This window comes from Occultella gossypii (assembly GCF_019947135.1).
Classification (GTDB): Bacteria; Actinomycetota; Actinomycetes; order Actinomycetales; family Beutenbergiaceae; genus Occultella; species Occultella gossypii.
The window spans coordinates 113,604-169,962 of record NZ_JAGSHT010000012.1; the positions used below are offsets into that span (position 1 = coordinate 113,604).

The window sequence follows — 56,359 nt, forward strand, 5'->3', positions numbered from 1 at the left end:
GCTCGGCGAGCTGCCGGAGATCGGCGCGTTCCACCCGACCGACGTCGAGATCCTCGCCGCCCGCGAAGCGTGGGCTGCGGAGACCAGCCCGGTGGTCCCACTGGCGAAGAAGGGCACCTCCCCGCGGACCTGGATGCATGGCAGCCGGGCACCCCTCGGCCTCACGGTCGCCGAGCGCGAGGCGGCGATCGAGGCGTTGCCGTACCACGCGAGCGAGCGGTTCACGCAGGTGCGCCAGGCGGGCAGCTTCGACCTGGACTACCTGTTCGTCCGCCGACCCTCCTACTACCTGACCGCAGCGCTCGGGCACCGGGACGGACGCGGCGGCCCGTACCGCCGGCTCCGGATGGGCCCTGGGCTGCTCTGGCACCCGACCATGGGCACGCTGGCGCTGGTCCTGAACAACTACACCGACGACAGCTGGGGCCACTTCCCCGATGCGTCGGAGATCGCCGTCGTGGAGGTGGACCCGACCTACTTCAGTGCTCCCGGGCGCGGCGGCACGGAACTTTCGGCGGCCGAGGTGAACGCGGTGGCAGGCGACTTCAGTGTGGCCTACCTCGATGCCGCGATCGGCACCGACACCGACATGAGCTTCCACGACCATGCGTTCACACAGCGGATCCGCACGCCCGAGCCCGGTCGGGCGCTGGTGCCGCTGCTCGTACAGCCGGCGGACGTGCTGACCTTCTCGGACGGCACGCTCGCCCGGTCGGGTGACGCCGTGGACCTGGCCGGTGTCACCGGCCTGACCCTTGCTCGCAACGGCGCCACCTTCGAGATCGCCTTCGACGGCGCGCGGGACGTGACGCTCGCCGCGACGGACCGGGCCGCGTTGGGCGGGACGCGGCGCCAGCACCTGCTCTGGATTCCCCACGACGGCGCGCTGGACGTCACCTACACGTTCGCGACCCCCGCGGAGGTCGCCACCCAGCCGCCGGCCGCCACCGCAGTGCTGTCCACCGACAGCGGGCACAGCGGCGTCACGGACGGTACCTTCGCGGTCACGCTGAACCTGTGGTGGGGCGTCAACGCGACCGTGTTCCGCCTGTACGAGAACGGCAACCTCGTCGCGACCCGCTCGCTGCAGCCGGCCTCTCCGGGCGCCCAGACGGTCCGGGTACCCCTGACTGGCCGGGTGGACGGCGACTACGTGTACACCGGCACGCTGAGCAACGCGGCCGGCAGCGTCCCGACCGGCTCGGCCACCGTCCGGGTCCGCGACGCGAAGCCGGCCGTCCCGGTGCTGTCCCACGACAACCACGTCGCCGAGCCGGACTACACGGTGAGCGCCAACCTGTGGTGGGGCACGAACGCGACCGAGTACCGGCTCTACGAGGACGGGGCACTCATCGACACCCAGGAGCTGCTCGCTGCCACGCCGGCCGCACAGCAGGCGTCGACGACGGTCCTGGACCGGCCCGCGGGTGAGTACCGCTACCACGCGGAGTTCTCGAACGCGGCCGGTACGTCCACCTCGGAGCCGATCGTGGTCCGGGTCGGCTGACGCCGATGCCGGTCCCGCCCCGGCGTGGGCTGGACCGGCGCTGGCCGCCGCGTCCGTCAGGTGCCGCGGAGCACGATCAGTGGCGTGACGTAGTGCTCCCGGACCGTGCCGCCGAGGTCCCGGACTGCGTCACCGGCAGCGGCGACCTCGGCCTCGTTCCAGTCGCTGAACGTCGCGAACAGCGCACGCACCTGAGCCTCGTCGAGGTCCAGGCTCCAGCGGGTCACGTCGATCTCCTCGACCGCGAACAGGCCACCAGCGGTCAGTGCCTGGGCGAGCTCCGCCGTCCCACCACGACGACGTACATCGACCACGGGCGCACGACGCCCCACGATCTCACCGACGCGCTCCCGGAACGGCGTGAGCGACGCCGTCGGGTCCCCGAACTCAGTGCGCCAGACGAGGAACCGGCCGTCTGCGGCCAGGGCCTCGCGCACGCGCGGCAGCACCACATCGAGATCCATCCAGTGGATCGACGTGGCAGCCACTGCGATGTCGTAGCCGGACGGGGACAGTTCGACGTCCTCGGTGCGTGCGACCCGAAGGTCGACGGCGGGGAACCGCTCGGCCAGGCGTCGCGCCAACCGTCTGCCCGGCTCGACCGCGGTCACACTCAGTCCGGCTGTCAGGAGCGGCCCGGTCGCCTGGCCGGTGCCGGCGCCGAGGTCGAGGGCACGCAGTCCGGGGCGCAGCACGCCGAGGGCACGCAGCCGCGCCCAGAGCGCGTCCGGGTACGGGGGGCGGCCCGCCTCGTAGCCGGACGGGTCGGCATCGAAGTGACCGGGGTCGGGCACCCGCGGGCCGGGACGACCCGGGCCGGGTACCTCGGTCCGGACCGGCGCCGGTCGGTCGGGTGCTGTGTCATCAGGTGCTGCGGGGTCAGGCACGCAGTCAGCCTAGGGCTCACCCGAGGACGAACGGGAGCCGGGCAGCCAACGGGCCGAGCCGTGCGCGCTCGGTCTCCGTCGCCGTCCGCCGTCCGGTCCCGACAAGCAGGGCATCGGCATCGGAGAACGAGGCCGGGAACGACGCCCCGGCGATCTCCTGCAGCAGCGCGCGGGAGCGGGCGAGCCCGGCGACGGGCGGCGCCGCACGCCCGGGCAGGTGCGCGATCAGGTCGAGATGGTGCAACGTCCACTCGATGACGTAGGCGTCCAGGTAGTCGCGGACGGTGAGCACCTCGTCGCGGGTGCCGACCCGCAGGTCCGGGTCGGCGAGTACGGCCGCACGTCCCGCGGCCGAACCGACGTCGTCCAGATGGAACTTCAGCAGCCACGGCTCGCCGTACGCGGCGGCGAGCCGCACGGTCAGGGCATCGAGCGGGTCGTCACCGGTCGGCGGCGTCGCGGACACGTCCCAGTAGGTCACCGCGTCACGGGTCGGCTCCACGTCCGCGGGCGTGGCCAGCGTGATCAGCACGTCCTGGGCGTCGATGATCAGGTGGCACACCAGGTCCCGCACGAGCCAGCCGGCACAGCCGGACGGCTGCGCCAGGTCCTCGTCGGCGAGCTCGGCCACCGCAGCGAGCAGCGCCGCCCACGACCGTGAGAAGTGGTCCACGGCGGCACGGTAGCACCGGCGCTCGACCCGGCCCGGGGCCGCGATCTGCGTCAACGTGCCGAACTGTCCCTCGGCAGTCGCCGTCTCATGTGCCCCCCTCGGCCGCGATCGCGGCCGCCTCCGCGTGGGCCGCGCCCGGGTCCAGGTACTCGCCGCCGCGGACCTCGGGCACCGGGACCGCGGCGGACTCGGCCCACAGCCGGTAGGCAAGGGGTCGCGCGTTCGGGAGGTTGAGCGCCGCGAGCTCGTCGCCATCGAGCCGGTCCAGGACACCGCAGACCGCCCGCAGGGAGTTGCCGTGGGCGACCAGCAGCACCCGGCGACCGGCGGCGACATGCGCGCCGAGCACGCCGCAGACCCAGGGCCGAACCCGCGCCACGACGTCCGCGAGGGACTCGGTGGCCGTCAGCGCCTCCGGCGGGAGGGTGTCGAACGGGGGCAGGGCGCGCCAGAGCGTGAGGACCTCCGGCGCGAGTGGGGGCGGCCGGCCCTCGAGGGAGCGCCGCCAGTACAGGAAGCGGTCACGGCCGAACTGCTCGGCGATCTCGGTCTTCAGGTACCCGGACAGGGCGCCGTAGTTGCGCTCGTTGAGCCGCCAGTCACGTTCCACGGGGACGGGTTCCGGCCAAGCCGTGCGCATCAGCTCAGCGGTGCGCCAGCCGCGCACGAGCTCGGAGGTGCAGATCACGTCCGGCACCCAGCCCGCACCGGCCAGGCGCTGACCGGCGAGCACGCACTCGGCCTCCCCGGCCGGGGTGAGGCCGACGTCGATCACGCCGGTGAACAGGTGCCGGGCGTTCGCGACGGACTCGCCGTGGCGCACGAGTACCACGTTCGCCGTCGAGAAGGTGCCCCGCTCGGCCTCGGCCGGCGTCGTCCGCCCGTGCTGATCGGGCCGGTCACCGGGGTACAGGACGTGGCTCATCCCGCCCCAGCCTAGGATCTGCGGACCGGTCCGGTTGGACCCGTTCGACGCCAAACGTGACATTCTGCCAGAAGAGAGGATGCTTGAGGGATGGCCACCCCCCGATCCCTCGCGTCCAGCCCGTTCAACAACCTCCGCCTACCGCCCCCGCCGCCGGTGTTGTTCGAGGTGGGACAGCGGGTCACCCATGACCGCCACGGGCTCGGCCGAGTGGTTGGCGTGGAGGGTGAGATAGCCACCCTGGTGGACTTCGGGGACCGCGTGGTCCGGGTGGCCGTGGGTTCGGGCCGGCTGCACGCCCTCTGAGCCGCTCCGCGGTAGCCACTCGGCCGCTGGGCCGGGGGCCCGATCAGTGTCGCGACGGATCCGGTGGCCCGTCGTGTTCCATTCGTCGGACCACCCGCAGCGGCAGCCGCGCGGAACCGCGCAGCCTGCGGCCCAGTTCCAAGGTGTGCGCCCCCGCCCGGGTGAGTGAGGGTTCGTACCCCTCCGGCAAGCGCCACCCCCGGGCGCGGGCGACCAGGCAGACGGTTGCGCCTACGACCAGTCCCACCAGTGACCCGAGGGTGGGCAGGTCGAGGACACCGAAGGCGATGACGACACCGCTGGCCAGGATCGCGCAGCTCGCGTAGAGGGTGTTGCCACCGAGGATCGAGGGCACCTTGTTCAGAATCACGTCCCGGACCGCGCCGCCGCCGACGGCGGTCAGGGTCCCGAGGAACAGTGCCGGCAGCCAGCCCAGCCCCGCCGCGAGCGCTTTCTGGGTGCCGACCACCGCCCAGCAGCCGAGGGCCAGGGCGTCGATGACCGGCCAGGTCCGGTCCCACCAGCGGCCCTCGATGCGCACCAGGTAGATGACCGCCGCCGCGATCAGCGCGGTGAGCAGGTACGCGCCGTCGGTCAGGGCGGCCACCGGGCCCTGGCCGAGGAGCGCATCCCGGATCATGCCGCCGCCCATCCCGGAAAGGATGGCCAGCGTGACGAACCCGAAGGCGTCCAGGCGGTGGGTGCGGGCGAGCGCACCACCGAGCACTGCCATGCCCGCCACCCCGGTCAGGTCGATGACCCGCAAGATCGACGTGACGGTGGCCTCGTCGAGTTCCACGAGGTCAGTCTGTCCGCCCGGCGGCGATCACGCAGCGTGCCCTGGCGCCGTCACCACTCCCGGTGGTCGGGGATCAGCGTGCCCGGGTTCAGGTTGCGCCCCGGGTCCGCCGCGCGCAGCAGGCCCACCATCAGGTCAGTCCCCGCCTCGGAGATGTCCTGTTCCAGCCACGGTGCGTGGTCCGTTCCCACACCGTGGTGGTGTGAAAGGGTGCCGCCCGCGTCGATGAACGACTGCTGGATCACGGTCTTCACCGCGTCGTACTGGCCGAGGAAGTCATCGTCGGCGTTCGGCGGGAACGCGAACGTGAAGTACAGGCAGGCACCCGAGTGATAGGAGTGCGACAGGTGGCACATGATGAACCCCGGTACGCCCAGCTCGGCGAACTTCGCCCGCGCCGCCCGCACCGTGGTCGTGTAGACCTGACCCAGCTTCGACCACGGCGCCGCGGTCTCGGAGACATCACCGATCGCCCCGCGGTCGAGGAGGAAGTCGCGGATGTAGGGGGTGTCGAACTTCTTCTGGTCGTACAGCGACCCTGGGCCGCGGCCGAGTCGGATGCCGCCGTGCTTGCCGATGATCTTGCCGACGACGGACTTCTCGGCGCGGATCTTCGCGGTGCCGCCCTCATAGCCGATGTAGGACAGACAGACCTTCTCGAGGTCCCAGCCGCGCCGGCGCAGTACCTCGAAGAGGCCCTCGCCGACCTTGCCGGAGATGCCCTTCGAGGCCTTGCGGGTCGCTAGCGAGAACGTGGTCTCGTTGGCGTCGGAGACCCTGGTGATCGTGGGTGCGGCATCGGAGGTGGAGATCTCTGCCATGGCCGCGAGCCCGGCCGCCCAGTTCGGGAACAGATAGGCGATGACGTCGCGGTTCTCGGGGACCCGGTGCACATTCACCCAGGCCTCGGTGACGACTCCGAGGCGCCCCTCACTGCCGATGATCATCTCGCGCACGCTCGGCCCGGTGGAGGTCGACGGCAGCGGCCGCAGCTCCACGACCTTGCCCGGCAGCACGACCCGCATGCCACGGGTGATGTCCGCGATGTCGCCGTACTTGTCCGACTGCATCCCCGAGGAGCGGGTCGCGATCCAGCCGCCGAGCGTGGAGTGCTTGAACGAGTCGGGCTGGTGGCCCATCGTCCACCCACGCGTGGTGAGCTGTTCCTCGATGTCCGGCCCGAGGCCGCCGGCCTGGATCCGGGCGAGGCCGGAGCTCTCGTCGATCTCGAGCACCCGGTTCATCCGGCCCAGGTCGAGCGAGATGACCGTGCGCTCCTCGTGCGGCTGCGGGGTCAGGCTGCCCGAGATGTTCGAGCCCCCTCCGAACGGGATGAGGACGGCGTCCGCGGCCACTACTGCGTCGACGACGGCGCGCACCTCGTCCTCGTTCGCCGGGTATACCACCGCGTCCGGAACCCGGGGCAGGTCCCCGGCCCGTACGCGGACCAGGTCCCGCATGCCCTTGCCGTAGGTGTGTACGACGCGCAGCATGTCGTCGGTACTGACCTGGTGGTCGCCGACGGCGGCCCGCAGCTGGGCGCCGAGGTCGTCGCCCAGGCGGCTGGCCGGCACATCGATCTCGTCGAATGTCGGCGGTTCGCCGCCGGGTTGGGTCAGGTCGATTCCAACCTTGTCCAGGACGAAGCCCGCGAACGCCGGCTTGTCCTCGTGGTGGAAGGCGATGCCCTCCACGCCCCAACCCCACCATTTCTGGTGTTCGACGTCGGTCATGAAACATCCTCCTGTGCCTGGCCGAGGTCGGTCTCCGGCCGGTTGGTGGCTCGGTCGTCATCGGTGACGAGGACGTACGAGGTCTGCATGGTGTGCATGGCGCGCACCCGCGCCGTCAGGCGCGCGTTCAGGTCCGGCAGGCTCTCGCCCGCGCGCGCTCGGACCGGCTTGCCGACGATCACCTTCACGGGCATCCGGCCGGGCTTGGGCCACGCGGCGCCCACCGGCATCGCGTCATACGCGCCGACCAGGGCCACTGGGATCAGCGGCACCCGAAGGGACCGGGCGAGCGCAGCGGCGCCGGGCTTGAACGCGGCCATCTCGCCGGTCCGCGACCGGGTGCCCTCCGGGAAGATCATCAGCGGCACGCCCTGGCGCAGCAGGGAAACGGACATCCCGGCGCCCTTGCCGCGGTTGCTGCCCCGCTCGACCGGGTAGGAGTTGAAGAAGAAGGAGGTCAGCGTGCTGCGCCACTTCTGCTTGTAGAAGTAGTCCGCAGCGGTCGCCGTGGCGAGGTTCTTCGTGACCCGGTACGGCAGCGCGGTGATGCACAGCGGCGCGTCCAGGTGGCTGGAGTGGTTGGCGACCAGGATGAACGGTCCGTCGATGCCGGCGAGGTGCCGCTCCCCCTCGACGGTCACCCTGGTGTTCGCGAAGATCACGGGCCGCAGGATCAGCCGCTGCGCGACGTAGCGCAGCCAGCGGTGCCACGCGCGGTGATACCGGGCGGTCCTACGCTGTGCGCTCATCTGCGTCCCTTCTTGATCAGGGCGGTGGCCCTGTTCACCAACGGCCGCGGTGCGTGCCGGGCTCCCCAGGCGAGGGCCTTGAACCGCCGCGACGGCACCGACCTGGTCCGGCCCCGGTCCACATCGGCGAGGCAGTCGGACACCAGTCGATCCGCATCAAGCCACAGTACCGAGGGGATCGAGTTCGTGCGGATCGCGGCGCGCTCGTGGAACTCGGTGCGCACCCATCCGGGCAGCAGCGTCATCACCCGGACACCGGTGCCGGAGAGCTCGATGCCGAGGCCCTCGGAGTAGGCGTTGACCCAGGCCTTGATGGCTGAGTAGGAACCCATCGGGATCAGGCCGGCAACCGAGGCCACGTTGATGATGAGGCCGCTGCCACGCTCGGACATGGCCCGTCCCGCGGCCCCGCCGAGGACGAGCACCCCGCTGACCATCAGGTCGATCGCCTGCAGGTGCGGGCTGGGGTCCTCGCTGATCAGCGGCGTGTGCACGCCGTGCCCGGCGTTGTTGACCAGCACGGTCACCGGGCTCTCCGGACGGGTCAGCCGCGCCACGGCCACTGCGACGCCGTCAGGCTGGGCGAGGTCCGCCGTCAGGGTCTCGACCGCGATCCCGAACTCGTGCTGCAGGTCGGCCGCGGTGGACTCGAGCCGCGCCGCGTCACGAGCGACGAGGACCAGGTCCAATCCCCTGCCCGCGAGACCGCGGGCGAACGCGAGGCCGATACCGGACGTGCCGCCGGTGACCATGGCGATCCCGGTCAGCGGCGACTGCTCGGCGGCCGCGGACGTCACCGACGACCCGATCCGTTGAGGCTGCGCAGGACCGGGGAGAACCGCCCCTCGGCGGTGGTGGTCCAGCTGTGCACCGGCCAGCGCTTCTCCTTCGCGTACCGGTACAGCGAGGAGTCCGGGTTGACGACGTTCGGGTGCCCGACCACCTCGAGCCAGGGCCGGTCCGAGTAGGTGTCGCCGTAGGCGTAGGAGCCGGCGAGGTCGACGCCGGAGTCCCGGGCGTACCGGGTCAGCCACGTGGCGCGGGCCTCGTCCACGAGCGGGGACGCGGCAAGATGGCCGGTCCAGCGTCCGTCGGCGTCCTTCTCCATCCGACCGGCCACGATCACGTCGAACATGTCCGCGAGCGGTTCCACGAAGACGTCGATCTGCCCGGTCACCAGGACGGTGCGGTGGCCGGCGGCGCGGTGCTCGGCGATCCGTTCGGTGGCCTCGGCGAGGACCCGGGCGCGCAGCGACGGGGTCACCTTGCGCGCGATGACATCCCGGAGCGCGGCCTCGTTGACCCCCTCGTACCGGCGCATGAAGCTGCGGATGAAGTCGCCGCGGTCGCGCCACTCCGCCTGCAGGTAGGTGCCGGAGTTGGCCACCATGCCGCCGAGCTCACGCAACGCCTGGCCCGACCCCTTGGCGGCGAGCTCGACCCACACGTAGTGCTCGATCAGGCTGGCCGCGGCGACCGTGCCGTGCAGGTCGAACACCGCGAGCACGTCGGTGCGCTGCGGCAGGGCGCGCTTGGTCGAGGTCCCGGAGGCGCCGCGCCGGCCGCGCGCCCGCATCAGGCCGGGGACCTTGGGGACGTGCACCTCCATCATGTAGTAGTCCCAGTCGATCGCGGTGATGTCGAAGCCATGGGAGGCCGAGCGCTCAGCCGGCAGGGACTCGTGCAGGGCCCGGGTGTTCGCGTCGTCGAAGACGACCTCGGTCTGCGTGTACGGCTTGTACAGGTCCGTGAACTTGCGGAGCGTGCCCAGGTCCCGCTTCGCCTTGAAGACGGCGGAGATCCAGCCGCGGGTGCGGTCGTTCGCGGGCAGCCGGCCGACGGCGCGGTCGGCCAGGTCGACGGCGAGTTCGCGGCGGCGCAGGCTGCGCTCGACGGCGGGCCCGTTCGGGAACGTCCAGTTCGGCACCTGCACGGTGCTGCCCTCGTCGTCCAGCAGCGGGTGCGCGCTGAAGTACTCGCGGATCATCGCGACCATCTTTCCGAACCGCAGCGGGTTACGGATGCCGGAGGCCACCTGGTAGTACCGCGGCTCACCCACGGGCGTCGGCGCAGCCGCCGCGGCCAGGATGGCGTTCACGACGTGGTCGACCGGGATGACGTCCAGGATCGCGTCCGCGAGCGCGGGGAACTCGGGCAGCATGCCGCGCCCGTACGCCGCGATCAGTGGGTCGGCCACCTTGAAGCCGTCGATCCAGCCCGGGTAGGGGTGACTGAGCGAGCTCTCGATGATCGTAGGCCGCACTACCGACAGTCGGTGCTCGCGACCCCACAGTTCCTCCGCGACGCGTTCCCCGAGCGCCTTGGTGAACGTGTACACGTCGGGCCAGCCGAGGGACTGGGCGCGGGTACGCCCGGCGTCCTGCAGCCGTTCGGTCACCCAGGCGGTACGCGCCTCCTCGGCGGCCTGGGACACGGCCTGGGCGCCGGCACGGCGGTGCACGGACCGGGCCTTCTCGAGCAGCTTGCCGAGCACCTCCGGGCGGCGGGAGGCCGCCTCGGCCTCGGCCCGTGCGGCCAGCGCGCGGGTCATCTCCTCCGCGCGGTCGACGGCGTGGTCAAGGGACTGCTCCTCGGCGACGCCCTTGCGCAGTCCGGCGACGTAGCAGGTGGAGACGTGCACCACGTGCGGGTCCGAGCCGGATTCCAGCAGCGCGGTGTAGAGCGAGACCGGGCCGCCCACGTTGTCGCGGAAGGCGTCGTCGATCGGCATGTCGAAGGAGACGCTCGATGCGGAGTGGATGACGACGTCGATGTCGTCCGACAGCGGCGGCACGTCTCCGAGGTCACCGGCCAGGACGGTGACGCGGCCCGCGGCGGCGGCCACGCCGTCGTCCCCGACCCGCTCGCGCCACGCGGAGAACACGGGCTTCTTCAGCAGCTTGTCCACCCGCATCTGCGCGGTCAGCGCACCGCGAGGCCGGACCAGCAGGCTGATCCGGGTGGTGGGGTAGGTCGAGAGCAGCTTCTCCAGGACGGCCTGGCCAACGAAGCCGGTGGCGCCCGTGATGAGGACGTGGGCGTTGTTCAAAGGGTCGGACACCCCGGATACTGTACGCGGGGTCGTCACTGCCGTGCTCCCCGGGACGCGAAGCGTCCGAGGGCCCGCCGGATCGGGTGCGTGTCAGCCATCCCGGGTAGGGCGGCGACCTGGGCGTCGGCAGCATCGATGTCCGCGCGGACGGACGGATCCGCAAAGAGGTAGCGCAGCACCGGCTGGACGTAACCGGGGGCGCCGTAGCGTGATCCGGGCCAGCGCCAGGACCGCACCGCGTGCTGCCCGAGGCGGCGCGCGCCCGAGGACGCCGCGAGCCGGTCCGCCGCCTCGTCGGTGTAGAACTCGACGTGCCGGTCCTTGATCTTCACGATCGGGTCGATCAGGCTCGCCAGGCGGGGCTCCAGCTGTCCGATGCGGGCGTAGCTGGCACGGGCCACGAGGCTGTCCAGGAGGCCGACTGCCATGTGTCCGGCGACGATGTCGCTGCCGAGCAGGTTCGTCCTGATGGCGTCCACGGTGGGGATGATCCGGTCGTCCCAGCCGCGGCGGATGCGCCCGAGCTTCGTGCTGTGCGCGACCTCGGTGTGGTTGTTGGCCTCGAGCACCGCCTCAAGGGCGTCGGCGATCCAGTACTCCTCGTAGGCCCAGGTGGTCAGGAACGCCGTGACCCGGGACTCGGCGTGCGTGGGCGTGACCAGCAGGTCCCGCATCAGCCGCAGGGTGCCGCGTTCGACCTGCTGCAGATGCCGCAGGGTGAGCAGGGTGTTCGTGGGCAGGCCCTGCATGGCACCCAGGTCGAAGTCCCCCCGGCGCAGCGACCGCGGGTCGCGCGTGTAGGCGCGCACGTCGAAGCCGTCCGAGTCGGACATGAACGGCAGTTGCGCACCGTCGTCGGTCGCGCCCAGCGTCTCGGGGGCCTCGGATCGGGTCCGGTTGTCCGGACCTGCCTGGCGGCCCGGGCCGCCGGTCCTGCGAGTCCCGCCGCTCACGCCGCGACGCCGCGCGCGTCGAGGGCGTCCGCGAAGATGGTCAGGCCCTCCATGCCGGGCAGTCGGCCGATGTGGCGGTCGATCGCGTTGATCTCCTTGCGACCCTCCGTACCGCCGAACAGGTGACCCATCACGTGGGTCACCTCGTCGTCGGTCATGATTCCCGAGCCCACCGGCGCCCACGCGTTCTTGAGCGCGAACCGGGCCAGTTTCTGCGCCTTGGGGTTGCCGGCGAGCCGGGCCTTCGCCTGGGTGGCGTAGAAGGCGACATGCCGGGACTCCTGGGCGGCGATCCGCCGGAGCAGTTCGGCCAGGGACGGGTGCCCCTCGAGCACACCGAGACGCTTGTAGGCAGCTGCGGCGGACCACTCGTTGGCGGCGCCCCAGAGCATGTGCACGGCCACGAAGTCCTTGCCGACGATGTTGCTGAGCAGGGACTGCTTCACCGGAGCGAGCCGGTCCCGCCAGCCCAGCTTCTTGCGGCGGTCCTTGAGCTGGTCGTAGTTGACCGTCACGCCGTGCAGCGAGAGCACGTGGGCGAGCGCCTCCCCGTGCCAGAACTCCTCACGGTTCCACATCGTCATGAAGGCGTTCACCTCGCCCTCCCCGTGGGAGCGGGTGACCAACATGTCCCGCAGGTAGCACACCGTGTGGTATTCGACGTCGCACATGTACCGCAGCGTCCGCAGGGTCTCCGGCGGCAGCGGGTTCTCGCGGAAGTTGTCGAGGTCGAGGTCCTCCCAGTTGACCCGTACCGAGTCCTGGGTGAACCGTTCGATATCGAATGCCATGAGGTGTGCCCTTCACTCCCGGTGCTGCGCTGACGGCCAGGCGCCGTCGGCCCGGGGCGGGTGAACGCTACACACCGTGTAGCGCCTAACGGTCCGAGCCTAAGGCCTTTCCCGGAGTTCGTGCCACATCAGCGTTCGGATGGGTCGCGGTCCGCCTGCAGTGCGATCCGCAGGGTGGACACGACCGAGCCGGCCCAGCCCGGTGGAAATGTTCCCGAGTGGGCGAACCGGGCCGCCACGGCGCCGAGAAGCAGGTCGACGGCGACCTCGATGTCAGCGTCGGGTCGCACCTGCCCGGTCGCGACGCCGTCGCGCAGACGCTCGACCGCGAGCGCGATCCGTGGCCGCAGCAGCTTGTCCCGGATGAGTTCCACCTGGTTCGGGTCCCCGCTCTGCACCAGGCCGAGGAACACCCCGGACCCCGGGCCGCCCTCCAGGGTGGCGATCAGGGACTCCACGGCGGCGCGCATGTCCCGCCAGACGTCATCGCCGGGTTCGAGGACCCGGCTCGCCATGTGGTCGCCGAGCGCCGCGGCGAGGACCGCGTCCCGGTCCTTGTGACGCCGGTAGATCGTGGTCCGGGCGACACCGGACTCGGCGGCGACCGCCTCGACCGTCACGGCCAGCGGGCCATGGGTGCGGAGCAGGTTCATCGCCGCCGCGTAGATGCGGCGGTCGACATCCTCGCGGCGCGACATCCGCGCTCAGGCGTCGAGGTCGCGGGAGAGCAGTTCGGCCAGTTCGTCGAGGACCCGCTCGGCCCGCACGCCCTCGGCGTGCAGGGTGACGGTGTCCCCGTACTTCGCGCCGATCGTCATCACTCCGAGGATGCTCGCCGCGTCCTGGGGCACCGATCCGTTCTTGGAGATCCGCACCTGGATGCCGGAGTCCTCGGCGGCACGGGTGAAGATCGCCGCTGGGCGGGCGTGCAACCCCACGGGCGAGCCAATGGTCGCCGTGCGCTCAGCCATCGTTGGATCCTTCGTGGTGGTCGGTCTTCAAGTCCCCAATCTACCCGTTCACGCGGGTCCATTCGAGCAGCGTCGGGGCGGCCCAGGAGTTCACGATCCGGTCCGGCGTGAGGCCGGCGGCAGCGGCGCGGGCGCATCCGTGATCGAGCAGGTCGAGCTGGCCGGGGGCGTGCGCGTCGGAGTCGATCGCGAACACGCAGTCCATCTCGACGGCGAGGCGGAGCAACCGGGTGGGTGGGTCACGTCGCTCGGGGCGTGAGTTGATCTCCACGGCGACGCCGAACCGGCGGCACGCCTCGAAGACGATCTCCGCATCGAACTCGGACTCCGGACGGGTGCCGCGCCCACCCATGACCCGGCGGCCGGTGCAGTGTCCGAGCACGTCCACACGCGGGTTCGCGATCGCCGTGACCATCCGCAACGTCATCTGCTCGGCCGGCATCCGCAGGGCCGAGTGCACGCTCGCGACGACGATGTCGACCTCGTCGAGGAGGTCCTCTTCGCCGTCGAGCGTGCCGTTCTCGAGGATGTCCACCTCCACGCCGGTGAGGATCCGGAACGGCGCGAGCTCGGCGTTCAGCGCAGCGACCTGCGCGATCTGGGCGCGCAGCCGTTCCGGGGACAGCCCGCGCGCCACGGTCAGGCGGGGCGAGTGGTCGGTCAGCGCGAGGTATTCATGCCCGAGGTCGATCGCGGTCGCGGCCATCTCGTCGACCGGGCTGCCTCCGTCGGAGGCGTCCGAGTGCGTATGCAGGTCGCCGCGCAGCCAGCCGCGCACCTCGGCGGCGCCCTCGACCAGCGGGCCGGCGGCGGACTCCAGGTCCGCCAGGTAGTCCGGCACCTCACCGCGCGCGACCGCCATGGCCACGCCCGCGGTGCGCGGTCCGACGTCGGGAAGTTCCGTGAGGGTGCCGGCGGCGAGCCGCGACGCGAGCTCGTCCGGCCCGAGCCCACGCAGCCGGCGCGCGGCCCGGCGGAACGCCTGGATCCGGTGGGTGTCCGCGAGGTCGCGCTCAAGCAGGAACGCCACCCGCTCCAGCGCGTCGATCGGATCCACGCCTCGACGCTACCCGTCGGCGGCGATGGCGTCGACGAACCAGCCGGTGATGGTGCTCGGGTGCGTGATCGCGGTGCCGACGCAGACGGCGAACGCCCCGGCCCGGCGCGCCTGCGCGGCCGCGGCGGGGGTGTGGATGCGGCCCTCGGCGATGACGGGCGCCGCGCACGCGGCGGCGATCAGGGCGATCAGGTCGAGATCCGGGCCGTCCGTCCTCGGACGTTCGTCGGTGTACCCGGCCAGGGTGGTCCCGAGCAGGTCCGCCCCCGCCTCCTGCGCGGCCACGGCATCCTCGAGGGAGCCGCAGTCCGCCATGACGAGAACGTCGCGGGTGGCCCGGAGTCCGGCGATGGTCTGCGCGAGCGTGAGCCCGTCCGGTCGCGGGCGACGGGTGCCATCCACCGCGACGATCTGCGCACCGGCGTCCGCCACGGCCCGCGCGTGCTCGAGGGTCGGGGTGATGAACACGCCGTCCGCCCCGTCCTTCCACAGCCCGACCACCGGAACGTCGACGGCGTCGACGGTCGCGCGGATGTCCGCGAGTCCCTGGACCCGAACCGCGGCCGCACCACCGATCACGGCGGCCCGGGCGACCCTGGACATGACCTCCGGGTCCCGCATCGGCTCCCCGGGGTAGGCCTGGCAGGACACGATGAGGGTGCCGCGCAGGGACTCGAGCAGGCCACCGCTGTTCATGCCGTCTCCGCTCGCGACGCGGCCGCGGACCCGGGAGAGCCGGCCAGGTTGGCCCAGGGCCTGCCCAGGCGCAGCCACCGGGCCGCCCCGGCGATCGCCGCACCGGGACCGAGGCGGGCCGGCCGCAGTTCGATGCCGGCGAGCGGCGGGATGAGTTCGCCGCGAAGCGCCTCCTCCAAGGGCCGCCACCAGAGGTCGCCGGCCCCGGCAGCGCCCCCGCCGACGACCACGACGTCCGGGTCGAGCATCGTCACGATCCCGGCGATGCCCCGACCGAGCGCGCGGCCGGTGTCCGTCAGAGCCTGCACGGCCGGCTCCTCGCCGGCGGCGGCGCGGCGGGCGACATCGCGGGTGTCCGTGCTGGCGGGGTCGCCACCGAGGGCGAGGTACCGGCGGTGGATCGCCGGCCCGGCGGCGATCGCCTCCAGGTGGCCGTCGCGCCCGCAGGTGCAGGTGAGCCCGACGGCGTCCGGCGACGGCAGGTGTCCGAGCTCGCCGGCGCTGTGGTGGGCCCCGCGCCACGGCCGGCCACCGGCGACCAGTCCGGCGCCGATCCCGGTGCCGGCGGCCACCATGAGGACAACCTCATACCCGGCGCCGGCGCCGATCCAGGCCTCCCCGACGGCATGGGCGTCCACGTCGTTGAGCACCCCGACGGCCGCGCCCGGGGCGAGCACGTCGGCGAGCCGGTCCAGCAGCCCACCGGCGACGTCCGTGCCGGCCCAGGCGGTGATCGCGTCGGTCGCGGAGATGATCCTGCCGGACTGCGCCTCGACCACCCCGGCACTCGCGACGCCGAGACCGACCGGTGCTCCGCCGTCGCCGGTCACGGTGCCTTGGTCGGCGGCGACCTGCCGGACCACGCCGGCCACGGCGTCGAGCACCGCGTCCGGTCCTGCCTTCGCGGGCGTGGCAACCTCGCGCAGCCCGCGCAGGTTGCCGTCGGCGTCCACGAGTGCGGCGGCCGTCTTGGTGCCGCCGAGGTCGACGCCGATGACGGTGTTCATCTGGTCTGCTCCGTTCAGGGTCGGAAGATCCGGCCCAATTCCACCACGGCCGGACGTGTCGCCAGGCACGCCCGCCACCTCCACTAGATTTGGCCCATGCCCGAGACCACGCGCACCCCGGCCCTGGAAGTCCTGCCCTGGAACAGGTTCGGCGAGGCGGCCCGTGAACTGGCCCGCGAGGTGGTCGCGAGCGGCTGGATGCCCGACCTGGTGATCGCGGTGGCCCGCGGCGGACTGGTACCCGCGGGCGCGATCGCTTACGCGCTCGGGGTGAAGGCGATGGGCACGATGAACGTCGAGTTCTATACGGACGTTGCCGAGACGCTGCCCGAGCCCGTGGTGCTGCCGCCACTGCTCGACACCACCGTGCTGGCCGACGCCAAGGTCCTCGTGGTCGACGATGTCGCGGACTCCGGGCACACGCTGCGGGTGGTCATGGGCCTGCTGCAGCGCGGCCTGCCGATCGACCTCGACGGCGATGGCCGGATCGAGGCCGGCGAGCACCTGCCGGTGGAGGCCCGCAGCGCCGTGCTCTACACCAAGCCGCGGTCCGTGATCGAGCCGGACTACACATGGCGGCGGACCGACCGGTGGATCTCGTTCCCGTGGTCCGCCCAGCCGCCGGTCACGGGTCCGGGCGACGCCCCCGGCGAGAACGGCTGAGCCCCGCCGATGCCGGACATGCCCTCGGCGGAGGTGGAGATCACCACCGACCTCGCCCACCGGCTCCTCACCGACCAGTTCCCCGAGCTCGCGACGGCGTTCCTGCACACGGTTGCGAACGGCTGGGACAACGTCATGATCCGCGCGGGCGAGCACTTCGTGCTGCGCCTGCCCCGGCGTGCGGCCGCCGTGGACCTGGTGCGGCACGAGCAGCTGAGCCTGCCGGCGATCCGCCGGCTCGTCCGGGTACCCGTTCCGAACCCGCGTCTGGCCGGCGAACCGACCGACTACTACCCCTGGCCCTGGTCCGTGCTGCGCTGGCTGCCTGGGCACCCGGCCACCGGCCAGGCGGTCGCGGCCCGCTGGTTCTGGGCCGCCGGCCTCGCCGACTTCCTCGCGGACCTGCACGTACCCGCACCCGACTGGGCGCCGCCCAATCCCGTGCGGGGCGTGCCGCTGGCGGCCAGGGACGCCGTCGTCACCCGACGGCTCGCGTCCGGTCACATACCGCGCAGCGACGAACTCCTCGCGCTGTGGCGCGCGCTGCTGGCGGCGCCCGTCCACACGGGGCCACCGGTGTGGCTGCACGGTGACCTGCATCCGCTGAACCTGCTCGTGGAGCGCGGCAGGCTGAGCGCCGTCGTCGACTTCGGCGACGTCACCTCCGGTGACCCGGCCACGGATCTGGCGACGGCGTGGCTCACCTTCGACGCCGCCGGCCGGGCCGACTTCGTGGTGCGGTACTCGCTGCGCACCGGCGTCGGCGACGCCGTCTGGGCCCGGGCCCGCGGCTGGGCCCTGGTGCTGGCCACCGCGCTCGCGGAGCACTCCGACGACAACCCCGAGCTCGCGGCGATCGGCGCGCACGCGATCACCGAGCTGCTCGACGCCCCGGACGCCCACCTCGCCCGGTGACTGGCGGATCCGGCGCCGCTTGTTAGCCTCGAGCAGGTGTTCTGGAAGAAGAAGAAGGACCGCGACAGCGCCCCGAGTGTCGACTCCCACCAGCGCGACGTGACCGGACCCCCGTCAGCGGTGACGGGCCCACCCACCGGTGCTCCGCCGTCGGACTTCGGTCCGCCGGTGGCGGCGCCACCGCCCCAGGCGGTCCCGGGCGCCTTCAGCCTGGTCGCGGAGGATGTCTTCACCATCACCGGCCGCGGCACGGTCGTGACCGGAACGTTGGCCGACGGTGTGGCGCGGACCGGACAGCAGGTCGCGATCATCCGCGACGGCGTCCACGTCGCCTCCAGCGAGCTGACCGGCGTCGAGACCGCACGGCGCCTGCGCCGGGAGGCCGGCCCGGGCGACCAGGTCGGGCTGCTCATGGGTGGGCTCGGCAAGGACCAGGTGCGGCAAGGAGACACCGTCGCCGGACGGTGATCCGCCCGGATCAGTGGAGGGTCAGCGCCGGATCGGCAGCGGCTGCTGCCCGAGCCAGTCACGGAACGAGGCTCCGCCGAGCAGGGCGCCGGGACCCGGCAGGTCCGCGACCGTGGCGAAGGCCCGGGCCGGCCCGCCGAGGCCGGGCAGCCGCAGGAACCGGTATGGCCGACCGTCGTGGGCGAGCACCGCGTCGGCCAGCTGGTCGGTCGTCAGCATCTCCGGCCCGGCGAGGTCCGGCGCGTGTACGCAGCCGTCCGGGCGCCGGCCGAGGGCGTATGCCACGAGTTCGGCTGCGACCCAGGCCGGGTCGACCGGACGGGCCGGTGCCGACGAGGCATCACGGTGCGCGCGGGCCGTGGCCCGGGCCAGGAACGCGGCCGAGGGGTGGAACCGGGTGGACCGGACGATGGTCGCCGGCAGGCCGCTGTCCTCGATGAGGGTCTCGACGGCCCGCTTGATGCGCGCGTAGGGCGCGGTGGAGGTCGAGCAGCCTACGAGGGAGGCGTAGACCAGGTGCGGCGGGGTGGCCATGCTCGCGATCGCGGCGAGCAGCTGAACGGTGCCGTCGACGTCGACCAGCCGGGCCCGGCGCGGGTTGCAGGCGGTATGGACCACCGCGTCGGCGCTCGCCAGCACCGCCGCGAGCCCCTCCCCCGTGGACAGGTCGACGCCCCAGCGCCGGCTCGCGGGAACCACGTGATGACCGAGTTCGCGGGCGCGGTGGACCACCTGTGTGCCGAGCACGCCCGAAGCCCCCGTGACGACGATCCGCATCGCTGCCCTCCCTGGTCGCCTCCGACCATGATGGGCGCGTCCCGCTCTGCTCGCCACCGCACACGCGGTCGGCGAAGGTCACGTTCCGATGTCAGATCCGCGTCCCGCGGGCCCGGGCCTGCACCTTGCGCTGCCACCGGTCGGCGTTGCGCCCGAGCGGGGTACCGATGAACTCCCCGAGGGTGACGCCGGCCGCGAGCGCCAGCCCGATCGAGAGGGCCGCGACCAGCCGCACCGCGCCGGTGATGACGTCCCCGGAATCGACGAACTCGAACATCGCCGCATAGATCGCCAGGCCGGGCAGCAACGGGGTGATGCCACAGACGGCGATCACCATCGACGGCGTGCGCGTGCCGCGCTGGACCAGGGCGGAGAGCAGCCCGACGACCAGGGCGGCGCCGAAGGAGCTGCCGGCCGGTCCCATGCCGAGGGCGAGGAATCCCGCGTAGGAGGCCGATGCGAGCGCGCCGACACCCATCACCACCGGTACGGTGCGCATCCGGGTGTACGAGGCGACCGACCATGCTCCGGCGATCACGGCACCACACGCGATCTGCAGCGGCAGCGCGGTGGCGAAGCCGGTCATGTCGCTGATGCTCAGAGGCACCCCGAACCGCCGACCCACGTCCAGGACGAACCCGATGCCGATGACGATCCCGACCGTGTACAGCACCACCTCGTAGGAACGGGCCGCGGCGGTGAGCGGGAACCCGGAGATCGCGTCCTGCGCCGCGCCCACGAGGGACAACCCCGCCAGCAGCACCACGATCCCGGACGCGACGACCAGGGATGGCGGCAGCACCTGGTCCGGGATGTCGAGATAGGGCTTGCCCCACAGCATCAGCAGCGCAACCAGGGTCGCGATGCCCGCCCCGAGCGCCTGCTGGAACAGGTACGGCAGGCCGCGGTTGCGCAGGAACCGCAGCGACCGGTCGATAACCATCGTGGTGGCCGCCGCGACCACCGCCACCGGGAGCCCCCCGCCGAGGAGCACGGCAACACCGGCCGCCATCATGCCAAGGGCGACCGTGACCACCGAGCGCCGGTAGGGGTGCGGCGAGGTCAGGATGACGTTCATCCGCTCGTGCGCCGCCTCGAGGGACAGGTCGCCGGCGCCGGCCTCGTCGACGAGCTGGGTCACGTCGGTGAGCCGGCTGTAGTCCGAGGTGCGCACGTTGATGACGCGGACCTTCGTGACCGGATCGTCGTCCCGGTCGATCGAGGCCGTGATCGAGATGAACGTGATGTCCACCTGACAGTTCGTGACGCCGTACGCCGCGGCCAGCCGCAGCATCACCGCCGTCGTGTCCGCGACCGGCGCCCCGGTGGCGACCATGACCTCGCCGGTGCGCAGCACCAGGTCGAGCACTGACCGCTCGACCTCCGCCGTCAGGCCCGAATCCTTGCGGACCATCGCGAACGTCACGGTCGGCGGGCCGTCCCCGGCCATGGCCCGGCGAGCCCGCGCCCGCAGGGTGCGCTGCGGCACGCTCCACACGGTGGGGGTGCGGGCCGACCGGCGTACCGGACCGGTCGTGGGACCAGCGGACGGGATCTGAACCGTCAGCGGCTCGCCGAGCGCACCGGTCGGCGTCGAGGCGTCGTCTCCTGGGGTCTGATCGGCCACGGCTCGACGGTACGCGATAGCGCCGGCCGGGGCGGCTCGGGTCGCCGGCAACCGCCGCCGGGTGCCGTCCACCACCCGCGATGGGTACTCCTGCCCACGGCAGTCCTCGACAGACCGGCGATAGGTTGGTTCCCTGTCGGGGAACGCGTCGACGACGAAGGAGTCCACGTGAGTGACCCGACAGGTTCTGCACAGCCCGGCGATCGGCGACCCGGCGGTCCGGCCGATCCCGCCTCCCCGTACGCCTCGGCTACTTCCCCCTACGCTCCGGCGTCCCTCGGGGCCTCGGCGGCCACCTCGAACGCTGCCGGGCGGACCGCCCTCGTGCTCGCGATCGTGGCGCTGGTCTGCTGGCTTGGCTTCGACGTCGCGGAATCCATCGCCTTCTCAACCGGCTCCTACAGCCGGGTTGTCTTCCAGGTGCTGCGAGCGGGCGGCTGGGTCGGGCTGATCCTCGCGCTCGGCGCCCTGGGCGCCGGGATCTACGCATTGCGCCGGAGCGGCCCGCGCGGCGCAGCCGGCGTCGCCACCGGGATCGGGCTGACCCTCGTGGCGCTCTGGCTGCTCTCACGCGTGACCACGTCGCTGGCGCTGTACCTGTGGTGAGCGCCCGAGGCGCCGCCCCGCTGGACTCGCCGCAGCCCATTGGCTCGACTGATCCGGTTGCCCCTCCGCTACGAAGGATTCCCACATGAGCACGAACGCCCCCGGGCCAACCCCACCCGGGAACTGGCGCCCCGGCGACTACCCTGCCACCGGATCGCCGTACGCCCCGGACTCGATCCTGAACCCGGCCTCGACCACCAATCCCCAGGGCCGGATCTCCCTGATCCTCGGTGTCGTTGCCGTTGTCCTCTCGCTCGTCGGGACGATCATCCAGGCGATGCTGATCCGCCAGGGCTGGAGCGCCAGCACCATCGGCCTCGGAGGTGGGATCCCCAACCTCGTGGGCACGGCTGCCGCGATCGGTGCCGTGGTCCTCGGCATCATCGGGCTTCGGAACCCCGGCCCCAAGGCGGCGGCCGGCGCCGGCACGGGCATCGGTGCCAGCCACCTCGTCGGGAGCCTGGCAACGACGCTCGTCTGGGGCGGCGGCTTCTTCTGAGGCGCTTCGGGGACCCGCCGGGCGACGCGACCTCGACGACGAGCCGGGTTTCGTGGCCGGCTCAGTGGTTCCGGGCGAACCGGTACATCTCGGCCCGTTGCTGGGCCTGCCCGCCCTCATGTCCGCTGTAGGCCCAGACGACCATCTCCTTGTCCGGCGCGCCGTAGTGGTTGTAGGCGGCGAACACGGTCGACGGCGGACAGGTCACGTCCATGAGGCCGACCGAGAACAGCGCGGGTGCGGTCGCCCGCGCGGCCAGGTTGACGCCGTCGAAATAGCTCAGCGTGTGGAAGACCTGCTCGACGTCGCCGCGGTGGGTCTGTAGGTAGGACGTGATCTCCGCGTACGGCGACGCGTCGGTGATCTCGGTGGCGCGGCGGATGTGGCACAGGAACGGCACGTTGACCATGACCCCGGCCAGCCCTGGCTCGAGCCCTGCGACCGCGAGCGCGACGCCGCCGCCCTGACTGCCGCCGGCCACGAAGACCCGTTGCGGATCGATGCGGGGATGGGCGCGCATGGTGTCCACCGCGCGCACCGCGTCGGTGTAGAGCCGCCGGTAGTAGTAGGTGGCTGGGTCGGTGATACCGCGGGTCAGGAACCCGCCCACCTGCGGCGCGCCGACCGGGTCGGGGTCCGCCGTGGCGCCGACCAGCCCGGACTTGCTGCCCTGGCCGCGCACGTCCATGACCAGGTTGGCGTAGCCGGCGGCGCTCCAGGCCAGCCAGTCATGGGGCAGGCTCCGTCCGCCGTTGTAGCCGATGTGGTCGATGACGCACGGCAGTGGGCCGTCGAGGTGGCGCGGGATGAGCAGCCAGCCCTTGACCGGCTGGCCGGCGTATCCGCTGAAGGTGACGTCGAAGACGTCCACGGTGACCAGCTCGGAGTCGAGGAGGGCAAAGGCCGGCTCGGTCGCGGCGTCCCGGGCCTGCGTCAGGGTCGCATCCCAGAACGAGTCGAAGTCGCTGGGCTCGTCCCGATCGGGTCGATAGTCACGGAGGCGGTCCAGCGGCATGTCGACGAGCACGGTTCTCCTTCGAAGGGTGTGTTGGAGCGAGGATGCCAGGCCGGCATGCGACGGGTGGGGCAACCCTCCGGTTGCCCCACCCGTCGCGTCGGTGTTACGGATCGAGCCTGGTGCTCGGGAACAGTGCGGGGTTCTTGCCCGCCCCGATCCCGGAGCCCCATTCCAACCATCCCCGGCGAATCGCGCCGTCGTTCTCGTTGACGAGGAACGACAGCGCCAGCAGCCGGTCGGCAGGGTCGAACGGCGCGAGTTCGCTCCACGGCATCGCCATCTCGTAGACCGTGGTGTGCGTGGCCTCGTCGCGGGTGACCGCGAGGTCGACCGCGTCGACCGGCCCGTTGGGCAGGATGCCGCCGCCGCCGTTCCACCGGAACACCTGCGGACCCTGAGTGGTCAGCGCGAGGCCGTACTCGTAATAGCCGGTCAGGTCCTCCCCGGGCGCACCGGCCACGGCGCCGAACTGGATGCTGTCACCGGTCCAGATCGTGTCGTTGAGACCCGGCTGGGCGTGCACGTTGTCGGTGATCGCCGCCGTCAGGTAGATGTTGTCCTCGTCCCAGGTCCACCAGACGTCACCGCCCAGATCCGCGGCGCCACCCCAGTCGGGGATCTGGCGCACCTCGCCGTCGGTGTCCAGATCGATCGGTGTGATCCCGCTCAGGTCGTCGGGGACGCCGTCCACGGTGATCGTCCGCTGGTGCAGCGCGGTCACCGCCGCCGGGTCGACGAGGACCAGCGAACCGTTCTCGGTGACCGCGTCGGCGTCCGGCATGGCCAGGTTCAGCGACCACGGGTGGGTGCCCGGCGAGGTGAGCCCCGTGGTCGGGATGTCGAGCGTGACGGTCTGCCCGGCCGCCAGCGTGCCGATCGTCTCCGTTCCGCTGCCGGTACCGAGCTGCCACGCCAGGTCACCGACCGGTTGGTCGGTCGCGACCTGGTTGGTCACCGAGACGGACAGCACGTCCGCGTCCTCACGCAGCGCATGTCCGGCGGTCACGGTGATCGGCGTGGAGAGCACATCGATCTCGGCGGTCAGCCGGGCGACCGGCGTCCCGTTGTTCGTGACGAGTGCCACGAGGCCCCGGGTGCCGAGCAGACCGGTGTCCCGGATGCTGATCGGGATCTGCACGCTCGCCTGGCCGGAGGCGACCTGCACGGGACGGTTCGCTCGTTGACGGTGACGGCCAGGTTCATTCGCGGGCCGCCGACCTTGTCCACGTCCAGGGTGAGCGCGATCGTGTCGCCGGCTAGCGTCGGGCCGGCCGCGGTCAGCGTGAACTGGCCGCCGTCGGTCACGTCGTCCCTGCCCGCGGAGCCGATCACGTACACCGGATCCTCGGTGAGGGTCAGCTCCACGCCATGCAGGTATGGGGTGAGGGTGCGCGACCGGCCGGACATCTCGACGACGGTCACCGGCACCCTGGTCTCGATCGTGACGGTCCGTGGTCCCGACGTGGACCACAGCGCCAGGAGGTTGTCGTCACCGGCCGTGGCGAACTCGTACGCAGTGACCCCGTCGGCGACCTCCTGGGCGCCCTCGAACGTCGCACCGGTGAGCAACCTGCTCATCGTGGCGTGCGCGGCGTAGGACGGCTTGGGCGTGAGCGCGCCCAGCGGGTCGGCGGCGTTGCGCAGCAGACCGAAGTTGCTCTCGTGGTCGGCCGGGTCGAGGCCGTCGTTGTTGAAGTCGTACCAGAAGTTCCGCTCGACCCCCTGGGACAGCCCGATGACGCCCGCACGAGCGGCGTAGGACGCCTGGGTGTGCTCGTCGACGCTGCCGGTCCGGCTCGACCAGCCCCACTCCGAGACCCAGATCGGCTTGCTCTCGCCGTTGTTGTACTCGCGGACCAGCGCATCCACGGCCTCGAGGTTCGCGACCGCCGCCTCCGGCGGATCACCCGGGTAGTGCACGGAGACGACATCTATGTAGTCGAGGGCGCCGAGGGCGAACAGGGTCTCCAGCCAGCCCAGGTCCGGCCAGCTGGTGGCCGGGCCGACGACGAGGGTCTCCGGGTGCGCCTCCTTCACGGCTTCGTAGGTCGCCTGCAGCAACGGGAAGTAGTACTCCGGCAGCGAGTTCGCAGGGCCGTCGCCGCGGTCGCCGAAGCCGGCGTTGAACTCGTTGTAGACCTCGACGGCGGGGGCCGGGTTGCCGAGGTCGACGTACCCGTCGAGCACCGCGGCGCAGTAGTCGGCGAACGCCGCCCGTCCGGCGTCGGTGTGCGGGGTGGCGTCGTTGTCGTACAACGGGTTGGTGTAGGCGCAGATCGGCATCGGCGCCAGGCCCGCGTCGCGAGCCTCGATGGTCTGCTGTTGCCACGCCGTCGGGTAGGTGTAGACCCCGGCCGTGCGCTCCATGCCGGCCCAGGTCAGCGTGGGGCGGTAGTAGGAGTCACCGGCCAACACGGCCAGTGGGGCACTGCCGGACGGCAGCTGGCGGTGCGAGACGGCAGCGGCGAACGGGGAGTTCGCTGCGTCCGGCTGCGGCGCGACGACGGCGAGCGTCGTCTCTGCCGGCAGCGACGCCTGGCCGTTGATGGTCGCGGTCGCCTGGAGCCGGTAGTAGCCCTCGGGCAGCGTGCCGATCTGGATCGTCCCGGCACCGTCGGTGTTGGTCGCGACACCCTGGGTCACGTGGTTGTTGTTGACGTCGTAGACCCGGTACTCCACTCGGGCGTCGGGGGCGGCAGTGAAGTCGACCTTCGGTGGGGTGCCGGTCACGAAGATGTTGCCGGGCGTCCGCAGGCTCAGTGCCGGGGCGTCGACGAGCCGCTCCACGGTCACGCTGCGGAAGGCGATCGCCGACGTGCCGGTCCCGATCCGCAGGTCCGCCCCGTTCTCACGGTTCGACAGTCGCGCGTCGGTGACCGTGAACTCCTCGGTCCGCCAGGTGTTGCTACCGGTGAGCGGGACCGCCGGCAGCGCCCGCCACGGGTTGGTCACGGAGTCGTAGGTCACGTCCCAGGACCCGCCGGAGATGGCCGCGTCGTAGTACTCCACCGTGATCCGGACGGTGTTGGTGCCACCGTTGATCAAGGTGTCGTCGATGTCGTTGTAGATGTAGGTGTTGCCGATCGAGGGATTGGTCGCCAGCGCGGGCAGGCCACCGACCTCGAGCCAGGTTCCTCGGCCGGCGTCGCCGGTCCGGACCGTGATCCCCTGGTTGACGGGCGGGTCGTCGAACGTGATCGAGGCCGTGACGACGGCGTCATCGGCGGCGGCGGGCACGGCCGGGGCGACCAGGACGGCCGCACCGACGGCGACGGCGGCCGCGATGGCCAGTGGACGTCTCACCCCTCGCGTGACGCCGGGTGGTCTGGACGGTTTCATGAGGTTGCTCCTTCGCGAACCTTCGGCGGTCAGGCAGCTCCGGCAGGCGCCGGGCTGTGGCCGTGCCGCGACGGTGTCCAACTACCGGCGGTGACGCGTGCAACCGAGGGACAACGCTGATCGGACGGCGTCGCCAATCCTGCCCATGACCCATTAACGTGTCAATAGGAGAGACCAACTTGCGCCGGCCGTCAGCGTCCACCTGCCCCGTTCGAACCTCGATGCGGGACCTCGATCGCGGGCGCCCGTGCGGGTTCGTCAGACCGGCCCGGGCGCCTGCGTGCGAACCACCCGGAGATGGCCGGTCGAGGAGTCCCGGACCCGGACACCGATCGGGAGCACGACATGCTCGACGTCCCCGCCGGCCGGGTCGGCGATACGGCGGGCGAGGATCGTCATCGCCCGGCGGCCGATCTCCTCCGACGGCAGGATCGCCGAGACGAGCGTCAGGGGCGGCAGCTCCAGCGGTCCGCCGTCATCCATGCCGGCCAACTCGATCTCGTCGGGGATCTGCACCCCGAGCGAGGTCAGATCGTGCACCGCGCCGGCGAGCACGTACCCGTTCGCGCACATGATCGCCGTGGGAGGTTCAGCCAGGGCGAGCAACTCGCGGACCGTCTCGATCCGAGAGCCGGCGGGCGGGCCGAGGTAGGGCCGCAGCACCGAGAACTCGCGGCGCTGCCGGATTCCGTGCTGCTGCAACGCCTGCAGGTGCCCGGCCAGACGATCCCGGACGCTCGTCGAGTCGGTCTCCTCCCACAGGACCGCGATGCGCGTGTGGCCGGCGGCGATGAGGTGCTCGGTGAGCTGGAAGCCGACGGCGAAGTTGTCGGCCACGACCGCGTCGGCAACCACGTCCTGCCGGTATCGGTCGACCATCACCATGGGGACGCCTCGGCGGCGCATCCCCTCCAGAGCCGGCAGCGGCGCCCGACCTTCCACGGGATACAGCACCACCCCGGCGGCGCCGCCGCGGGCGGCCCGCAACAGCGCCCGCTCCTCGAGGTCGGGATCGCCCTTGGTGTCGGACAGGAACATCCGGTAGCCGTGCTCCGCGCAGACCGCCTCGACACCGCGGATCAGGCGAGCTGCGTGTGGGCTCCGGTCATGCAACAGCGACAACACGCACATGATCGAGCAGTCCGCACCGTCCTCGACGGACCGGGTCGTCCTCGGGCCCTCGGCGACGAACGTCCCCTTGCCGCGGCGACGGACCAGCAGTCCGTCGACGACGAGATCGTTCAACGCCTTGACGGCGGTCGTGTTGCTGACGCCGAACCGCTCGCGGATCTCGCGCTGGGTGATGAACGGCTCCCCCGGCGTGTACTCGCCCGCAGCGATGGCACGGAGCAACTCGGACTTCACGTTCTGATACAGCGGGACCCGCGGGTCCCCATCCCGTTCACTCATCTGCCACCTCCCACTCGACGGCCCCGAAGACTCTGTCTCACCCCGGAATCGATTGACATGTCAAAAAGGCTAAAGTTAGTGTAATCGAGCCCGCCAGCCCGGGTGCCTCGAACGAGGCAGACCACCTCGCCAGCGTCGGCGGCAACTCCTCGCACCGCCGTCGCCATGCCCTGAAGGAGCTCGCAGCATGCGGATCGTGGACATCGAGACGTTCCAGGTACCTCCCCGCTGGCTGTTCGTCCGGGTGGCCACGGATGAGGGCGTGGTCGGGTGGGGCGAGCCGATCGTCGAGGGCCGGGCCGAGGCCGTCCAGGCCACCGTGGACATCCTGGCCGAGTACCTCGTCGGCAAGGACCCGCTACGGATCGCCGACCACTGGCAGGTGATGTCCAAGTCCGGCTTCTACCGCGGCGGGCCGGTGCTGTCCTCGGCGGTGGCCGGTCTCGACCAGGCGCTCTGGGACATCGCCGGCAAGGCCCGCGGCGTGCCCGTGCACGAACTGCTCGGTGGACCGGTCCGCGACCGGGTCCGGGTCTACACCGCGGCGCACGGCGATACCCCGGCGGACGTCGCTGATCACGCGACCCAGCTCGTCGCCGACGGGTTCACGGCCGTGAAGGTCACTCCCGCCGGGAGGCTGGGATTCCTGGACGACCGCGCCGCCATCCGCAGTATGCGCGAACTCCTCGACCCGCTCCGGGACGCGCTCGGGGACGCCGACCTGGCCATGGACCTGCATGGCCGGTTCTCCTTGCCGATGGCGCGGCGGGTGCTGCCGCTGCTCGCCGAGTACCTACCGCTGTTCGTCGAGGAGCCGGTGCTGCCGGAGTACACGGTCCACCTCGGGCGGCTCACGGCGAGCACCAGCGCGCCGATCGCCACCGGCGAGCGGCTCTACTCGGTCGGCGAGTTCCGCCTCGCGTTGGAGGCCGGCATCTCGGTCGCCCAACCGGACCTGTCGCACGCGGGCGGGATCAGCGAGACGATGCGGATCGCCGCTTTGGCCTCCGCCTACGATGTCGCCCTCGCGCCGCACTGCCCGCTCGGCCCGATCGCGCTCGCGTCGTGCCTGCAGATCGGGTTCACGGTGCCGAACTACCTGATCCAGGAACTCCCGTTCAGCACCTATGACGAGGCCGGGAACGCACCCTACCTCACCGACCCGGACCCCTTGCGGATCAGCGCCGGCCACATCGAACGCCTCACCGGCCCGGGCCTGGGCATCGACATCGACGAGGCCGCGGTCCGCGCAGCAGCCGGGCAGCCGCACCGGTGGCGACCACCCCTGTGGCGACACGATGACGGCTCGTTCGCGGAGTGGTGACGAACGTGGCGGCTGCGCGCGAACTGAGCACCGACGTGCTCGTCGTCGGCGGCGGCATCGGCGGGGTCGCCGCCGCGCTGACCAGCGCCCGGCTCGGCCGACGAGTCGTCCTCACCGAGCCGACCGACTGGCTCGGCGGCCAGCTCACCAGCCAGGCCGTGCCACCGGACGAGAACCGCTGGATCGACACCGAGCACACCGCCGCCGGGTACACCCGCCTGCGGGAGGCCATCCGCGGCTACTACCGCCGCGGCTACCCGCTCACTCCGGAGGCGGCCGCCAACCCGACCCTCAATCCCGGCCTCGGATTCGTCAGTCGGCTCTGCCATGAGCCGCGCGCCGCGGTCGCGGCGATCGACGAGCTGTTGGCACCATGGCGCTCCTCCGGGCGGCTCACGGTGCTCACCGAGCACGAGCCGATCGCGGCCGAGACCACCGGCGACCGGGTCGACGCGGTCACCCTGCGCGGACCGGCGGGCGACGTCACGATCACCGCCGCCTACGTGCTGGACGCCAGCGAGCTCGGTGACCTGCTCCCGCTGGCCGGGGTCGAGCACGTCGTCGGAGCCGAGGGCCAGGACACCACCGGAGAGCTCCACGCACCCGCCATCGCCGACCCGCTCGACCAGCAGGCGATCTCCTGGTGCTTCGCCGTCGACTACCACCCGGGCGAGGACCACACGATCTCCCGGCCCGCCGGCTACGACCACTGGCGCACAGCCGTGCCTGACTTCTGGCCCGGGCCGCAGCTGTCCTGGACCGACGTCGACCCGATCACGCTCGAGCAGCGCAGCCGCCCGATCTTCCTCGGCGAGCCCGACAGCGCCCGCGAGCCCGACCTGTGGCACTACCGGCGGATCCTCGCGCGCCGCCAGTTCACGCCGGGCGCCTTCGACAGCGACATCAGCCTCGTCAACTGGCCGCAGGTCGACTACTGGGACGCGCCACTGCTCGGTGTCGATACCGCGCCTCGGGCGGCGGCGCTCGCCGGAGCGCGGGATCTGTCGCGGTCGTTCCTGTACTGGATGCAGACCGAGGCACCGCACCATGGCGACGACGGCCATGGCTATCCCGGCCTGCGGCTGCGCGGGGACGTCGTCGGCACCCTCGACGGCCTGGCGAAGGCGCCCTACATCCGCGAGTCACGCCGCATCCAGGCCGAGTTCACGGTGCTCGAACAGCACGTCGGAGTGGACGCCCGCCCTCCCGACGCCGGCAGCGCGATCTTCGCCGACAGCGTCGGCATCGGCCATTACCGCATCGACCTGCACCCCAGCACCGCCGGCCGCACCTACGTGGATATCGAGTCCTACCCGTTCCAGATCCCGCTCGGCGCGCTCATCCCGGTCCGCGTCGACAACCTGCTCGCCGCCGGCAAGACCGTCGGCGCCACCCACATCACGAACGGCTGCTACCGCCTGCACCCTGTCGAGTGGTCCATCGGCGAGGCTGCCGGTGCCCTGGCCGCCTACTGCCTCGAGCTCGACGTCCCACCCAAGAAGGTCCGGGGCGACGGCGCGCACCTCGCCGACTACCAACGCCTGCTCACCGACACTCTCGGCGTCACTCTCGCCTGGCCGGAGGAGATCCGCACCTACCGCGCGAGCTGAGGCGCGACCGGCGACGCATAGTCGCTCAGCTCGATCGCGTTCGCGGCACGGTGGATCGGACGTATCGCGAGCGCCGCCAGCCGGTCCCGGCCCGGGAGCCTGCCGAGCAGGGACAACGTGGTCAGCGCGGTCCGCACCTGGCGGGCGCTGCCCAGCACCATGCGGCCGAGGTTGGGCGGGGCGAGCGCCTGATTGCGGCGCGCGAACTCGCGCATGGCGCTTTCGTAGCCGGCGAGGCCGCCGCCGGTGGCAAGCTCCCCGGCGAGCACATAGGCACCGACGAGGGCCAGGCCGGTCCCCTGCCCGGAGGCGGTCGACGCACAGTACGCCGCGTCACCGACGAGCCCGACCCGACCCACCGACCACCGGTCGAGATGCACCTGGGCAAGTGCGTCCAGGTACACCTCCTCGGCGCGAGCAACATGACCGAGCAGGCGGGGCAACTCCCATCCCTGGTCCGTGTAGATCTCCTGGAGCAGCGCCTTGGGATCCGCCGGGATCGGACGGTCGTCGGCGAACAGGAACATCGCGGTCGCCCCAGTGGACTGCGCCGTGCTGTATACGAGGGCGGTGCGTCCGGGCGCGACGTACGTGACCTCCTCGCGGTCGAGGCCCAGGTCATTCGGGATATCGACGACGGCGACGCGGTAGCCGAGGTCGTGGACCGCGTCGGGCGCGTCGAAGGCGAGCGTGCGCGTGGCGGAGCGCACGCCGTCGGCGCCGATGACGTAATCGAACCGCTTGGCGTCACCGCGCGCGAACTCCACGTCGACGCCGTCGCCGGATCGGGTGAGGGCGACGACCGAGTCGCGCCAGCGGCACTCGACCTCCGCGGCCGCGCCGCGGAGCAACTGGGACAGGTCGCCACGGCGGAGTTCGGCGTCGCGGTGATCACGTCCTCCGAACGTGTCGCCGTCCATGCTCGCGACCCTGCGGCCCGAGGCGTAGACGATCGTCCCCCCGGCCGACGTCGGTGCTGTAGGAGCGGACGTCGTCGAGGAGACCCATGCGTTCGACGACGTCCAGCGCAGCGCCCCGGATGTCGACCTTGTAGCCGCCATCACGCAGTGACGTTGACCGTTCGACGAGCGTTGGGGTCATGCCGTGCCGACGCAACCAGTGAGCGAGCGTGAGGCCGGCGATGCCGGCACCGGAGATCAGGATCGAGGTCATGCTTCGATCGTACGCACGTCTAAGACGAACGTGCAAGACGTTTGTGCCATTAGGATGACGCCATGGGAAACCGCGAGGACCTCCTGGCCGCAGCGAAGGGCTCCCTCTTCGAGAAGGGCTACACCCGCACGACCGCGCGCGATCTCGCCTCGGCAGCGGGCGTCAGCCTCTCGGCGATCGGTTACCACTTCGGCTCGAAGGACCAGCTGCTCACCGTCGCCCTGCGACAGGCCGTCGAGGAGTGGAGCGACGATCTGGCGTCGGCCCTGGCGGCCGGCGACGAGGCGACGCCGTCCCAGCGGTTCGAGGAGACCTGGCGGCACATCCTGGCCTCGTTCGCGTCGAACGGCAGGCTCTGGGCGGTGCAGTTCGAACTTCTGGGCTCCCTGGATCACCAGCCCGAGCTCCGGGCCGCGTTCGCCGAAGCGAACGAGCAGGCCCGCGAGGCCCTTGCCGTGCTCGTCGGCGTCGACGTCCCCGGAGTCGGCGGCCTCTACCACGCGCTGATCGGGGGCTTGGCGGCGCAGTGGCTCGTCGACCCCGGGGGCGTCCCGACAGCTGCCGAGCTCCGCACCGCGATCACGGCGATGGCAGCGCGCATCGCCTGACTGGCCTGCCCTGCCCGGGTCGGCCCCTGCCGCGTGGCTCCAGTAGCTCTGCGGCCCTCACCCCCTTGGGCGACGCCGTTCTCGGTCGACGCCGCTCGGTACCTCTCGGCACATCCGGTCCTGGATCGCCATTGCTTCGGGCGGTAGGTCGCCGCTAACGTTCGGCATTGTTGATGAATATTTTGTCAACAGTTTGTCAGCCCACGTTCAGTGTTGATCGAAGGGAAGTACGCCCTCATGCAGGATGCCCGCCCGGATCAGACGCCGGATCCACCCAAACCCGGCGTCAAGCGACGCCATTTCCTCGAGCTCGCCGGCGTGGCCGCCGGCGCCGCCGCCCTGCTGCCGCTCGCCGGCTCCGCCATGGCAACACCCCCCGCCGATGGCTCGGGCGGGACCACGACGTGGAACCTCCCGGACTTCTCGCGGACGCCACCGTTCTCCTTCACCTACGGGGGAACCCCGTCGCGCGACCTGTTACCACGATGGCGCCACTCCCGGTCGACGAGGCGGCCGACGGGCGCTCGGCAGACCATCGATACCTGGACCGACCCCGTCACCAGCCTCGTTGTCACGCTGGACAGCAAGCAGTCCACGAAGTACGGGACCGTCAGCTGGACCGTCAGGTTCCGTAATGACGGCAGGACCGGCACCCGGCTGATCGGTGACGTCCTCGCGCTGGATCTGGCCCACCAACCCACCTCCCGTGGCGCCTGGACCATTCACACGAACAACGGCAGCGATGCCCGCGACGCCGACTTCGCGCCGTTCGACGTGCCCCTGGCGGCGGACGGGTTCAAGGTGTTCTCCACGGCGAACGGCCGTCCGTCCGACGGCATCTCGGCGTCCTCCGGCAGCAGCCCGTGGAACTTACCTCACGGGGTCCGGCGCACCCGGATACATCAACTCCGACCAGCACTCCACGGTGCTCCCCGGCGCCACCGCCAGTCTGACGTTCGAGGGCACCTCGATCGCCTGGATCGGAGTGCGGAACGTCGACTGCGGCAAGGCCGACGTGTTGATCGACGGCGTCGACGCGGGCGCTGTGGACCAGTACGCGACGTCCTGGCTCAAGCAGGTCGAGCTGTTCCGCAAGGACGATCTGGCCGCCGGGACGCACACGATCACGGTGCGGGCGCGCGCGGACAAGAACCCCGCGGGCCTCGGCTTCAACGTCAACGTCGACGCCTTCAAGGTCGGCGCCGAGGTGATCAACGACAACGACCCTCGCATCGTCTACGCCAGGGAGGAGTCGGGCACCGAGACCTTCATCCGCAACGGCTGGCCCTACTTCAACTTCGACTGGGAGGGCGAGGGCCTGATCGCCGCGATCGGTTGGCCCGGCCAGTGGGCGCTGCAGGCCGAACGTGCCGGGCGGGGACTTCGTCTCTGCGCCGGGATGACCCAGCTCGACAACCTGGCGCACGGCGAGCGCATCCAGGAGGCCGAACTGACCGAGCTGTGGCTCGCGCAGGACGAGGAGATCCGCACCCCGCAGATCGTGCTGCTGCCTTGGAAGGGCGGCGACCAGCTCGACGCTCAGAACCGCTGGCGGCAGTGGTTCATCCATGAGCACATGCCCAGACTCGACGGCAACCCGGTACCGCCCCTGGTCCCGACCCAGTCGAACGACTAATTCCCGGACCAGTGGGACACCGCCGCCGACCAGATCACCTGGCTCAACGCCTACGAGGACAACGACGCCACTCCCAGCACCGGCGGGACGCACGACCACTGGTGGGTCGATGCGGGCTGGGCCGCCGTCCCCGACGGTGCCAGCCACTCGTGGAACTGGCCCGGCAGCTGGTTCCCCGACCCGGACAGATACCCGGACGGCCTCAAGCCGGTCATGGACCGTGCCCACGAGCTCGGGATGCGCACCATCGTCTGGTTCGAGCCGGAGCGGGTTCGCGCGGGCACCTGGCTGCACGTGAACCACCCGGAGTGGCTGCTGGCGACACCGGGTGGCACGGACAACTTCCTGCTCGACTTCGGCAACGCGGACGCGCTGGCCTGGGCGTCGACGACCATGGGCGACATGATCGTGAACGACGGCATCGATGTCTACCGGGAGGACTTCAACATCGGTCCGCTGCCGCTGTGGCGAGCGAACGACGTGCACGGCCGCCGTGGCATGAAGCAAATCCGGTACGTCGAGGGCCACCTCGCGTACTGGAAGGCGCTGCAGACCCGCCGGCCGGGCCTGGTGATCGACACCTGCGCCAGCGGCGGGCGACGGATGGACGTCGAGACCCTCGGCGTCTCGGTGAACTTCCTGCGCAGCGACCGGGTGCTCAACGCCACCGCCAACCAGACGCACCAGCACGGGGTGTCCAGTTGGGTGGGGTTGCATGGTGGGGTGGCGCGAGTGACCGGCGGCCCCACCGACGTCTACGACTCGCGCAGCGCGTACGCACCGTCGATGCACCACGCCCTCGACGTGCGACAAGCCGATGCCCCGTGGGAGACGCTGAAGGAACTCGCTGCCGAATGGCACGGCCTGTCCGGCCACCTCTACGGCGATTACTACCCCCTGACCGCCGGCGGCGCGGCTCCGGACATCTGGATCGCCTGGCAGTTCGGTCAGCCGGACGGCTCGGCCGGCTACGTGCAGGTCTTCCGTCGGCCGGATGCGGCCGAGACCGCGAGCACGATCCGCCTGCGTGGGCTCACGCCGGACGCGAGCTACACGCTCACGGACCGGGACTCGGGCACCACGCAGGAGCTGCTCGGTCAGGCGCTGATCGACGGCATCGAAGTATCGATCGACTCCGCACCCAGCTCCAGGGTCCTGGAATATCAGAAGGTATGACAGCTCTCCACCATGACGTGGTGGTCGCTGGAGACGGACCGGTCGGACTGGCGCATGCGGCAGCGCATGCGGCGGCCGGCCGGTCCGTCGCCGTGATCGGCCGCGACAAGGCCCATCCGGCCGGAACGTTCGAGTTGCTCTCGGGCGATCTGGCTCCGGTGCTGCACGTCCTCGGCGTGCTGGCGCAGGTGCAGCACCGGGCACCGCATTGCGCGGGTTCGGTGTTCCGGTGGGGGCGACCCGACTTCGTGGAGCAGAGCGGGGACCGGGGCCGGTGGGCGGGCGGCTGGATGATCGACCGCAGCTGGTTCGATCCGATGCTGCGGGAGAGCGTGACCAGGAGGTTCCCGCAGATCGAGCTGATCCAGGGATCGGCCACGTCGCTGGCCCGCGACGGCACTTGGCAGGTCGAGGTGGCAGGGCCGTCGCGGATCCCGGCGGCGGTGACCGGCTCGGCGCTGTCCCTGGCTACCGGCCGCTCGGACCGGTTGCACCGCGGCGCCGGGCTGCACCCGGTGCGCAGGCACCCGATGGTCGCCATCACCGCGCACCTGCCCGACGGCCTGCCGGGCCTCGGGCCGCGCCTGCTGGTGGATGCCGCGGCCGAGGGCTGGTGGTATGCGATGGGCGATGGCCACTCCAGCACCGTCGGCTACGTCACCGACAGGGACCTGCTCGCCTCCGGAAGAGCCGGATCCAGCAGACGTGGTCACGGGTACTACCTACCGCGGAGTGGGCGCCGGCGGAACTCGCCGGAGCCCGGCTGGTGGCCCGCCGGTCCACGGTCTCGGAATGCGCATCGCCGGACGACCCGGCTGCGGCGCTACCGATCGGCGATGCGGCGCTGTCGGCCGACCCGCTGTCCGGGCACGGGCTACTGGCGGGTCTTCGCGGCGCCCTGCATGCCGCCGCCGACCTCCCGGGCTATCGCACGTGGATCCGCGAGCAGCAGGACCGCCACCGCGAGCAGGAGCGCGACCTCTACGCGCAGGTGGCCGGTGCCTCAGAGATCGGCGGCTCGGTGTTCTGGGTCCGACGGGCGTAGCCGATCAGCCGTTCTGACCGCCCGGATGAGTGCGGCATTCGCCGGAACGGTGCTTGGGTGCGCACGAGGCCAGCACGGTCGTTCGCGGACATGACAGAAGCCGCAGCATCCCGTGGAACTGGTGGGATTCTGCGGCTTCTTCTTGTGCGCGAGGGGGGAGTTGAACCCCCACGCCCTTTCGGGCACACGGACCTGAACCGTGCGCGTCTGCCTATTCCGCCACTCGCGCGCGCCGCTTCACTCGGTGGCACGCCACCTCGATCAGCGTTCCGTAGATTATCACGACGCACGTGCCTGTTCGGCCATGCGTGGGCGCCGTCCGGGCCCGCCTCACCCCGCCATCGCCCTCTGACGTTTACGATCTGGTGTAACACGTGGGCGTTCGCCCGCATTCGTCGTGTGCCCGCCGAGGGTGCGCAGCGTGTGCCAGTGAGCAACCACACAGTGGGCCGCCGGCCCACCGACACTAGGGAGGAGGTGCGCCATGGGAGTGCTGGACCGTTTTGAGAAGGGTGTCGAACGAGTCGTCAACAACGCGTTCGCGAAGGCGTTCCGGTCCGAGCTGAAGCCGGTGGAGATCGCCAGCGCCATCCGCCGGGACATGGACGATCGCACCGCCGCGCTGTCCCGCGGCCGCACCGTGGTCCCGAACACCTTCGTGGTGGAGCTCTCGCCGAAGGACTACGACCAGGTCCTGGACTGGGGCGAGGAGGCGATGGCGGACGAGATGATCGCCGCCGCCACGGACCACGCAACGAGCCAGAACTACGTGTTCGTGGGACCGGTGGAAGTCGAGTTCGACCAGTCCGAGGACCTCGAGCCGGGCCGCTTCAAGGTCCGCTCCAGTTCCCGGCGGGGGGCCGTCGCGCCGGCCACCTCGAGCGCCACGACACGCCACCCGATCGTGGACATCGACGGCCAGCGCTACCTGCTGACCGGCCCGGTGACCGTGATCGGCCGCGGCTCCGAGGCGGACATCATCGTCGACGACTCCGGCGTCTCGCGACGGCACCTGGAGATCCGGATCACCTCGGACGGCGTGATCGCGACCGACCTCGGCTCCACCAACGGCACCTTCGTCGAGGGGCACCAGGTTGCCGCGGCGACTCTCGTCGACGGCAACACCCTCACCATCGGACGGACCCGCATCCTCTTCTGGACCGGCGCCGACGACGGCGACGGCCGCTGAGGGCGCCTCGTGAGCGAACTGATCGTCACCCTGTTGCGGGTGGGCTACCTGGTGGTGCTCTGGCTGCTGGTGCTCTCCGCGGTGTCCGTGCTGCGTCGGGACATCTTCGGAACCCGCGTCATCGCGCGTGGCTCGGTCCTGACCGGCTCACGCCGGTCGGTGCCCGACGGCGGAGCGAACCAACGCTCCTCGCGCGCCTCCCGAGGGGCTCCGTCGACCATCCGCGTGACCGCGGGCCCGCTGCGCGGCACGACCCTCAAGCTCGGCCAGTCGTCGGTCCTGATCGGCCGGGCGCCGTCATCCACCCTCGTCCTCGACGACGACTACGCCTCGAACCGGCACGCCCGGATCTTCCCCGAGGACGGTCAGTGGTTCGTCGAGGACCTCGAGTCCCGCAACGGCACGTACCTCGGCGCGCACCGCGTCCACGGGCCCACACCGGTGACGATCGGAACCCCCATCCGGATCGGCCAGACCGTCATCGAACTGCACCGGTAGGCCACGTGACCCTCACCCTCAGATACGTCGCCCGCTCCGATGTGGGTCTGATCCGCTCCGTGAACCAGGACTCCGGCTACGCCGGCCCGCACCTGCTGGTGCTCGCCGACGGCATGGGCGGACCGGCTGGGGGTGACATCGCCTCCTCCGTGGCCGTGGCGCACCTGGCACCGCTGGACGGCGAGGCACACGGCGGCGACGATCTGGTCGACCAGTTGCGCCGGGCGGTCAGCGCCGCGCACACCGACCTCGTCGAGTACTCCGACGCCAAGCCGGAGCTCGCCGGCCTCGGCACCACCGTGATCGCCCTGCTTCGCTCCGGGCGCAAGCTCGGCATGGTGCACGTCGGCGACTCGCGCGCCTACCTGCTTCGGGACGGCGAGCTCGTCCAGATCACCGCCGACCACACGTTCGTGCAGCATCTGGTGGACATCGGGCAGCTCACCCCGGAGGAGGCCGAGCAGCACCCACATCGGTCGGTGCTGCTGCGCGTCCTTGGTGACGACGCCGCCGAGCCGGAGCTGGACGAGTCCGTGCGGGAGGCCCGCGCCGGGGACCGTTGGTTGCTCTGCTCCGACGGACTCTCCTCCTACGTCTCGGCCGAGACCATCGCCGAGACCGTGAGGTCCATCCCGGACCTCGGCGAGTGCGCGGACGCCCTGATCGACCTGGCCCTGCGTGCCGGCGGCCAGGACAACATCACGATCGTGCTCGCCGACGTCGTCGAGACGGACGAACTGCCCGAGAACACGCCGATGATCGTGGGTGCGGCCGCCGTCGACCGGTCCAAGCCGACCCGCGGCGGCGACAGCGCGGCGGCCCGGGCCGCCGCGCTCACCCGCACCACCGGCCGTCCCGCCCGGGTGGGCGACGGCTCCGACTCCCCGGCGGACGCCGAGCGGTACCGCGACGAGGACGCCGAGGACGAACGCGCGGCCGAGGAGGCCGTGCTCGCCCTCGAGCCGCCGCGCCGGCGTGCGCTCCGGGTGGGGATCTGGGTCCTCGTCGCGCTCGCCCTGGTCGCGGGTGCGCTCACCCTCGGCTACCGCTGGACGCAGACCCAGTACTTCGTGGCGCCGGACGCCGACCATGTCGCGATCTACCAGGGCATCCCGCAGTCCCTTGGCCCGCTGGACCTGTCCCACGTGCACGAGCGGACCACGATCGCGCTGGACGACCTGCCCGCGTTCGCCCGGACTCGGGTCGAGGACGTGATCGCGGCGACGTCCCTGGCCGACGCCGAGACGATCGTCGAGGACCTGCGCGCCCAGACGACCGAGGAACCCTGATGGCGACCGTCGCCCCGAGCAGGGTCCGCACCGGGCGCGGCGTGGAGATCACTCTGTTGCTCCTCGCCCTGACGCTCGGCATCGGCGCGTACGCACTGGTCGGCCTGGCCACCGGCGACGCCCTACCGGCCGGCTTCGGAGGCTACGCGGCGACGCTGGCCGCGATCGCCGTCGGGCTCCACCTGATCCTACGGTGGCGCGCGCCCTACGCGGACCCGCTCATCCTGCCGATCGTGATGGCCTTGAACGGCATCGGGCTGGCGATGATCCACCGGATCGACCTGCGCCTGGACGCCCGCGGCCTGACCGCCGGATTCGGCGACCGTCAGGAGCTCTGGACGATCATCGGCGCCGCCTGCGCGGCCGTCGTCCTGATCCTGCTCCGCGATCACCGCACCCTGCGCCGCTACACCTACACCGCGATGGTCGTCGGCCTGGTCCTGCTGGTCCTGCCGATGCTCCCCGGCCTCGGGGTGAACATCAACGGGGCCCAGGTCTGGGTCCGGGTCGGGCCGTTCTCGGTGCAGCCGGCAGAGTTCGCGAAGATCGCCCTCGCCGTGTTCTTCGCCGGGTACCTCGTCACCCACCGGGACGTGCTCACGCTCGCCGGGCCGAAGATCCTCGGGCTGCAGTTGCCGCGGCTGCGCGACTTCGGGCCGATCGTGCTCGCCTGGGCGGTCAGCATCCTGGTGCTGGTGCGCCAGACCGACCTCGGCAGTTCGCTGCTGTTCTTCGGGCTGTTCGTCGCGATGCTGTACGTGGCCACCGAGCGGTGGAGCTGGATCCTGATCGGGTTGCTCATGTTCGCGGCCGGCGCGGTGCTCGCGGCCAACATCTTCGGGCACGTCGGGGCACGTGTTGACGTGTGGCTGAACGCCCTCGACCCGGAGATCTACAACCGGGACCCCGGCGGCTCGGGGCAGGTCGTCCGCGGCCTGTTCGGGATGGCCAGCGGCGGGCTGTTCGGCACCGGCTGGGGCGAGGGCTATCCGGACCTGGTGCCGTACGCGAACTCCGACTTCATCATGGCCTCGCTCGGCGAGGAACTCGGCCTGACCGGCGTGATGGCGATCCTGATGCTGTACCTGATCCTCATCGAGCGCGGCATCCGGACGGGCATCGGCCTGCGCGACGGGTTCGGCAAGCTGCTCGCCTCCGGCCTGTCCTTCGTGGTCGCGCTGCAGTGCTTCGTCGTGGTCGGCGGCGTGACCCGGCTGATCCCGCTCACCGGGCTGACCATGCCGTTCCTGGCCAGCGGTGGCTCGTCACTGGTCGCGAACTGGATCGTGGTGGCGCTGCTGCTGCGGATGTCCGACGGCGCCCGTCGCCCCGCCGGTGAGGGCGGCGGTGGTCTGGTCTCGACCGAGACCTCCCTCGAGGTCGTGCCCGGCGACTCCGAGCCCCCGGCGCGGGACCTGGACCCGGGCGATACCGGCGAGTTCGCCTCCGACGATCAGCACACCGAGGTGGTGGAGCGCCCATGAACTCACCCCTTCGCAAGCTCAGCATCGTGATCGTCGTCATGTTCTTCGCCCTCATGGGCGGCGCCACCTGGGTCCAGTTCTTCCAGGCGAACTCCCTGAACAACGACGCCCGCAACGTGCGCACCCTGTACCGCGAGTACGGCCACGACCGCGGCCCGATCGTGGTCGACGGCACGTCCGTCGCCTACTCGGTGCCCGTCGACGACGCCTTCGGGTTCCAGCGCACCTACGCGAACGGCCCGCTGTACGCACCGGTCACCGGCTACTACGGCATGTACAGCCTGAGCGGCATGGAACAGGCCGCGAACACGGTCCTGAACGGGACCGACGACTCCCTGCTCCTGTCCCGGATCCGGGCCCTGTTCACCGGTGCCGAGCAGCAGGGCGGCACGGTGGAGCTGTCGATCGACCCGGTGGTCCAGCAGGCCGCCTGGGACGCCCTCGGTGATAACAACGGTGCCGTCGTGGCGCTCGACCCCAACACCGGCGCGATCCTCGCCATGGTGTCCAAGCCGACGTTCGACCCGAACGTCCTCGCCGGGCACACCTCGGCCGAGGTGACCGCGGCGTACCAGGCCCTCCTCGAGGATCCGTCGGACCCGTTGTTCAACCGGACCATCGGCGGGAACCTCTATCCTCCCGGGTCCACGTTCAAGCTCATCGACGTCGCCATGGCCCTCGAGTCAGGCGAGTACACCCCCGACTCGCAGGTACCGGCCCCGACCCAGTTCCTGCTGCCCGGCACGCGGGACACCTATATTCGCAACCCCGGCGGCGGTCCCTGCACCAGCGCGGACACCGTCACCCTGACGTACGCGCTCCAGGTCTCCTGCAACACGCCGTTCGCTGCGCTCGGAGTGGAGTTCGGCGCGGACGCGCTCGGTGCGCAGGCGGAAGCGTTCGGGTTCGGACGCGACCTCGAGATCCCGCTGGACGTCACCCCGTCGACCATCGGTGAGGACCTGGACCCGGCGCAGACCGCGATGACGGCGATCGGCCAGTTCGACACCCGGGTCACCCCGCTGCAGATGGCCATGGTCTCCGCCGCGGTCGCGAACGGCGGCGTGATCATGGAGCCGTACCTGGTGGCCGCGGAGCGCGGGCCGAACCTGCAGCTGACCTACAGCGCGTCGCCGCGGGAGTGGGCCACCCCGATGTCCGCCACGACGGCCGCGCAGATGACGGACATGATGGTCAACGTCGTCGAGAACGGCACCGGGCACCCGGCGCAGATCTCGGGTGTGCAGGTGGCCGGCAAGACCGGGACCGCCGAGACCGGGCTCGCCGACGACGTCGCCCCGGACGCGTGGTTCACGTCGTTCGCGCCCGCGGACGCCCCGCAGGTGGCCGTGGCGGTCGTGGTCGAGGATGGTGGCCAGCTCGGTGACGAGGCCACCGGCGCTCAGGTGGCGGCACCGATCGCCCGCGCCGTGATCCAGGCGGTCCTGGCGGAATGATCCCGACGGCGGGCCTGGTCCTCGGCGACCGGTACGAACTGCAGTCCCGGATCGCCATCGGCGGCATGGGCGAGGTGTGGGTCGCGCTCGACCGGCACCTGCGCCGCCGCGTGGCCGCGAAGGTCCTGCGGGCGGAGTTCGCCGGGGAGAAGACGTTCCTGGACCGCCTGCGTGCCGAGGCCCGGAACTCGGCGGCCCTGTCCCACCAGAACATCGCCGCCATGTACGACTACGGGGAGCAGAACGGCTCCGGCTACCTGATCATGGAGCTGGTGCAGGGCGAGCCGCTCGCGGAGCTGTTGGAGCGCGAGCGCACCCTGGAGCCGGCCCAGTTGCTGCCGGTCCTGGCCCAGACCGCGCGGGCACTGCACACCGCCCACATGGCCGGGGTGGTGCACCGGGACGTGAAGCCGTCCAACATCCTGATCACGCCCGACGGGTACGTGAAGATCACGGACTTCGGGATCTCGCTCGGGTCCAACCAGGCCCCGATGACGGCGGCCGGGATGGTCATGGGCACGGCCCAGTACCTGCCTCCGGAGCAGGCCATGGGCCGCGCCGCCACCGGCGCCGGCGACATCTACGCGCTCGGCGTGGTCGCCTACGAGGCACTCGTCGGCAAACGCCCGTTCACGGGTGGCTCGCAGGTGGACATCGCGTTCGCGCACGTGAACCAGCCGGTCCCGGCGCTACCGGACACGGTCGACGCCCGCGTGCGCGACGTCGTCATGGCGATGCTCGAGAAGGACCCCGAGCAACGGCCACGCAGCGCCGCCTCGCTGGCGCGCTCGCTCGAGGAGCTCGCCGGCCACCTGGACGTCACCATCGAGCCGGCCGCCGACCGCCCGGCCACGTTGATCACCGAGCCCGACGGCGACCGGTCACCCCGGTCCGGTGCGCTCACCCAGGTCTGGTTCGCCGAGGAGGCGAGGCCCGACGGCGTAGCCGTCGACGCGCCCGCGGGCGACGCTGCAGTGGCGGCCACCGGCACCGCGGAGCGCGCCGACGACGCCCACGATCATCATCCGGAGGGCGACTGTCGCGACGGTGACCACCCGAACGGCGACGACCGCGGCGGTGACGGTAGCGCTGACGGCGACGACCGCGGCGGCTCCGACAACACCGCCCACACCGACGAGGCCTCGGACGACGATTCCGGCGACGACGAGCACGGCGACGGCACCGACGAACCGCCGACCCGGCCGCGGTGGCGCCCGCTGTCCCAGGTCGACCCGGCCGCTCCCACCACGCCCCCCACCCCGCTGCCGGCGATCTCCGGAGCCGGCCCGGCCGCCGTCGCCGGCCCGGTGCCCACGCGGCGTACGCTCCGCACCGAGCGCACCGAGCGCACCGCCGTGACCCGGCCCGCGGTCGGGGTCCACCGGGAGCGCCTGGGCGCGGCACACGCCGCCGGCGGCTTCATCGCCTGGGTCCGCTCCGGATGGTGGTGGGCGGCCGGAATCGTGGCCATGGCGGCGGTGCTGACAGTGGTGGCGCTGTGGCTCGGTAGGCTATGGGAGGCTGACGCGTCCATGGCGATCGCGTCTCCCCTGCTCGCGGCCGCATTGCATCGACCAGTCCCAGACCAGAGAGTGAAGGAACGCTAAGTGGTAGACGACGTTCCCCGAGTGCTGGCCGGACGCTACGAGGTCGGCGAGCTGATCGGTCGCGGCGGCATGGCCGAGGTGCACATCGGGCGGGACAACCGGCTCGGGCGCTCGGTCGCGATCAAGATGCTCCGACCGGACCTCGCCCGCGACCCGAGCTTCCACGCCCGGTTCCGCCGCGAGGCCCAGGCCGCCGCGTCGCTCAACCACCCGGCCATCGTCTCCGTGTACGACACGGGTGAGGACCTCAGCGCGGGGATCGACGGCGCGGAGGTGCGGATCCCGTTCATCGTGATGGAGTACGTCGAGGGCCACACGGTCCGCGACCTCCTGCGCGACGGCGCCGCCCTGCCCATCGACGAGGCGATCGAGATCATCCAGGGCGTCCTGGCCGCGCTCGAGTACTCCCACCACGCCGGCATCGTGCACCGCGACATCAAGCCGGCGAACGTGATGCTGACCCCGACCGGCGCCGTGAAGGTGATGGACTTCGGCATCGCCCGCGCCATGGCCGACTCAGCCGCCACGATGACCCAGACCCACGCCGTCGTGGGGACCGCGCAGTACCTCTCCCCCGAGCAGGCCCGCGGCGAGGTCGTGGACGCCCGCTCGGACCTGTACTCGACCGGGTGCCTCCTGTTCGAGCTCCTCACCGGCAGGCCGCCGTTCGTCGGCGACTCCGCCGTGGCGGTGGCCTACCAGCACGTCAGCGAGGAACCGCCGACGCCGAGCACGTTCGCGCCGGACGTCCCCGAGTCCCTCGACCGGATCACCATGCTGGCGCTCACCAAGGACCGGGAGCACCGCTACTCGACCGCGGCGCAGTTCCGGGCCGACCTCGAGGCCGCTGCCCGCCAGGAGGCCATCAGTGCGCCGCCCCTGGGCGCGGTGCCCGTGGCGGCCGCGGCGGGTGCCACCCAGGTCCTCGGTGCCGCGGCGATCGCCGACCCGGTGCCGGTGGCCGAGCCGGAGGAGCAGCCGGAGGACAAGCCCAAGAACAACAAGGCGCTCATCTGGATCCTCTCGATCGTCGGTGTCGCCGCCATCATCGGCATCATCCTGCTCGCCCTGAACCGACCCGAGGAGCCACCCGAGCCCACCACGGTGCAGGTACCGGATCTGACCTCGATGACGCAGGAGCAGGCCCGCACCGCTCTCTCGGAGACCGTTTCCTCTGAGGACGGTCAGGGCCTGCAGCTCGTGATCGGCGACCCGGTCACGGACCCGGAGATCCCCGAGGGTGAGGCGGTCTCCTGGACGCCGACCACGGGGACGGAGGTCGAGGAGGGCAGCGAGGTCACCGTGGTGTTCTCGTCCGGTCCGGGCGAGATCGAGATCCCGGACGTGTCCGGGCTGAGCCAGGACCGGGCCCGCCAGGAACTCATCGACGCCGGCTTCAGCGGCGCGAACATCCGCACCACCACCGAGAACAGTCCCGACTTCGGCCAGGACGAGGCGATCCGCACCGATCCGGAGGCCGGCATCATGGCCAACCCGGAGGACGCGATCACGATCGTCCTCGCCACCGGGAACGTGGACCTGCCCTCGCTCGTGGGCCAGGAGCTCGAGGCGGCGCAGAACACCATCACCGAACTCGGCCTGAGCTCGCGCGTCACGAACCAGGAGGACCCGGGCCCGGTCGGCGTGGTCCTCAACCAGGACCGCGAGGGCTCGGTGCCGCAGGGCACCGTGGTGGAGCTCATCGTGTCGATCCCGGAGCCGACCCAGGAGCCGACGACGGACCCGCCTACGACGGACCCGACGACCGACCCGACCACGGAGCCAACCACGGAGCCAAGCGGCGAGGAGTCGTCCGTGGAGCCGACCGACCCGTAGGACGCGTTCGCGCCAGATCGCACCTGAGCCGTTGAGATCACACCGGCTGCGGGTGCGATCTCAGCGTGGCACGTGCGATCTCAGCGTTGGGACCCTGCGTGCGCCCGTCGGCCTGCGCAGCAAGTCCGGGTGTCAGTGCTGCGTCACCAACGGGGCCAGGCCCGCGCTGAGGGCGACCGCGTCGCCGTCGCCCGCGAGCGCGAGCCAGTTCGCGAGCAGCCGGTGCCCACCCTCGGTGAGCACGGACTCGGGGTGGAACTGCACCCCGTGCAGGGGCAGGGTGCGGTGCACCAGGCCCATCACGATGCCGTTCGCGGTGTGCCCGGTGACCCGGAGCTCGTCGGGCACGGTGTCCGCCTGGACGGCGAGCGAGTGGTACCGGGTCGCGGTGAACGGGGACGGCAGCGACTCGAACACGCCCGTCCCGTCGTGCTCCACCTCGGAGGTCTTGCCGTGCATGAGCTCCGGCGAGTGGTTGACCACCCCGCCGAACACCTCGCCGAGGGCCTGGTGGCCGAGGCACACGCCGAGCATCGGGAGCTCCTCGGCCGCGCACCGCTCGATGATGGCCGTGCTCTCGCCGGCCTCCTTCGGGGTGCCCGGTCCGGGCGAGACGAGCACGCCGTCGTATCCCGCGAGCGGGTCCGCCCCGGTGAGGGACTCGTCGTCGTTGCGCACCACGGTGGTCTGCGCACCGAGCTGCTGCAGGTACCCGACGATCGTGTAGACGAAACTGTCGTAGTTGTCGATGACGAGGATGCGGCTCATCAGCCCTCTCCCACGGTCTGGTCGTTGAAGGGCATGTACGGGGCCACGGCGGGGAAGACCCACAGGAACAGCGCGGCCACGACGGCCGCGACGAGGATCGCGGACTGGATGACCCGCGCCCACGCGGGGCCGGGCAGGTGGGTGAAGATCCAGCCGTACATCAGGACCCTTCCGGTAGCAGGGCGGCGGGCATGCCGTCGGTGAGGGGGATCCAGTGCGCCAGCTGGGCGTGCACGATGTAGCGCTCCCGGGTCGACCACAGCGGATGGCAGGTGGTCAGGGTCAGCATCGCGTCCGTGGCGACCGCCCCCGGATCCCCGGGGACCGGAGCGATCACCTCGACCTGATCGGGCCGGACGATGTCGCTGGTGGTGACCTCGTAGACGTACCAGGCCTGCGCGGTACGAACGATGAGCTGGTCGCCGGCCGCAAGGGTATCGATCGCGTAGAACGGCTTGCCGTAGGTCTGTCGGTGCCCGGCGACGGAGAAGTTACCGATCTGACCGGCCTGCGCGGTCTCCGAGTAGTGGCCCACCCGACCGGCGTCGAGCACGGTGGGGCGGTCGACGCCCTCGGCGATCGGCTGGGCGTAGTCGATACCCCAGTCGGGCACGAAGAGCGTCGCGAACACCGCACCCTCGGCGGCGGCCACCTCGACCGGGGGTGTGTCGGTGCGGGGCGTGCCGGCGACCTCGGGAACCGGCGGGAGCGCCTCCTCGAGCTCGGCGACGGCGCTGGCCGCCTGCTGCTCGCCCTCGACGTCGGTCCACCACAACTGCCAGACGACGAACAGCCCGAGGAGGACCCCGGCCGTGATCAGGAGCTCCCCGGCGCCGCCGAGGATGCGGGAACCGATGGAGGGACGCCTGCGACGGACAACCGGCTGCTCGACCTCGTCCACCGTGTCGGTGGACGGCGGCGCTGCGTTTGTCATTGTGGTCCGTTCGGATCGGTGGTGGGCCCCTCGAGCGTGATCGGGTCCCCACCAGGAATCCTGGCATAACTGGTGCTCAGGTTTCCTTCGTGCCCGGGTGCCTCGATCTCATCCTGGGTCGTCACCGAGAACCCGAGCCCCACCGCATCCACATACTGGCGATAGATCCGGACCGCGGAGGAGTCGTCGAGGGCGTCCTCGAGCTCGCTCGCGTCCCCGATCGCGGCGATCCGGTACGGCGGCGAATAGGTCTCGCCGTCGAGCAGGAGGACGTTCCCCACGCACCTGATCAAGGTGGTGGCGGTGATCCGGTGCCCCTGCACCGTCATCGCCTCCGCGCCGCCCGCCCAGAGGGCGTTGATGACGGCCTCCAGGTCCTGCTGGTGCACCACGAGGTCGTCGGGGCTGAACCCTTCCGGGACGTCCTGGGCGAGCGGGGAGTCCCAGAGGGAGACCTCCAGGCCCGGCCCGGTGACGGCCAACCGGCCCGCCGCGAGCGCCCACCCCACGCGCCCCGCCCCCCCCCCCCCCACCCCCCCCAGCGCCCCACGCAAGGGGTCCACCTCCGCACGCAGCTGCGTCACCTCGGCGTTCGTCTCCTGCAGCCGGGCCTCCTCGGCTGCGACCAGCTCCGGGAGATTCTGCGGCTGGCGCTCGGTGTCCTCGGCGAACACCGAGGCGCTGGTTGCGAACATCAGACCTGCGAGGACCCCCACCAGCGCGACGGCGATCGAACGCCCACGCACACGCGGCGGCCGCGACGGCAGCCCGGGAGTCCTCATGTGTCCCAGTGTAGGTTGCCCTCCCCCTTAGGATTGGGGGCAGTTCACCAGCCGAGGAGTCACCATGCCCGAATCCAGGTCCCGCAAGAAGCCGGCCTACACCCCGCCGCCGGCGTCGAGCGCGGTCAAGCCGAACCCGCGTTGGTGGGCACCAACGATGGTGACCCTGCTGATCGTCGGCCTCGTGTACGTGGTCGTCACCTACCTGATGGAGTCGGCCGGGCCGGTCCCGGGCATCGGAGCCTGGAACCTCGGTATCGGCTTCGCGATCATGATGGTCGGCTTCGTCATGACGATGCGCTGGCGCTGAGCCCGCAGTCCACAAGCTCCCTCGAAGGGCCGCCTCATCCGCTCGGATGACGCGGCCCTTCGCCGTTCCCGCGACCGGTGGGATCCACGCTCCGTCCCCAGGTCTGTGCACACCTGTGGAGAACTACAGCCGTGTGATTTCCACACCTGTGGAGACGTCTGTGGAGAACTACAGCGATGTAGTTCCACAGGTGTGAACAACCCTGTGGACAGGCGTTCGACGGTCGTCGCGGGCCGGCTCCGCTGGACCCGACCCACCCGTTGCCCAGCGTCCCGTCCCACCATCCAGCCCACCAGGCACGTCGAACGCAGCCCTGTGACGATCCATCTGGCGGATGGATCGTGACAGGGTTGCGTTCGGCGGCTGGCTCGCGAGGTCGACGTCCAGGTCCACCGTATGCGAGGTCAGGGACCGGCGTCGGTGCCGATCAGAGCATCAGGCGTAGACGGCTACCGTGATCCCGACGAGGATCGCCGCGACGAGGGCGACGCCCGCGATGGCGCCGCGCGTACGTTCCTTCTTCGGCAGGTAGGCGAACAGGGCGCCGAGAGCGGCACCGGTGACCAGCCCGCCCAGGTGTGCCTGCCAGGAGATCCCCGGGATCACGAACCCGACGACCACGTTGATCCCGATCACGATGAGGATCTGGCGGGCCTCGCGCCCGGTCCGGCGCAGCACCACGGCGATCGCCGCGAAGAGCCCGAACACGGCACCGGACGCGCCGACGGTGGCCACGTTCCAGACGTCATCGCCGGCCAGGGCCAGCACGGCCACACTGCCACCGAGCGCGCTGAGCAGATAGAGGGCGACGTAGCGCCACCGGCCGAGCATCTGCTCCAGGAACGGTCCCACGATCCACAGCGCGTACATGTTGAACAGCAGGTGCACGATGCCTGCGTGCAGGAACGCCGTGGTGATCATCCGGTACGGTTCGACCTGCCCGAGTACCGGCGCGAAGATGAGCCGCATCCGCAGCGTCGGGCTCACGTAGTCCACAACGAACAGCAGCACGCAGATCGCGATGAACGTGATGGTGACGACCGGGCGGTTGTTCGGGCCCATCCGGGCACCGAGCACGGTGGTCTTCGGCCGGACCGCGCGGGCCTCCTCGCGCACGCAGTCGACGCAGTGCACGCCGACGGCGGCAGGCCGCTGGCATTCCGGGCACGCCGGGCGCCCGCACCGTTGGCACCGAACGTAGGAGACACGGTCGGGGTGGCGCGGACACACCGGCGGTGCGCCTCCCGCTCCGGGCTGCCCCGGCGGCGGCGCGGGCGGGTAAGCGGTCATCGAGCCGTCAGTCGACGATCTCGATCGAGTTGATCACGATGTCCTCGACCGGCCGGTCGTTGCGCGGGTCGGTGGACACGACGTTGACGGCGTCGACGATGGCGGTGGAGGCCGGGTCCTTCACCTTCCCGAAGATGGTGTGCTTGCCCTGCAGCCAGGTGGTCGGCGCGGTGGTGATGAAGAACTGCGAACCGTTGGTGCCGCGGCCCATCTGGATCCCGGCGTTCGCCATGGCGAGGACGTACGGCTCGCGGAAGTGCAGCTCGGGGTGGATCTCGTCGTCGAAGGCGTACCCGGGGCCACCGCGGCCGGTGCCGAGCGGGTCGCCGCCCTGGATCATGAAGTTCGGGATGACGCGGTGGAAGATCGTGCCGTTGTAGAGCGGCTCGTTGCTGGACTCCCCGGTCTCCGGGTGCGTCCAGGTGCCCGCACCGGTCGCCAGATCGGTGAAGTTCTTCACCGTCTTCGGCGCGTGGTTGGGCAGGAGTTCGACGACGATGTCGCCGGCGGTCGTGTGCAGAATGGCGTCCATGTCCCCATCCTCGCACCCTTGGCTCGGGGTGCGTTACTGGCCGGGCTCAGCGAGGGTGGGACGAAGGACGTATGCACATCGCCCACGCGGGTGGCACGATAGAGGCATCAACGCAGACGATCCGAATCCGATCTTCCGTGGAGACCCGCGGGAAGGGAACTAGGGGAGACACATGTCGCGCAAGGACAAGATCAACGCCGAGCAGCTCCGCGAGCAGGCCGAGGAGGCCGGTAAGGCCGCGCGCCAGCTGGCCGACCACGGCAAGGACTGGGCTACACCGAAGGTCGAGGCAGCGCTCGAGTGGGCCGGTCCGCGCGTCGACAAGGCGTGGCGCACCGGCGTGACCGCAGCCGCCCCGGTGATCGCCGACTACGCCGAGCGCTCCAAGGACGTCGTGGACACCGCCCATGACAAGGTCGTCGACGATGTCATCCCGCGGGTCATCGCCGCGATGGAGGAGGCCGCCAAGGCCGCCCAGTCCGGCTCCGACAATCTGCAGGACAAGGCGAACGCCGCTCTCGACGCGGCCGCCGCTGCGGTCGCGGAGCAGGAGAAGAAGGCCAAGGGTGGCAGCAAGGTCGGAAGGACGATCGGCTGGGTCCTGGTGGCCGGTGCGGTCGCTGGTGCCGGTGTGCTGATCTGGCGCCGCACCCAGCCCGTCGACGACCCCTGGGCCGAGGAGTACTGGGACGACGCCGTCGCCACCCCTGCCGCTGCCGGGGAGAGCGCCGCCGCGACCGTCGCGGACAAGGCGAAGCACGTCGCCGAGGACGCCGAGGCCGCCACCGCACAGGCAGCGGAGAAGGCAGGCGAGGTCTCCGGTCAGGTCGCCGAGAAGGCCACCCGGGCCAAGAACCAGGTAGCCGACAAGGCGAACGCCGCCGCGAACCAGGCGGCTGACAAGACCGGCGAGGCCAAGGATGCGGTGGCCGACAAGGCCGAGCAGGCCAAGGACGCCGCGAACGACGCACAGGAGAAGCCGGACGACAAGAACGGCTGACGCTCCCCAACGCCAGAACGAGACCCCGCACACCGGTTGTGTGCGGGGTCTCGCCGTCTCTGCGCACCCGGCCACACCACCGCTGCAGGACCCGGCGCGCGCGAGTGGAACAATGGCACCCGTGTCCGAGACCTCGACTGAATCCGGCGCGACCGCCGTCGCCTCCCTGCAGACCCAGCTCACCGACGCGCTCGGTGACGCCATCGCGGCGGCCTACCCCGCCCAGAGCGGCGCCGATCCGCTGATCCGCCCGAGCGACCACGCCGACCGCCAGGCGAACGCCGCGCTCGCACTGGCGAAGAAGGTTGGCGCGAGCCCGCGCGAGGTCGCGACGAACGTGACCGAACGGATCGCCGTGGGGGACGTCGTCGGGCAGGTCGAGATCTCCGGCCCGGGCTTCCTGAACCTCACCCTGACCGACGCCGCCCTGTGGCGGCAGGTCGAGGCGCGGCGCGCCGGCGCCCGCCTCGGCGTGCCACCCGTCGCGGCCGGTGTGCGCACCGTCATCGACTACTCCGGGCCGAACATCGCCAAGGAGATGCACGTCGGGCACCTGCGCTCGTCCGTGATCGGTGACGCGCTGGCCCGGATCCTGACGTTCCTCGGCTCGGACGTGGTGCGCCAGAACCACCTGGGGGACTGGGGCACCCAGTTCGGCATGCTCATCCAGTACATCGACGAGCACCCCGAGAAGCCGTGGCGGCACACGGAGATCACCGCCACCGACGCCGACGGCGAGAACGCCTCCACGGTGTCCGCCCTGGACGGCCTCTACAAGGCGGCCCGCGCCGTCTTCGACACCGACCCCGAGTTCGCCGACCGGGCCCGCGCGCGGGTGGTCGCGCTCCAGGCCGGCGACGAGGCGACCCTCGCCACCTGGCGCGACATCGTCAAGGAGTCGCAGTACGCGTTCGACGAGGTCTATGCCCGCCTGGGGGTTCAACTGACCGAGGCGGACTCCGCGGGCGAGTCGTTCTACAACGACATGCTCGACGGCGTCGCGGCCGAGCTCGAGGAAGCCGGGATCGCCGTCGTGAGCGATGGCGCCCTCGTGGTGCTCTCCGAGGAGGTGACCGGCCCGGACGACGAGCCGGTGGCCCTCATGGTCCGCAAGCGCGACGGCGGGTACGGCTACGACACCACGGACCTCGCCACGATCCGGTACCGGATCCGCGGCCTCGGCGCCGACCGGATCCTGTATCTCGTCGACTCGCGGCAGGCCCTCCACTTCCGGCTGGTGTTCGAGGCCGCGCGCCGGGCCGGCTGGCTGGACCCGGAGCGGGTGCAGGCGCTGCACGTGCCGTTCGGCAGTGTTCTCGGTCCTGACGGCAAGCCGTTCAAGACCCGCTCCGGCGGCACCGTGCGGCTGATGAACCTCCTCGACGACGCCGTCGCGGCGGCCCTCACGGTGGTCCGCGAGGGCGCCGAGGCCAAGGGCACCGAGGTCGACGACGACGCGCTCACCCTGATCGCCGAGCAGGCCGGCATCGGGGCCGTGAAGTACGCGGACCTGTCCGGCTCCCGGGTCAAGGACTACGTCTTCGACGTCGCCCGGATGACGGCGTTCAACGGCAACACCGGCGTCTACCTGCAGTACGCGCACACCCGGATGGTCTCGATCCTGCGCCGGGCCGCCGAGCGCGGCCTGACCGTTCCCGAGCACGTGCCGGCCGCCGTCGAGACACCACTGGAGGCTGCCGAGCGCGGGCTGATCCTGACCCTGGACGCGTTCGCGGACGTCCTCGCCGAGGTGGCGGTCGACCTCGAGCCGCACCGGCTCGCCGGCTACCTGTACGAACTCTCGCGGGCGTTCACCGACTTCTACGAGGCGTGCCCCGTGCTCGCGTCCGAGGGCACGGTCCGGGACCGTCGGCTCGCGATCGTGGACCTCACCAGGCGCACCCTCGCCACGGGGCTCGACCTCCTCGGAATCGCCGCGCCCGAACGGATGTGAACGCGTCCGCGGAACTCGCCGCCGGGCACCTGCCGCTGCTGGAGGTCCGCAGGTAGGGTCGCCTCCCGTGAGCCCGTACCGCATCGATGCCCGCCCCGCCCGACGACACGGTCGCGGTGCCCCCGTACTACCCGGCGGCGCCGGCATCGAGGTCTACGGGTCGCACCTGGAGCGCGACGGCGTGCCCTGGATCCCCATCTCCGGCGAGTTCCACTTCACCCGGTCGCCGCGAGCCACCTGGGCAGCGGAACTGGCCAAGGTGCGGGCGGCGGGCCTGAACACCGTCGCCACCTACCTGTTCTGGCTGCACCACGAGCGGGAGCGTGGCACCCCGGACTTCACCGGGATCCTTGACATCCGCCACTTCGTGACGCTGGCCGCCGAGGCCGGGCTCGACGTGCTCGTCCGGATCGGCCCCTGGGCGCACGGCGAGGCGCGCAACGGTGGCCTGCCGGACTGGGTGCAGCACGGGCCGTGGCACATCCGCACCGACGACCCGGGCTACCTCGAGCAGGTGCGCCGCTGGTACGCCGCGATCGCCGGACAGCTCGACGGCCTGGACGCCGCTTCCGGAGGGCCGATCATCGGGGTCCAGGTGGAGAACGAGCTCGCAGACGCTCCTGAGCACCTGGTCACCCTGCGCGGGATCGCCCACGAGGCCGGACTGCGCGCACCGCTGTGGACGATGACGGCGTGGAACACCGCCGTGCTCCCGACGGAGGGGTTCCTGCCTCTGTACGGCGGGTACACGGAGTCGTTCTGGACGGACGCCGACGAGCCGTGGAGCGCGGGCTGCCGGTCCCAGTTCACCTACACGCACCTGTTCGACGACACCTCGATCGGCGCCGACGTGATGCCGACGGCGCGGCCGGACTCCACGTCCACGCACCGCCGGTTCCCCACGCCCGATCCGTACCCCGTCGCCACCTGTGAGCTGGGTTCGGGGATGGCCACCGCCTACCATCGCCGCCCCCTCGTGGACCCCGACGACGTCGCCGCGGTCGCGCTCACGAAGCTCGGCTCCGGCTCGGTGTGGCAGGGCTACTACATGTTCCACGGCGGGTTGAACCCGCCGGTGCGCGGCCTGCAGGAGTCCCACGCGTCCGGCTACCCGAACGACCTCCCGGAGTTCGACTACGACTTCGGCGCACCGATCGGTGCGGCCGGTCAGGTGCGGCCGTCGCTGGTTCTGCTGCGACGCCAGCACCGGTTCCTGGCCGACTTCGGTCCGCGGCTGGCGCCGATGGCGTCGGTGCTGCCCACGCCCGACGGCGAGGGTGGGTCGGCGGCGACGCTGCGGTGGGCGGTACGCACCGACGGCGAGAGCGGGTTCGTGTTCGTCACGAACCACCAGCCGCACGAGCCGTTGCCCGCGCACCCGCAGGTGGCACTCAGCATCGAGACCGAGTCCGGCACCGTGGCCTGGCCGACGGTCGACGTCGGTGTCGGCGCGTACTTCGCATGGCCGTTCAACCTCGACGAGTCAGGTGTGCGGATCGGGTGGGCCACGGCTCAGCCGGTCGCACGGATCGTCGGCGACGGCTCGGACGGTTCAGTCAGTCTGCTATTCCTGCGCACCCCCGGTATCGAGACGCGGTTCGCGCTGCGACTCCCCCCGGGGGCGAGCCTGACCGGGGCGCTCACGGACGTCGACGATGATCAGGCCGGCGGTTCGGGGCGGGACGGCGACGTCGTGGTGGCGGTGGGCAGCGAGCCCGTCGTGGTCTCCACCGGGAACGCGAGGATCGAGCTGCGTGTGTTCGATGCCGGAGACCTCGATGCGTTCCTGGACTCCGAGGATCCGGTGGGGCGGGTCACGAGCCCGGTCTGGATGGGGCGGAGCACGGCGGGACCGGGTCCGATGTGCGACGGTGGGTCCCTCTCGGGAGGATCCGTCCACGGCCGGACCCCCGCGGGCGGCTCCGGTGCGGACCGCGCCGACGCGGGTGTTGCCGATCTGAGCGTGCGGGAACTGGCGCCGTCGGGCGTACCGCCTACGTCCCGGTCGGCGAGCAACGGACGACTGAGCGCACCCCTGGACGAGGACTTCGCGGGCGCCGCCCGGTTCGAGGTCGACGTGCCCTCGCAGGAGGGACTCCTGCGGGTGGAGTGGACCGGGGACGTGCTGCGCGCACGACTCGGTGACCGACTGCTCGCCGACCAGTTCTTCTCCGGAGCCGCGTGGGAGATCACCGCCGCGGATCTGCGCGAGCGTGCAGGTGTGCCGGCGCGGGCAGCCCTGTCGGTCACGCTCGAGATCCTCCCGTTCCCGCCGGACGCCGCGATCTGGCTCGATCCCCGGGCGCGGGCGGCGCTCGCCGCCGAACGGTTCCGGGCCGGGATCCGATCCGCCCACTGGCACCGGCAGCCCCGCTGATCAGTCCGTCGTCGGGAGCACGCCGGCCGCGGCGCGAACCGCGCGGACATCGGCGGCAGCCGGCACCACGCCCTGCCGCAGTTGTGCGGCCATCCGCCGGCAGGCCCAGGCGGCGCCCTCCACGCCGGAGGCGGGCTCGATCTGAGAGCTGCCGCGCGCGAGCACGGTGAACCCCAGCCAGGCGGTCGCCTCCCGCACCTCGAGCAGCTCGGCGATCCCGTCCGGGTCATCCTGCAGTCCCCGGCGGACCACCCCCGAGAGCTCCTGCATGTCCACCGCGAGGTCCCGCAACGCCGCCCGTCCAGCCGGCCGGCGGTGGGTGCCACCTCCGAGCTGATCGAGCACCTCCGCCGCGGAGGCCAGGACGCGGGCGAGGTGGGCGCGGACCAGCCCCGGCGTGCCGCGCCGGAAGATCAGCCAGGGCACCGCGACCGCGACCGTGATCCCGATCGCGGTATCGAGGAGCCGCTCCAGCGCCACGTCACCGACTCCGACGCCGGTGCCGGCGGTCCCGATCGTCAGCGCCAGCGGCGTGATGAACAGGACCGCTGCCGCGTAGTTGCGCACCACCAGCAGTTCCACGGTCCCTTGCATCACGATGAGCGCGACCACGAGGACCCAGGGGCCACCGAGATCCACCAGCGCATGGACGGCCAGGAAGAGGCCAAGGCCCAGGACGGTCCCGATCAGGCGGTGCACCGACCGGATCACGGTGTTCTTGCGGTCAAGCCCGGTGTGCAGCACCAGCATCGTGGCCGCCATCGCCCAGTACACATGGTCGGTGCCGACGATCGACGCGATCAGCCCGGCGGTGGCCACGCCGGCACCGACCCGCAGCGCCGCCTGCAGGGCGGTGGTGGGCCACCGAACCGACCGGCGCAACATGTGTTGGACGGACGGCTGACCCAGCGGGGCCTCCGTCACCTCCGCATAGAGCTCAGGGTCCGGGACGTCACCGGGCAGCTGGTGGCTGGCGTAGGTGTGCTGGATGCGGTGCAGATCGGCGACGAGAGCCCGGGCGCGAGCATCCCGCGAAACGGGATCACCGCCGT

55 protein-coding genes and 1 tRNA gene (2 of these 56 only partly in view) are annotated in these 56,359 nt (G+C 71.4%); 24 read left to right on the forward strand and 32 right to left on the reverse strand.

The genetic code is table 11. From position 1 onward, the window contains the following. On the forward strand, positions 1–1,507 hold the 3' portion of the coding sequence (locus tag KCQ71_RS12305) for an early set domain-containing protein (protein ID WP_223406263.1). 1,091 nt of this gene lie to the left of the window's left edge; only the last 1,507 of its 2,598 coding nucleotides appear in the window; the start codon falls outside the window, past its left edge; its stop codon occupies positions 1,505–1,507. A 56-nt stretch (positions 1,508–1,563) separates the two neighbouring features. On the opposite strand, the gene KCQ71_RS12310 is transcribed toward KCQ71_RS12305, so the two are convergent. The 3 genes from KCQ71_RS12310 to KCQ71_RS12320 all read right to left on the reverse strand — a co-directional run bounded on the left by KCQ71_RS12310 (position 1,564) and on the right by KCQ71_RS12320 (position 3,992). After that, positions 1,564–2,394: a methyltransferase gene (locus KCQ71_RS12310; protein ID WP_223406265.1), complete on the reverse strand. Its 831-nt coding sequence runs from the start codon at positions 2,392–2,394 to the stop codon at positions 1,564–1,566. Between the two features lie 16 nt (positions 2,395–2,410). Beyond that, positions 2,411–3,067, reverse strand: coding sequence for a maleylpyruvate isomerase N-terminal domain-containing protein (locus KCQ71_RS12315; RefSeq protein ID WP_223406267.1), 657 nt, complete (start codon positions 3,065–3,067; stop codon positions 2,411–2,413). An 85-nt stretch (positions 3,068–3,152) separates the two neighbouring features. Continuing rightward, positions 3,153–3,992, reverse strand: a complete 840-nt coding sequence (locus KCQ71_RS12320; RefSeq protein ID WP_223406269.1) for a 2,3-bisphosphoglycerate-dependent phosphoglycerate mutase — start codon at positions 3,990–3,992, stop codon at positions 3,153–3,155. A 90-nt stretch (positions 3,993–4,082) separates the two neighbouring features. Between KCQ71_RS12320 and KCQ71_RS12325 the strand changes: the two genes are divergently transcribed. Further along, positions 4,083–4,298, forward strand: coding sequence for a hypothetical protein (locus tag KCQ71_RS12325; protein ID WP_223406271.1), 216 nt, complete (start codon positions 4,083–4,085; stop codon positions 4,296–4,298). A gap of 43 nt (positions 4,299–4,341) precedes the next feature. Here the strand turns inward: KCQ71_RS12325 and KCQ71_RS12330 are convergent, their stop codons facing one another. From KCQ71_RS12330 to KCQ71_RS12385, 12 genes are all read right to left on the reverse strand, one after another. Next, complete coding sequence (locus KCQ71_RS12330; RefSeq protein ID WP_223406273.1) at positions 4,342–5,097, reverse strand: trimeric intracellular cation channel family protein; 756 nt, start codon at positions 5,095–5,097, stop codon at positions 4,342–4,344. A 50-nt stretch (positions 5,098–5,147) separates the two neighbouring features. After that, positions 5,148–6,830: an FAD-binding oxidoreductase gene (locus KCQ71_RS12335; protein ID WP_223406275.1), complete on the reverse strand. Its 1,683-nt coding sequence runs from the start codon at positions 6,828–6,830 to the stop codon at positions 5,148–5,150. Beyond that, positions 6,827–7,579 carry a lysophospholipid acyltransferase family protein gene (locus KCQ71_RS12340; protein WP_223406277.1) on the reverse strand — a complete coding sequence of 251 codons (753 nt, stop codon included), beginning with the start codon at positions 7,577–7,579 and terminating at the stop codon, positions 6,827–6,829. The genes KCQ71_RS12335 and KCQ71_RS12340 overlap by 4 nt, the downstream gene beginning before the upstream one ends. Continuing rightward, on the reverse strand, positions 7,576–8,376 hold the full coding sequence (locus KCQ71_RS12345; protein WP_223406279.1) for an SDR family NAD(P)-dependent oxidoreductase: 801 nt from the start codon (positions 8,374–8,376) through the stop codon (positions 7,576–7,578). The genes KCQ71_RS12340 and KCQ71_RS12345 overlap by 4 nt, the downstream gene beginning before the upstream one ends. Next, positions 8,373–10,640 (reverse strand): HAD-IB family hydrolase, encoded by a 2,268-nt coding sequence (locus tag KCQ71_RS12350; protein ID WP_223406281.1) that lies wholly within the window; start codon positions 10,638–10,640, stop codon positions 8,373–8,375. The genes KCQ71_RS12345 and KCQ71_RS12350 overlap by 4 nt, the downstream gene beginning before the upstream one ends. 23 nt (positions 10,641–10,663) lie before the next feature. Then, positions 10,664–11,584: a hypothetical protein gene (locus tag KCQ71_RS12355; RefSeq protein ID WP_223406283.1), complete on the reverse strand. Its 921-nt coding sequence runs from the start codon at positions 11,582–11,584 to the stop codon at positions 10,664–10,666. Next, entirely contained in the window at positions 11,581–12,375 is a 795-nt protein-coding gene (locus KCQ71_RS12360) for a ferritin family protein (RefSeq protein ID WP_223406285.1), read from the reverse strand. Before KCQ71_RS12360 ends, KCQ71_RS12355 begins: the two co-directional genes overlap by 4 nt. Positions 12,376–12,503: 128 nt before the next feature. Then, positions 12,504–13,073, reverse strand: a complete 570-nt coding sequence (locus tag KCQ71_RS12365; protein WP_223406287.1) for a TetR/AcrR family transcriptional regulator — start codon at positions 13,071–13,073, stop codon at positions 12,504–12,506. Between the two features lie 6 nt (positions 13,074–13,079). Then, positions 13,080–13,346, reverse strand: coding sequence for an HPr family phosphocarrier protein (locus tag KCQ71_RS12370; RefSeq protein ID WP_223406289.1), 267 nt, complete (start codon positions 13,344–13,346; stop codon positions 13,080–13,082). A gap of 40 nt (positions 13,347–13,386) precedes the next feature. Beyond that, positions 13,387–14,403: a PHP domain-containing protein gene (locus KCQ71_RS12375; RefSeq protein WP_223406291.1), complete on the reverse strand. Its 1,017-nt coding sequence runs from the start codon at positions 14,401–14,403 to the stop codon at positions 13,387–13,389. Between the two features lie 9 nt (positions 14,404–14,412). Continuing rightward, complete coding sequence (locus tag KCQ71_RS12380) at positions 14,413–15,099, reverse strand: N-acetylmannosamine-6-phosphate 2-epimerase (protein ID WP_223406293.1); 687 nt, start codon at positions 15,097–15,099, stop codon at positions 14,413–14,415. Further along, positions 15,096–16,106, reverse strand: a complete 1,011-nt coding sequence (locus tag KCQ71_RS12385) for an ROK family protein (RefSeq protein ID WP_223406295.1) — start codon at positions 16,104–16,106, stop codon at positions 15,096–15,098. The genes KCQ71_RS12380 and KCQ71_RS12385 overlap by 4 nt, the downstream gene beginning before the upstream one ends. Positions 16,107–16,202: 96 nt before the next feature. Between KCQ71_RS12385 and KCQ71_RS12390 the strand changes: the two genes are divergently transcribed. Genes KCQ71_RS12390 through KCQ71_RS27630 form a run of 3 tightly spaced genes read left to right on the forward strand, consistent with a single transcriptional unit; the run spans position 16,203 to position 18,152 of the window. Continuing rightward, on the forward strand, positions 16,203–16,769 hold the full coding sequence (locus KCQ71_RS12390; protein WP_223406297.1) for a phosphoribosyltransferase: 567 nt from the start codon (positions 16,203–16,205) through the stop codon (positions 16,767–16,769). A gap of 18 nt (positions 16,770–16,787) precedes the next feature. Continuing rightward, positions 16,788–17,684, forward strand: coding sequence for an aminoglycoside phosphotransferase family protein (locus KCQ71_RS12395; RefSeq protein WP_308116634.1), 897 nt, complete (start codon positions 16,788–16,790; stop codon positions 17,682–17,684). 36 nt (positions 17,685–17,720) lie between these two features. After that, a complete protein-coding gene (locus KCQ71_RS27630; protein WP_223406301.1) occupies positions 17,721–18,152 on the forward strand; it encodes an EF-Tu/IF-2/RF-3 family GTPase in 432 nt (143 codons plus the stop codon). Between the two features lie 21 nt (positions 18,153–18,173). Here KCQ71_RS27630 and KCQ71_RS12405 read toward each other — a convergent pair whose 3' ends face one another. Further along, entirely contained in the window at positions 18,174–18,929 is a 756-nt protein-coding gene (locus KCQ71_RS12405) for an SDR family oxidoreductase (protein WP_223406302.1), read from the reverse strand. 91 nt (positions 18,930–19,020) lie between these two features. Next, positions 19,021–20,556 (reverse strand): threonine/serine exporter family protein, encoded by a 1,536-nt coding sequence (locus tag KCQ71_RS12410; protein ID WP_223406304.1) that lies wholly within the window; start codon positions 20,554–20,556, stop codon positions 19,021–19,023. A 168-nt stretch (positions 20,557–20,724) separates the two neighbouring features. Here KCQ71_RS12410 and KCQ71_RS12415 point away from each other — a divergent pair, with 168 nt between their 5' ends. Further along, positions 20,725–21,162 carry a hypothetical protein gene (locus KCQ71_RS12415; RefSeq protein WP_223406306.1) on the forward strand — a complete coding sequence of 146 codons (438 nt, stop codon included), beginning with the start codon at positions 20,725–20,727 and terminating at the stop codon, positions 21,160–21,162. An 85-nt stretch (positions 21,163–21,247) separates the two neighbouring features. Then, positions 21,248–21,661 (forward strand): hypothetical protein, encoded by a 414-nt coding sequence (locus KCQ71_RS12420; protein ID WP_223406308.1) that lies wholly within the window; start codon positions 21,248–21,250, stop codon positions 21,659–21,661. Between the two features lie 61 nt (positions 21,662–21,722). Here the strand turns inward: KCQ71_RS12420 and KCQ71_RS12425 are convergent, their stop codons facing one another. The 4 genes from KCQ71_RS12425 to KCQ71_RS12440 form a co-directional block, all read right to left on the reverse strand. Then, entirely contained in the window at positions 21,723–22,688 is a 966-nt protein-coding gene (locus KCQ71_RS12425; RefSeq protein WP_372454016.1) for an acetylxylan esterase, read from the reverse strand. A 94-nt stretch (positions 22,689–22,782) separates the two neighbouring features. Beyond that, positions 22,783–23,460, reverse strand: coding sequence for a sugar-binding protein (locus KCQ71_RS12430; RefSeq protein ID WP_223406632.1), 678 nt, complete (start codon positions 23,458–23,460; stop codon positions 22,783–22,785). A 260-nt stretch (positions 23,461–23,720) separates the two neighbouring features. Next, entirely contained in the window at positions 23,721–26,018 is a 2,298-nt protein-coding gene (locus KCQ71_RS12435) for a glycosyl hydrolase (RefSeq protein ID WP_223406310.1), read from the reverse strand. 258 nt (positions 26,019–26,276) lie between these two features. After that, positions 26,277–27,428 carry a substrate-binding domain-containing protein gene (locus tag KCQ71_RS12440; protein ID WP_223406312.1) on the reverse strand — a complete coding sequence of 384 codons (1,152 nt, stop codon included), beginning with the start codon at positions 27,426–27,428 and terminating at the stop codon, positions 26,277–26,279. Positions 27,429–27,615: 187 nt separating this feature from the next. Between KCQ71_RS12440 and dgoD the strand changes: the two genes are divergently transcribed. Next, a complete protein-coding gene (dgoD, locus tag KCQ71_RS12445) occupies positions 27,616–28,752 on the forward strand; it encodes a galactonate dehydratase (protein WP_223406314.1) in 1,137 nt (378 codons plus the stop codon). A gap of 5 nt (positions 28,753–28,757) precedes the next feature. After that, positions 28,758–30,362 (forward strand): FAD-dependent oxidoreductase, encoded by a 1,605-nt coding sequence (locus KCQ71_RS12450; RefSeq protein WP_223406316.1) that lies wholly within the window; start codon positions 28,758–28,760, stop codon positions 30,360–30,362. Here KCQ71_RS12450 and KCQ71_RS12455 read toward each other — a convergent pair. Together KCQ71_RS12455 and KCQ71_RS27305 are read right to left on the reverse strand one after the other, a co-directional pair. After that, positions 30,347–31,282 (reverse strand): FAD-dependent monooxygenase, encoded by a 936-nt coding sequence (locus KCQ71_RS12455; RefSeq protein ID WP_283248674.1) that lies wholly within the window; start codon positions 31,280–31,282, stop codon positions 30,347–30,349. The genes KCQ71_RS12450 and KCQ71_RS12455 overlap by 16 nt on opposite strands. Next, complete coding sequence (locus KCQ71_RS27305) at positions 31,254–31,535, reverse strand: FAD-dependent monooxygenase (protein WP_283248675.1); 282 nt, start codon at positions 31,533–31,535, stop codon at positions 31,254–31,256. Before KCQ71_RS27305 ends, KCQ71_RS12455 begins: the two co-directional genes overlap by 29 nt. A 62-nt stretch (positions 31,536–31,597) precedes the next feature. On the opposite strand from KCQ71_RS27305, the gene KCQ71_RS27310 reads away from it, so the two are divergent. From KCQ71_RS27310 to KCQ71_RS27635, 3 genes are all read left to right on the forward strand, one after another. Beyond that, the gene (locus KCQ71_RS27310; RefSeq protein ID WP_283248676.1) at positions 31,598–32,143 is read left to right on the forward strand and encodes a TetR/AcrR family transcriptional regulator; all 546 of its coding nucleotides are present in this window, start codon (positions 31,598–31,600) and stop codon (positions 32,141–32,143) included. A gap of 925 nt (positions 32,144–33,068) precedes the next feature. Beyond that, the gene (locus tag KCQ71_RS12465; protein ID WP_223406318.1) at positions 33,069–33,779 is read left to right on the forward strand and encodes a hypothetical protein; all 711 of its coding nucleotides are present in this window, start codon (positions 33,069–33,071) and stop codon (positions 33,777–33,779) included. A gap of 33 nt (positions 33,780–33,812) precedes the next feature. Continuing rightward, a complete protein-coding gene (locus tag KCQ71_RS27635; protein ID WP_223406634.1) occupies positions 33,813–34,955 on the forward strand; it encodes an alpha-galactosidase in 1,143 nt (380 codons plus the stop codon). On the opposite strand, the gene KCQ71_RS12475 is transcribed toward KCQ71_RS27635, so the two are convergent. Beyond that, positions 34,943–35,152, reverse strand: coding sequence for a hypothetical protein (locus tag KCQ71_RS12475; protein WP_223406320.1), 210 nt, complete (start codon positions 35,150–35,152; stop codon positions 34,943–34,945). The two genes, KCQ71_RS27635 and KCQ71_RS12475, sit on opposite strands and share 13 nt — an antisense overlap. Before the next feature lie 569 nt (positions 35,153–35,721). Here KCQ71_RS12475 and KCQ71_RS12480 point away from each other — a divergent pair. After that, positions 35,722–36,000 carry a hypothetical protein gene (locus tag KCQ71_RS12480; RefSeq protein WP_223406322.1) on the forward strand — a complete coding sequence of 93 codons (279 nt, stop codon included), beginning with the start codon at positions 35,722–35,724 and terminating at the stop codon, positions 35,998–36,000. Positions 36,001–36,145: 145 nt separating this feature from the next. Here the strand turns inward: KCQ71_RS12480 and KCQ71_RS12485 are convergent. After that, positions 36,146–36,229: transfer RNA gene (locus KCQ71_RS12485), tRNA-Leu, on the reverse strand. Positions 36,230–36,484: 255 nt separating this feature from the next. Between KCQ71_RS12485 and KCQ71_RS12490 the strand changes: the two genes are divergently transcribed. Genes KCQ71_RS12490 through pknB form a run of 7 tightly spaced genes read left to right on the forward strand, consistent with a single transcriptional unit; the run spans position 36,485 to position 45,360 of the window. Then, positions 36,485–37,189 (forward strand): FHA domain-containing protein, encoded by a 705-nt coding sequence (locus KCQ71_RS12490; RefSeq protein WP_223406324.1) that lies wholly within the window; start codon positions 36,485–36,487, stop codon positions 37,187–37,189. Between the two features lie 9 nt (positions 37,190–37,198). Further along, positions 37,199–37,687, forward strand: a complete 489-nt coding sequence (locus tag KCQ71_RS12495) for an FHA domain-containing protein FhaB/FipA (RefSeq protein ID WP_223406326.1) — start codon at positions 37,199–37,201, stop codon at positions 37,685–37,687. Between the two features lie 5 nt (positions 37,688–37,692). Further along, positions 37,693–38,976, forward strand: a complete 1,284-nt coding sequence (locus KCQ71_RS12500) for a PP2C family protein-serine/threonine phosphatase (protein ID WP_223406328.1) — start codon at positions 37,693–37,695, stop codon at positions 38,974–38,976. After that, positions 38,976–40,460: an FtsW/RodA/SpoVE family cell cycle protein gene (locus KCQ71_RS12505; protein ID WP_223406330.1), complete on the forward strand. Its 1,485-nt coding sequence runs from the start codon at positions 38,976–38,978 to the stop codon at positions 40,458–40,460. Before KCQ71_RS12500 ends, KCQ71_RS12505 begins: the two co-directional genes overlap by 1 nt. Then, a complete protein-coding gene (locus tag KCQ71_RS12510) occupies positions 40,457–41,917 on the forward strand; it encodes a peptidoglycan D,D-transpeptidase FtsI family protein (RefSeq protein ID WP_223406333.1) in 1,461 nt (486 codons plus the stop codon). The genes KCQ71_RS12505 and KCQ71_RS12510 overlap by 4 nt, the downstream gene beginning before the upstream one ends. Then, positions 41,914–43,524: a serine/threonine-protein kinase gene (locus KCQ71_RS12515; RefSeq protein ID WP_223406335.1), complete on the forward strand. Its 1,611-nt coding sequence runs from the start codon at positions 41,914–41,916 to the stop codon at positions 43,522–43,524. Before KCQ71_RS12510 ends, KCQ71_RS12515 begins: the two co-directional genes overlap by 4 nt. Beyond that, entirely contained in the window at positions 43,525–45,360 is a 1,836-nt protein-coding gene (gene pknB, locus KCQ71_RS12520; protein ID WP_223406337.1) for a Stk1 family PASTA domain-containing Ser/Thr kinase, read from the forward strand. A gap of 132 nt (positions 45,361–45,492) precedes the next feature. Here pknB and KCQ71_RS12525 read toward each other — a convergent pair whose 3' ends face one another. The 4 genes from KCQ71_RS12525 to KCQ71_RS12540 are packed head-to-tail and all read right to left on the reverse strand — an operon-like array spanning position 45,493 to position 47,844. Continuing rightward, the gene (locus tag KCQ71_RS12525; RefSeq protein WP_223406339.1) at positions 45,493–46,128 is read right to left on the reverse strand and encodes an aminodeoxychorismate/anthranilate synthase component II; all 636 of its coding nucleotides are present in this window, start codon (positions 46,126–46,128) and stop codon (positions 45,493–45,495) included. Beyond that, complete coding sequence (locus KCQ71_RS12530) at positions 46,128–46,289, reverse strand: hypothetical protein (protein ID WP_223406341.1); 162 nt, start codon at positions 46,287–46,289, stop codon at positions 46,128–46,130. Before KCQ71_RS12530 ends, KCQ71_RS12525 begins: the two co-directional genes overlap by 1 nt. Next, a complete protein-coding gene (locus KCQ71_RS12535; RefSeq protein WP_223406342.1) occupies positions 46,289–47,062 on the reverse strand; it encodes a class E sortase in 774 nt (257 codons plus the stop codon). The genes KCQ71_RS12530 and KCQ71_RS12535 overlap by 1 nt, the downstream gene beginning before the upstream one ends. After that, positions 47,059–47,844, reverse strand: a complete 786-nt coding sequence (locus tag KCQ71_RS12540) for a DUF881 domain-containing protein (protein ID WP_223406344.1) — start codon at positions 47,842–47,844, stop codon at positions 47,059–47,061. The genes KCQ71_RS12535 and KCQ71_RS12540 overlap by 4 nt, the downstream gene beginning before the upstream one ends. Before the next feature lie 64 nt (positions 47,845–47,908). Between KCQ71_RS12540 and KCQ71_RS12545 the strand changes: the two genes are divergently transcribed. Then, a complete protein-coding gene (locus KCQ71_RS12545) occupies positions 47,909–48,154 on the forward strand; it encodes a cell division protein CrgA (RefSeq protein WP_163541716.1) in 246 nt (81 codons plus the stop codon). Positions 48,155–48,589: 435 nt separating this feature from the next. On the opposite strand, the gene KCQ71_RS12550 is transcribed toward KCQ71_RS12545, so the two are convergent. Continuing rightward, positions 48,590–49,270, reverse strand: a complete 681-nt coding sequence (locus KCQ71_RS12550) for a rhomboid family intramembrane serine protease (protein WP_308116635.1) — start codon at positions 49,268–49,270, stop codon at positions 48,590–48,592. Positions 49,271–49,451: 181 nt separating this feature from the next. Then, complete coding sequence (locus KCQ71_RS12555; RefSeq protein WP_223406348.1) at positions 49,452–49,976, reverse strand: peptidylprolyl isomerase; 525 nt, start codon at positions 49,974–49,976, stop codon at positions 49,452–49,454. Positions 49,977–50,148: 172 nt separating this feature from the next. On the opposite strand from KCQ71_RS12555, the gene KCQ71_RS12560 reads away from it, so the two are divergent. The 3 genes from KCQ71_RS12560 to KCQ71_RS12570 all read left to right on the forward strand — a co-directional run bounded on the left by KCQ71_RS12560 (position 50,149) and on the right by KCQ71_RS12570 (position 55,307). Beyond that, a complete protein-coding gene (locus KCQ71_RS12560; RefSeq protein ID WP_223406350.1) occupies positions 50,149–50,976 on the forward strand; it encodes a hypothetical protein in 828 nt (275 codons plus the stop codon). Between the two features lie 121 nt (positions 50,977–51,097). Next, the gene (argS, locus tag KCQ71_RS12565; protein WP_223406352.1) at positions 51,098–52,930 is read left to right on the forward strand and encodes an arginine--tRNA ligase; all 1,833 of its coding nucleotides are present in this window, start codon (positions 51,098–51,100) and stop codon (positions 52,928–52,930) included. A 67-nt stretch (positions 52,931–52,997) separates the two neighbouring features. Beyond that, on the forward strand, positions 52,998–55,307 hold the full coding sequence (locus KCQ71_RS12570; protein WP_223406354.1) for a beta-galactosidase: 2,310 nt from the start codon (positions 52,998–53,000) through the stop codon (positions 55,305–55,307). On the opposite strand, the gene KCQ71_RS27640 is transcribed toward KCQ71_RS12570, so the two are convergent. Further along, positions 55,308–56,359, reverse strand: the 3' portion of a protein-coding gene (locus tag KCQ71_RS27640) for an FUSC family protein (protein ID WP_223406355.1). Its footprint extends 589 nt past the window's final position; the window shows 1,052 of its 1,641 coding nt (coding positions 590–1,641); its start codon lies off the right edge, out of view — the gene reads right to left on this strand; its stop codon occupies positions 55,308–55,310.

Bases quoted from the DNA above. Each gene is read 5' to 3' on its own strand.
- KCQ71_RS12320 (WP_223406269.1), bottom strand. From the start codon at position 3,992: ATGAGCCACGTCCTGTACCCCGGTGACCGGCCCGATCAGCACGGGCGG.
- KCQ71_RS12325 (WP_223406271.1), top strand. From the start codon at position 4,083: ATGGCCACCCCCCGATCCCTCGCGTCCAGCCCGTTCAACAACCTCCGC.
- KCQ71_RS12335 (WP_223406275.1), bottom strand. From the start codon at position 6,830: ATGACCGACGTCGAACACCAGAAATGGTGGGGTTGGGGCGTGGAGGGC.
- KCQ71_RS12340 (WP_223406277.1), bottom strand. From the start codon at position 7,579: ATGAGCGCACAGCGTAGGACCGCCCGGTATCACCGCGCGTGGCACCGC.
- KCQ71_RS12360 (WP_223406285.1), bottom strand. From the start codon at position 12,375: ATGGCATTCGATATCGAACGGTTCACCCAGGACTCGGTACGGGTCAAC.
- KCQ71_RS12365 (WP_223406287.1), bottom strand. From the start codon at position 13,073: ATGTCGCGCCGCGAGGATGTCGACCGCCGCATCTACGCGGCGGCGATG.
- KCQ71_RS12370 (WP_223406289.1), bottom strand. From the start codon at position 13,346: ATGGCTGAGCGCACGGCGACCATTGGCTCGCCCGTGGGGTTGCACGCC.
- KCQ71_RS12380 (WP_223406293.1), bottom strand. From the start codon at position 15,099: ATGAACAGCGGTGGCCTGCTCGAGTCCCTGCGCGGCACCCTCATCGTG.
- KCQ71_RS12385 (WP_223406295.1), bottom strand. From the start codon at position 16,106: ATGAACACCGTCATCGGCGTCGACCTCGGCGGCACCAAGACGGCCGCC.
- KCQ71_RS12390 (WP_223406297.1), top strand. From the start codon at position 16,203: ATGCCCGAGACCACGCGCACCCCGGCCCTGGAAGTCCTGCCCTGGAAC.
- KCQ71_RS12395 (WP_308116634.1), top strand. From the start codon at position 16,788: ATGCCCTCGGCGGAGGTGGAGATCACCACCGACCTCGCCCACCGGCTC.
- KCQ71_RS12405 (WP_223406302.1), bottom strand. From the start codon at position 18,929: ATGCGGATCGTCGTCACGGGGGCTTCGGGCGTGCTCGGCACACAGGTG.
- KCQ71_RS12420 (WP_223406308.1), top strand. From the start codon at position 21,248: ATGAGCACGAACGCCCCCGGGCCAACCCCACCCGGGAACTGGCGCCCC.
- KCQ71_RS12430 (WP_223406632.1), bottom strand. From the start codon at position 23,460: ATGCCGGACGCCGACGCGGTCACCGAGAACGGTTCGCTGGTCCTCGTC.
- KCQ71_RS12435 (WP_223406310.1), bottom strand. From the start codon at position 26,018: ATGAAACCGTCCAGACCACCCGGCGTCACGCGAGGGGTGAGACGTCCA.
- KCQ71_RS12440 (WP_223406312.1), bottom strand. From the start codon at position 27,428: ATGAGTGAACGGGATGGGGACCCGCGGGTCCCGCTGTATCAGAACGTG.
- dgoD (WP_223406314.1), top strand. From the start codon at position 27,616: ATGCGGATCGTGGACATCGAGACGTTCCAGGTACCTCCCCGCTGGCTG.
- KCQ71_RS12455 (WP_283248674.1), bottom strand. From the start codon at position 31,282: ATGGACGGCGACACGTTCGGAGGACGTGATCACCGCGACGCCGAACTC.
- KCQ71_RS27305 (WP_283248675.1), bottom strand. From the start codon at position 31,535: ATGACCTCGATCCTGATCTCCGGTGCCGGCATCGCCGGCCTCACGCTC.
- KCQ71_RS27310 (WP_283248676.1), top strand. From the start codon at position 31,598: ATGGGAAACCGCGAGGACCTCCTGGCCGCAGCGAAGGGCTCCCTCTTC.
- KCQ71_RS12490 (WP_223406324.1), top strand. From the start codon at position 36,485: ATGGGAGTGCTGGACCGTTTTGAGAAGGGTGTCGAACGAGTCGTCAAC.
- KCQ71_RS12505 (WP_223406330.1), top strand. From the start codon at position 38,976: ATGGCGACCGTCGCCCCGAGCAGGGTCCGCACCGGGCGCGGCGTGGAG.
- KCQ71_RS12510 (WP_223406333.1), top strand. From the start codon at position 40,457: ATGAACTCACCCCTTCGCAAGCTCAGCATCGTGATCGTCGTCATGTTC.
- KCQ71_RS12515 (WP_223406335.1), top strand. From the start codon at position 41,914: ATGATCCCGACGGCGGGCCTGGTCCTCGGCGACCGGTACGAACTGCAG.
- KCQ71_RS12525 (WP_223406339.1), bottom strand. From the start codon at position 46,128: ATGAGCCGCATCCTCGTCATCGACAACTACGACAGTTTCGTCTACACG.
- KCQ71_RS12530 (WP_223406341.1), bottom strand. From the start codon at position 46,289: ATGTACGGCTGGATCTTCACCCACCTGCCCGGCCCCGCGTGGGCGCGG.
- KCQ71_RS12535 (WP_223406342.1), bottom strand. From the start codon at position 47,062: ATGACAAACGCAGCGCCGCCGTCCACCGACACGGTGGACGAGGTCGAG.
- KCQ71_RS12540 (WP_223406344.1), bottom strand. From the start codon at position 47,844: ATGAGGACTCCCGGGCTGCCGTCGCGGCCGCCGCGTGTGCGTGGGCGT.
- KCQ71_RS12545 (WP_163541716.1), top strand. From the start codon at position 47,909: ATGCCCGAATCCAGGTCCCGCAAGAAGCCGGCCTACACCCCGCCGCCG.
- KCQ71_RS12555 (WP_223406348.1), bottom strand. From the start codon at position 49,976: ATGGACGCCATTCTGCACACGACCGCCGGCGACATCGTCGTCGAACTC.
- KCQ71_RS12560 (WP_223406350.1), top strand. From the start codon at position 50,149: ATGTCGCGCAAGGACAAGATCAACGCCGAGCAGCTCCGCGAGCAGGCC.